This window comes from Stenotrophomonas africana, assembly GCF_013004645.1.
Lineage (GTDB): Bacteria > Pseudomonadota > Gammaproteobacteria > Xanthomonadales > Xanthomonadaceae > Stenotrophomonas > Stenotrophomonas africana.
Window position 1 is genome coordinate 1 of the sequence record NZ_JABEME010000013.1, and the last position, 57,671, is coordinate 57,671.

General features: G+C 67.2%; 42 protein-coding genes (1 of these 42 running past the window's edge). 24 read left to right on the plus strand and 18 right to left on the minus strand.

Annotated features, from left to right (window positions below; translation table 11 throughout):
* Positions 1-354: 354 nt before the first annotated feature.
* Positions 355-2,148, minus strand: coding sequence for a gamma-glutamyltransferase (ggt, locus tag HLA98_RS18130; protein WP_212757644.1), 1,794 nt, complete (start codon positions 2,146-2,148; stop codon positions 355-357).
* Positions 2,149-2,731: 583 nt separating this feature from the next.
* Here ggt and ilvC point away from each other — a divergent pair.
* The 9 genes from ilvC (at position 2,732) to leuB (ending at position 12,385) form a co-directional block, all read left to right on the plus strand.
* Positions 2,732-3,706 carry a ketol-acid reductoisomerase gene (gene ilvC, locus HLA98_RS18135; RefSeq protein WP_057500354.1) on the plus strand — a complete coding sequence of 325 codons (975 nt, stop codon included), beginning with the start codon at positions 2,732-2,734 and terminating at the stop codon, positions 3,704-3,706.
* Between the two features lie 38 nt (positions 3,707-3,744).
* On the plus strand, positions 3,745-5,481 hold the full coding sequence (ilvG, locus tag HLA98_RS18140; RefSeq protein WP_057500353.1) for an acetolactate synthase 2 catalytic subunit: 1,737 nt from the start codon (positions 3,745-3,747) through the stop codon (positions 5,479-5,481).
* Positions 5,465-5,716: an ACT domain-containing protein gene (locus HLA98_RS18145; protein WP_049445555.1), complete on the plus strand. Its 252-nt coding sequence runs from the start codon at positions 5,465-5,467 to the stop codon at positions 5,714-5,716. The genes ilvG and HLA98_RS18145 overlap by 17 nt, the downstream gene beginning before the upstream one ends.
* A 96-nt stretch (positions 5,717-5,812) precedes the next feature.
* Positions 5,813-6,904 (plus strand): threonine dehydratase, encoded by a 1,092-nt coding sequence (locus HLA98_RS18150; protein ID WP_057500352.1) that lies wholly within the window; start codon positions 5,813-5,815, stop codon positions 6,902-6,904.
* Entirely contained in the window at positions 6,901-8,487 is a 1,587-nt protein-coding gene (locus HLA98_RS18155) for a 2-isopropylmalate synthase (RefSeq protein WP_049445552.1), read from the plus strand. The genes HLA98_RS18150 and HLA98_RS18155 overlap by 4 nt, the downstream gene beginning before the upstream one ends.
* Positions 8,488-8,497: 10 nt before the next feature.
* The gene (locus tag HLA98_RS18160) at positions 8,498-9,277 is read left to right on the plus strand and encodes a class I SAM-dependent methyltransferase (protein ID WP_057500351.1); all 780 of its coding nucleotides are present in this window, start codon (positions 8,498-8,500) and stop codon (positions 9,275-9,277) included.
* Between the two features lie 60 nt (positions 9,278-9,337).
* Complete coding sequence (gene leuC, locus HLA98_RS18165; RefSeq protein WP_057500350.1) at positions 9,338-10,756, plus strand: 3-isopropylmalate dehydratase large subunit; 1,419 nt, start codon at positions 9,338-9,340, stop codon at positions 10,754-10,756.
* Entirely contained in the window at positions 10,756-11,334 is a 579-nt protein-coding gene (gene leuD, locus HLA98_RS18170; protein WP_006390726.1) for a 3-isopropylmalate dehydratase small subunit, read from the plus strand. Before leuC ends, leuD begins: the two co-directional genes overlap by 1 nt.
* Positions 11,324-12,385: a 3-isopropylmalate dehydrogenase gene (gene leuB, locus HLA98_RS18175; RefSeq protein WP_057500349.1), complete on the plus strand. Its 1,062-nt coding sequence runs from the start codon at positions 11,324-11,326 to the stop codon at positions 12,383-12,385. The genes leuD and leuB overlap by 11 nt, the downstream gene beginning before the upstream one ends.
* Before the next feature lie 58 nt (positions 12,386-12,443).
* On the opposite strand, the gene HLA98_RS18180 is transcribed toward leuB, so the two are convergent.
* Together HLA98_RS18180 and HLA98_RS18185 are read right to left on the minus strand one after the other, a co-directional pair.
* Positions 12,444-13,451, minus strand: coding sequence for a hypothetical protein (locus HLA98_RS18180; RefSeq protein WP_057500348.1), 1,008 nt, complete (start codon positions 13,449-13,451; stop codon positions 12,444-12,446).
* A 73-nt stretch (positions 13,452-13,524) separates the two neighbouring features.
* Positions 13,525-14,298 carry an SDR family oxidoreductase gene (locus tag HLA98_RS18185; RefSeq protein WP_057500347.1) on the minus strand — a complete coding sequence of 258 codons (774 nt, stop codon included), beginning with the start codon at positions 14,296-14,298 and terminating at the stop codon, positions 13,525-13,527.
* A gap of 123 nt (positions 14,299-14,421) precedes the next feature.
* Between HLA98_RS18185 and HLA98_RS18190 the strand changes: the two genes are divergently transcribed.
* Positions 14,422-15,327 (plus strand): LysR family transcriptional regulator, encoded by a 906-nt coding sequence (locus tag HLA98_RS18190; RefSeq protein ID WP_057500346.1) that lies wholly within the window; start codon positions 14,422-14,424, stop codon positions 15,325-15,327.
* A gap of 595 nt (positions 15,328-15,922) precedes the next feature.
* On the opposite strand, the gene HLA98_RS18195 is transcribed toward HLA98_RS18190, so the two are convergent.
* Complete coding sequence (locus HLA98_RS18195) at positions 15,923-19,084, minus strand: efflux RND transporter permease subunit (protein ID WP_057500345.1); 3,162 nt, start codon at positions 19,082-19,084, stop codon at positions 15,923-15,925.
* 4 nt (positions 19,085-19,088) lie between these two features.
* Positions 19,089-20,219, minus strand: coding sequence for an efflux RND transporter periplasmic adaptor subunit (locus tag HLA98_RS18200; RefSeq protein ID WP_057500344.1), 1,131 nt, complete (start codon positions 20,217-20,219; stop codon positions 19,089-19,091).
* Positions 20,220-20,338: 119 nt separating this feature from the next.
* On the opposite strand from HLA98_RS18200, the gene HLA98_RS18205 reads away from it, so the two are divergent.
* The 3 genes from HLA98_RS18205 to HLA98_RS18215 all read left to right on the plus strand — a co-directional run bounded on the left by HLA98_RS18205 (position 20,339) and on the right by HLA98_RS18215 (position 23,178).
* Positions 20,339-21,019: a TetR/AcrR family transcriptional regulator gene (locus HLA98_RS18205; protein WP_043400176.1), complete on the plus strand. Its 681-nt coding sequence runs from the start codon at positions 20,339-20,341 to the stop codon at positions 21,017-21,019.
* 136 nt (positions 21,020-21,155) lie between these two features.
* On the plus strand, positions 21,156-21,803 hold the full coding sequence (locus HLA98_RS18210) for a protein-L-isoaspartate O-methyltransferase family protein (RefSeq protein ID WP_057500343.1): 648 nt from the start codon (positions 21,156-21,158) through the stop codon (positions 21,801-21,803).
* Positions 21,804-21,819: 16 nt separating this feature from the next.
* Positions 21,820-23,178: a TolC family outer membrane protein gene (locus HLA98_RS18215; protein ID WP_057500342.1), complete on the plus strand. Its 1,359-nt coding sequence runs from the start codon at positions 21,820-21,822 to the stop codon at positions 23,176-23,178.
* 68 nt (positions 23,179-23,246) lie between these two features.
* Here HLA98_RS18215 and HLA98_RS18220 read toward each other — a convergent pair whose 3' ends face one another.
* A complete protein-coding gene (locus tag HLA98_RS18220; RefSeq protein ID WP_057500341.1) occupies positions 23,247-24,464 on the minus strand; it encodes a hypothetical protein in 1,218 nt (405 codons plus the stop codon).
* Positions 24,465-24,679: 215 nt separating this feature from the next.
* On the minus strand, positions 24,680-25,978 hold the full coding sequence (waaA, locus tag HLA98_RS18225) for a lipid IV(A) 3-deoxy-D-manno-octulosonic acid transferase (protein WP_057500340.1): 1,299 nt from the start codon (positions 25,976-25,978) through the stop codon (positions 24,680-24,682).
* A 60-nt stretch (positions 25,979-26,038) separates the two neighbouring features.
* Here waaA and HLA98_RS18230 point away from each other — a divergent pair, with 60 nt between their 5' ends.
* Complete coding sequence (locus HLA98_RS18230; RefSeq protein ID WP_049444013.1) at positions 26,039-26,956, plus strand: LpxL/LpxP family Kdo(2)-lipid IV(A) lauroyl/palmitoleoyl acyltransferase; 918 nt, start codon at positions 26,039-26,041, stop codon at positions 26,954-26,956.
* 100 nt (positions 26,957-27,056) lie between these two features.
* Here HLA98_RS18230 and HLA98_RS18235 read toward each other — a convergent pair whose 3' ends face one another.
* The 3 genes from HLA98_RS18235 to HLA98_RS18245 are packed head-to-tail and all read right to left on the minus strand — an operon-like array spanning position 27,057 to position 29,697.
* On the minus strand, positions 27,057-28,388 hold the full coding sequence (locus HLA98_RS18235) for an O-antigen ligase family protein (RefSeq protein ID WP_057500339.1): 1,332 nt from the start codon (positions 28,386-28,388) through the stop codon (positions 27,057-27,059).
* Complete coding sequence (locus tag HLA98_RS18240; RefSeq protein WP_057500338.1) at positions 28,369-29,484, minus strand: glycosyltransferase; 1,116 nt, start codon at positions 29,482-29,484, stop codon at positions 28,369-28,371. Before HLA98_RS18240 ends, HLA98_RS18235 begins: the two co-directional genes overlap by 20 nt.
* 15 nt (positions 29,485-29,499) lie before the next feature.
* Positions 29,500-29,697, minus strand: coding sequence for a zinc-finger domain-containing protein (locus HLA98_RS18245; protein ID WP_005410967.1), 198 nt, complete (start codon positions 29,695-29,697; stop codon positions 29,500-29,502).
* A 421-nt stretch (positions 29,698-30,118) separates the two neighbouring features.
* Between HLA98_RS18245 and HLA98_RS18250 the strand changes: the two genes are divergently transcribed.
* Complete coding sequence (locus HLA98_RS18250) at positions 30,119-33,463, plus strand: GH92 family glycosyl hydrolase (protein WP_057500337.1); 3,345 nt, start codon at positions 30,119-30,121, stop codon at positions 33,461-33,463.
* Positions 33,460-34,203 carry a basic secretory protein-like protein gene (locus tag HLA98_RS18255; RefSeq protein WP_057500336.1) on the plus strand — a complete coding sequence of 248 codons (744 nt, stop codon included), beginning with the start codon at positions 33,460-33,462 and terminating at the stop codon, positions 34,201-34,203. Before HLA98_RS18250 ends, HLA98_RS18255 begins: the two co-directional genes overlap by 4 nt.
* Positions 34,204-34,727: 524 nt before the next feature.
* Here HLA98_RS18255 and HLA98_RS18260 read toward each other — a convergent pair.
* Together HLA98_RS18260 and HLA98_RS18265 are read right to left on the minus strand one after the other, a co-directional pair.
* A complete protein-coding gene (locus tag HLA98_RS18260) occupies positions 34,728-37,019 on the minus strand; it encodes an NADP-dependent malic enzyme (protein WP_032129106.1) in 2,292 nt (763 codons plus the stop codon).
* A 229-nt stretch (positions 37,020-37,248) separates the two neighbouring features.
* Positions 37,249-38,592, minus strand: a complete 1,344-nt coding sequence (locus HLA98_RS18265) for a dicarboxylate/amino acid:cation symporter (protein WP_005410972.1) — start codon at positions 38,590-38,592, stop codon at positions 37,249-37,251.
* Between the two features lie 332 nt (positions 38,593-38,924).
* Between HLA98_RS18265 and HLA98_RS18270 the strand changes: the two genes are divergently transcribed.
* Positions 38,925-40,094 carry an OprO/OprP family phosphate-selective porin gene (locus tag HLA98_RS18270; RefSeq protein WP_005414426.1) on the plus strand — a complete coding sequence of 390 codons (1,170 nt, stop codon included), beginning with the start codon at positions 38,925-38,927 and terminating at the stop codon, positions 40,092-40,094.
* A 66-nt stretch (positions 40,095-40,160) separates the two neighbouring features.
* The gene (locus HLA98_RS18275; protein ID WP_057500335.1) at positions 40,161-42,803 is read left to right on the plus strand and encodes a hybrid sensor histidine kinase/response regulator; all 2,643 of its coding nucleotides are present in this window, start codon (positions 40,161-40,163) and stop codon (positions 42,801-42,803) included.
* A 638-nt stretch (positions 42,804-43,441) separates the two neighbouring features.
* Here HLA98_RS18275 and HLA98_RS18280 read toward each other — a convergent pair.
* Genes HLA98_RS18280 through HLA98_RS18295 form a run of 4 tightly spaced genes read right to left on the minus strand, consistent with a single transcriptional unit; the run spans position 43,442 to position 47,246 of the window.
* Complete coding sequence (locus HLA98_RS18280) at positions 43,442-44,092, minus strand: response regulator (protein ID WP_049448343.1); 651 nt, start codon at positions 44,090-44,092, stop codon at positions 43,442-43,444.
* A 28-nt stretch (positions 44,093-44,120) separates the two neighbouring features.
* Positions 44,121-45,176: an ABC transporter substrate-binding protein gene (locus tag HLA98_RS18285; RefSeq protein WP_057500559.1), complete on the minus strand. Its 1,056-nt coding sequence runs from the start codon at positions 45,174-45,176 to the stop codon at positions 44,121-44,123.
* Positions 45,173-46,564, minus strand: a complete 1,392-nt coding sequence (locus tag HLA98_RS18290; RefSeq protein ID WP_057500564.1) for a sensor histidine kinase — start codon at positions 46,562-46,564, stop codon at positions 45,173-45,175. Before HLA98_RS18290 ends, HLA98_RS18285 begins: the two co-directional genes overlap by 4 nt.
* Positions 46,557-47,246 (minus strand): response regulator transcription factor, encoded by a 690-nt coding sequence (locus tag HLA98_RS18295; protein ID WP_057500558.1) that lies wholly within the window; start codon positions 47,244-47,246, stop codon positions 46,557-46,559. Before HLA98_RS18295 ends, HLA98_RS18290 begins: the two co-directional genes overlap by 8 nt.
* Positions 47,247-47,488: 242 nt before the next feature.
* On the opposite strand from HLA98_RS18295, the gene HLA98_RS18300 reads away from it, so the two are divergent.
* The 5 genes from HLA98_RS18300 to HLA98_RS18320 all read left to right on the plus strand — a co-directional run bounded on the left by HLA98_RS18300 (position 47,489) and on the right by HLA98_RS18320 (position 53,993).
* Positions 47,489-48,628: an OprO/OprP family phosphate-selective porin gene (locus HLA98_RS18300; protein ID WP_057500563.1), complete on the plus strand. Its 1,140-nt coding sequence runs from the start codon at positions 47,489-47,491 to the stop codon at positions 48,626-48,628.
* A 75-nt stretch (positions 48,629-48,703) separates the two neighbouring features.
* Positions 48,704-50,032 carry a CitMHS family transporter gene (locus HLA98_RS18305; RefSeq protein WP_057500562.1) on the plus strand — a complete coding sequence of 443 codons (1,329 nt, stop codon included), beginning with the start codon at positions 48,704-48,706 and terminating at the stop codon, positions 50,030-50,032.
* A gap of 24 nt (positions 50,033-50,056) precedes the next feature.
* On the plus strand, positions 50,057-50,797 hold the full coding sequence (gene phbB / locus HLA98_RS18310) for an acetoacetyl-CoA reductase (protein WP_057500557.1): 741 nt from the start codon (positions 50,057-50,059) through the stop codon (positions 50,795-50,797).
* Positions 50,798-51,004: 207 nt separating this feature from the next.
* Positions 51,005-51,529: a hypothetical protein gene (locus HLA98_RS18315; RefSeq protein WP_057500556.1), complete on the plus strand. Its 525-nt coding sequence runs from the start codon at positions 51,005-51,007 to the stop codon at positions 51,527-51,529.
* A 160-nt stretch (positions 51,530-51,689) separates the two neighbouring features.
* A complete protein-coding gene (locus HLA98_RS18320; protein ID WP_057500555.1) occupies positions 51,690-53,993 on the plus strand; it encodes a TonB-dependent receptor in 2,304 nt (767 codons plus the stop codon).
* A gap of 438 nt (positions 53,994-54,431) precedes the next feature.
* Here the strand turns inward: HLA98_RS18320 and HLA98_RS18325 are convergent, their stop codons facing one another.
* Positions 54,432-55,685 carry a flavohemoglobin expression-modulating QEGLA motif protein gene (locus tag HLA98_RS18325; protein WP_057500554.1) on the minus strand — a complete coding sequence of 418 codons (1,254 nt, stop codon included), beginning with the start codon at positions 55,683-55,685 and terminating at the stop codon, positions 54,432-54,434.
* Positions 55,686-55,808: 123 nt separating this feature from the next.
* Positions 55,809-56,918: a ribosome small subunit-dependent GTPase A gene (gene rsgA, locus HLA98_RS18330; RefSeq protein ID WP_049448338.1), complete on the minus strand. Its 1,110-nt coding sequence runs from the start codon at positions 56,916-56,918 to the stop codon at positions 55,809-55,811.
* A 114-nt stretch (positions 56,919-57,032) separates the two neighbouring features.
* Between rsgA and HLA98_RS18335 the strand changes: the two genes are divergently transcribed.
* On the plus strand, positions 57,033-57,671 hold the 5' portion of the coding sequence (locus tag HLA98_RS18335; protein WP_057500553.1) for a pyridoxal phosphate-dependent aminotransferase. Its footprint extends 636 nt past the window's final position; only the first 639 of its 1,275 coding nucleotides appear in the window; its start codon is at positions 57,033-57,035; its stop codon lies beyond the right edge, outside the window.

Genomic DNA, 57,671 nt, shown 5'->3' on the forward strand with positions numbered 1-57,671 from the left:
GTTTTCCTGCGGAAAACGGATCCGACCCCAACCATCAGCACGCGGCTGTTGCTGTTGCTTTTGATCTTCTTTTTTCTTCCTGCGGTGGCGGCCTCAGAAAACTGTCAGAGGCCGGGTGGGTGGGCTGGGCGGGGGTGTCAGCCGCATGGGCCCGAGGCATGCCTCGGGCGGGTTGGGCAGGACGCCCAACCCCGGTCTTGCCGTGTGCGCAGGACAGCGCACACGAGCAAGCGGCTGCCAAGCCTACAAGGACGTACTTGCGGCGTCCCCCGAACAGCCTACCCACCCGGCCCAACAAGCTATTCCGCTTCTGAACCCACCGCAGAGGGGGCTCAGCCCGGTGGCCGGGAAACCTCAGTACCCCGCCGCCTGACCATCCTTGCGGCTCTCCGAAGCGCCGTAGTAAACCCCGGTCTCGGGATCGCGCATGATCGCCTGGTACCCGCCATACGGACCGTCGGCGAACACGATGCGATGCCCCTTGCGCATCAGCGCACGCACCGTTTCATACGGGAAGCCGGTTTCCAGATTCACTTCACCACCGTCGGTCATCGCCGTGGCCTGCCCGGTCGGTTCGGTCGAGCCTTCATGCTGGATGCGCGGTGCATCACCGGCTTCCTGCAGGTTCATGCCGAAGTCCACCAGGTTCATCACGATCTGCGCGTGGCCCTGCGGCTGCATCGCGCCGCCCATCACGCCGAAGCTGGCATACGGCTTGCCGCCCTTGGTGATGAAGGCCGGAATGATGGTCTGGAAGGGGCGCTTGCCCGGCGCGTAGCCGTTGGGATGGTTCTTCTGCAGCACGAACATCTCGCCGCGGTCCTGCAGGATGAAACCCAGACCGGGCGGTGCCATGCCGCTGCCCATGCCACGGTAGTTGGACTGGATCAGCGAGACCATCATGCCGTCGGCGTCGGCCACGGTCATGTAGATCGTGTCGCCCTCCTCCAGCTGCTTCGGCGTGCCCGGCTGCACTTCCTTCAACGCCTTTTCCATCGAGATCAGCGCGCGGCGCTGCGCGGCGTATTCCTTGGAGATCAGCTTCTGCACCGGTGCCGGCTGGAACGCCATGTCGGCGTAGAAGCGTGCACGGTCGGCGAAGGCCAGCTTCTTCGCTTCAACGAACAGGTGCACATGCTCCGGTGAACCAAACGGGATCTTCGAGAAGTCGTAGCCTTCCAGCACGTTGAGGATCTGCAGCGCGGCAATGCCCTGGCTGTTCGGCGGCAGTTCCCACACGTCGTAGCCACGGTAGTTGCTGCTGACCGGTTCGACCCATTCGCCATGGTGATCGGCCATGTCCTGATAGCTCAGGTAGCCACCGTTGGCCTTGAAGTAGTCGCCGATGGTGCGGGCGATGTCACCCTTGTAGAAGGCGTCGCGTCCGCCATCGGCGATCTTCTGCAGCGTGCTGGCCAGATTCGGGTTCTTCCACATCTCGCCCTTGCGCGGGGCGTGGCCGTTGATCGTGAACTGCTCCTTGAAGCCCGGGTACTGCGACAGCTTGGGTACCGAGCGGTCCCAGTAGTAGGCGATCACTTCAGCCACCGGGTGGCCCTCGCGGGCGTAGCGGATGGCCGGCGCCAGGTTGTCGGCCATCGGCTTGCGACCGAAGCGATCGTGCAGTGCGAACCAGCCGTCGACCGCGCCAGGTACCGACACCGGCAGCGGGCCGGTGGCCGGGATGTCCTTCAGGCCACGGCGCTGGAACTCGGCCAGGGTGAGCGACTTCGGCGAGCGCCCCGAGCCGTTGTAGCCATAGAGCTTCTGCGTCTTCGGGTCCCAGACGATGGCGAACAGGTCGCCGCCGATGCCGTTGCCGGTGGGCTCCATCAGGCCCAGCGCTGCGTTGGCCGCGATGGCGGCATCCACCGCCGAGCCACCGCCCTTCATCACGTCCAGCGCGATCTGGGTGGCCAGCGGCTGCGAGGTGGCGGCCATCGCATGGGGGGCGATCACCTCCGAACGGGTGGCGAAGGTGTGGCCGGTAATGCGGTCGGCGGCAAAGGACAGCGCGGGCACGGCAGCCAGCACGGCGGCGGCGAGCAGGGAACGGGCAAGGCGTCGGGACACGGTCGGGTTCCGATGGAAGGGTGGTTCCCCGATCTTCGCCGCTACGGCCTTCACGCGGTATCGGGCAGAGGTCATGGACGTTGATCCTGAGGGCAAAAATCCGCCGGATTCCGCGCAAAAACGGCTCTGAAAGGAGTGAATTCGGGTTCACCGAAACACTTTCAGCGGCAACCATCCTTGTGCCGCAAGCGATTGCGCTGGACGCACTGGAAACCGATAAAAAATCCGTCGCGAGGGTTGACATCGCCGAAACGGCTGTGTTTCTCTCGATCACATGTTGCATCACAACACGCCACCGCGAACCCACATCGAAGCCGCCGACACCGGCGCCGCCTCGCTGCGTTCGATTCTTGTGCTCGTACTTATTACCCAACCAACAGGTGCGGGACGAGCCAGCGTGTAAGCAACAAACACACCGGAACTCATCAAAACCCGCACCCGCCCAGGTGCGGGTTTTTTCATTTCAGGACCTGGTTTCAGACGCAACCACCATGAACACCGCCAACTTCAAAACCTGGACCAGCACCACCACGACACCTCGTAGTGGCTGTGCCTGTGCGACGCATGGCGCCTCCCCCACCGCTTTCCCCTGACCGGCCGGCACGTCACCTCGACGACCGGCCGTTCTTTTTTCTTCCCACCGCAAGGAACCTCCCCCATGAGCACCAACGACCTGCCCCAGACCAAGATCGCCGTCATCGGCTACGGCAGCCAGGGCCGCGCCCACGCACTGAACCTGCGCGAATCCGGCTTCGACGTGGTGGTAGGCCTGCGTCCGGGTGGCCCGACCGAGGTCAAGGCACAGGCTGATGGCTTCACCGTGAAAGCACCTGCCGATGCGGTGAAGGATGCGGACCTGGTTGCCGTGCTGACGCCGGACATGGTGCAGAAGAAGCTCTACGACGACGTGCTGGCTGCGAACATGAAACAGGGTGCGGTGCTGTTGTTCGCGCACGGCCTGAACGTGCACTTCGACATGATCAAGCCGCGCGAGGACCTCGATGTCGTGCTGGTCGCACCCAAGGGCCCCGGCGCGCTGGTGCGTCGCGAGTATGAAATCGGCCGTGGCGTGCCGTGCATCTGGGCGGTATACCAGGACAAGAGCGGCAAGGCGGCCGAGTACGCCCTGGCCTATGCGGCCGGCCTCGGCGGCGCCCGCGCCAACCTGATCCAGACCACCTTCAAGGAAGAGACCGAGACCGATCTGTTCGGCGAGCAGGCGGTGCTGTGCGGCGGTGCCTCGGCGCTGGTGCAGGCCGGATTCGAGACCCTGGTCGAAGCCGGCTACCAGCCGGAGATCGCCTATTACGAAGTACTGCACGAACTGAAGCTGATCGTGGACCTGTTCTATGAAGGCGGTATTTCGCGCATGTTGGAGTTCATCTCCGAGACCGCGCAGTACGGCGACTACGTCAGCGGCCCGCGCGTGATCGACGCCGGCACCAAGGAACGCATGAAGGAGGTGCTGAAGGACATCCAGGACGGCACCTTCACCAAGAACTGGGTGGCCGAGTACGAAGCGGGCCTGCCGAACTACAACAGGTTCAAGCAGGCCGACCTGGAGCACCCGATCGAAAAGGTGGGCAAGGAACTGCGCGCCAAGATGGTCTGGTTGCAAGGACAGGCCGCGTAACCACGCGGCCTCCCCCACCCGCTTTGCAAGGTTCCCCCATGAACTCTTCGACACATCGCAGCGCGCCGCCCAACGGCGCGCGCTGGCTGACCCAGGCGCTGGAAGCCGAAGGCGTCCGTACGCTGTTCGGCTATCCCGGTGGCACCATCATGCCGTTCTACGACGCGCTGGTGGATTCGTCGCTGAAGCACATCCTGGTACGCCATGAGCAGGGCGCGGCGCTGGCCGCCAATGGTTTCGCCCGCGCCAGCAACCAGGTGGGCGTCTGCGTGGCCACGTCCGGCCCGGGCGCCTCGAACCTGGTCACCGGCATTGCCGATGCGATGCTGGATTCGGTACCGATGGTCTGCATCACCGGCCAGGTCGGCACGCCGCTGCTGGGCACCGACGCCTTCCAGGAGCTGGATGTATTCGGCCTGACGATGCCGATCGTCAAGCACAGCTGGCTGGTGCGCAGCGTCGATGACCTGCCGCGCGTGGTGGCCGATGCGTTCCGCATCGCCCGCGAGGGCCGTCCCGGCCCGGTGCTGATCGACCTGCCCAAGGACGTGCAGCTGGCCGATGCCAGCCATCTGCCGGTGCATGTGCCCAGCAGTGTCGAACCGCCGCCGGCGCCAGCCGAGGCCGCCATCGCCGAGGCCATCGCCGCACTGGCGGCGGCCGAGAAGCCGGTGGTCTACGCCGGTGGTGGCATCGCGCTGGGTGATGCCGTGCAGGACCTGCGCGACTTCGTCGAGGCCAGCGCCATCCCCACCGTGATGACACTGCGCGGGCTGGGTGCACTGCCGGCCAGTCATCCGCAGTCGCTGGGCATGCTGGGCATGCACGGCACCCGCGCAGCCAACATGGCGGTGCAGGAAAGCGACCTGCTGCTGGTGCTGGGTGCGCGTTTCGATGACCGCGCCACCGGCAAGCTGGCCGAGTTCGCGCCATTCGCCCGCGTCGTCCACATCGATGCGGACGCCTACGAGATCTCCAAGCTGCGCAGTGCCGACGTCGCCGTGCCTGGCAATGTCGGTCACGCCATCCGCGCCCTGCGTGCGGCCTTCCCCTCCCCCGGGGCCCACCAGGACGCATGGCGCAAGCGCTGTGCACAGCATCGCGATCGCTTCGCCGCACGCTACGACGCACCGGGCCAGCACATCTACGCCCCGGCGCTGCTGAAGCGCCTGAGCGAGCTGGCCCCGGCCGATGCGGTGATCGCCTGCGATGTCGGCCAGCACCAGATGTGGGTGGCCCAGCACTGCCGCTTCAACCACCCCCGCAACCACCTGACCAGTGGCGCGCTGGGCACCATGGGCTTCGGTCTGCCCGCCGCGATGGGTGCACAGTTTGCCTGCCCCGATCGCACCGTGGTGCTGGTGTCCGGCGACGGCAGCTTCATGATGAACGTGCAGGAGCTGGCGACCATCGCCCGCTGCCGCCTGCCGGTGAAGATCGTGCTGCTGGACAACAGTTCGCTGGGCATGGTGCGGCAGTGGCAGGAACTGTTCTTCGCCGAGCGTTACAGCGAGATCGACCTGTCCGACAACCCGGACTTCGTGGCACTGGCGCAGGTGTTCGGCATCGCCGCCACCCGCATCGACAACCGCGACGACGTGGAAGGCGGCCTGGCCGCGCTGCTGGCCGAACCGGGCCCGGCACTGCTGCACGTGGCCATCGATGCACGCGCCAACGTGTGGCCGCTGGTGCCGCCGAACACCGCCAACAGCACGATGCTGGAAAGCAACCCCGCCCATGCCCGCCAGGAGACCCCCAATGCAATACCGGCTTGACCTGGTGCTGCACCCGGCCGAAGGCGCGCTGCTGCGCGTGATCGGCATGGCCGAACGCCGTGGCTTTGCGCCGCGTGCGATCAGCGGCGCACCGGTGGCCGCCGACGATGGCCGCTGGCACCTGCAGCTGGTGGTGGACGGCCAGCGCCCGGCGGAAACGCTGTGCCGGCAGATCGAGAAGATCTACGACTGCGTGTCCGTGCAGGTCACGGCCGTGGAAGGAGTAGCCCCATGAACACCCGTACCGTAGCGACCACGGTGCCGGTACGGAGGCGTCTTCTTCGTCGCCCGTGCCCGCATGCGGCGGTCTTCCGCACCGCGCTGGTGGCCCATGCCGGCCGCTGACGCCAGCCAGGAAAGCGATGTCGGCGACGTAAGCGTCGCCGACGTTCTGGCAGCGCAGGCCCGCCTGCGCCGCTTCCTGCCGCCCACCCCACTGCACCATGCCGAACGCTTCGGTACCTGGCTGAAGCTGGAAAACCTGCAGCGCACCGGTTCCTACAAGGTACGCGGCGCATTGAATGCGCTGCTGGCCGGTCGCGAGCGCGGTGACACCCGGCCGGTGATCTGCGCCTCGGCCGGCAACCATGCTCAGGGCGTGGCGTGGGCAGCCTATCGCCTGGATGTGCCGGCCATCACCGTGATGCCGCACGGCGCACCGGCCACCAAGATCGCCGGCGTCGCTCACTGGGGCGCCACCGTGCGCCAGCATGGCAACAGTTACGATGAGGCCTACGCCTTCGCGGTCGAACTGGCGCAGCGCCACGGCTACCGTTTCCTGTCCGCGTTCGACGATGCCGATGTGATTGCCGGCCAGGGCACGGTCGGCATCGAGCTGGCCGCGCACGCGCCGGACGTGGTGATCGTGCCGATCGGCGGCGGTGGCCTGGCCTCCGGCGTTGCACTGGCACTGAAATCACAGGGCGTGCGCGTGGTCGGCGCGCAGGTGGAAGGCGTTGATTCGATGGCACGTGCGATCCGCGGTGACGTACGCGAGATCGCTCCCGTTGCCTCGCTGGCCGACGGCGTGCGGGTGAAGATTCCCGGCTTCCTGACCCGCCGCCTGTGCACCTCGCTGCTGGACGACGTGGTGATCGTGCGCGAAGCCGAGCTGCGCGAAACCCTGGTGCGGCTGGCTCTGGAAGAACACATCATCGCCGAGGGCGCCGGTGCGTTGGCGCTGGCGGCAGGCCGCCGCGTTGCCGGCCGCCGCAAGTGCGCGGTGGTGTCCGGCGGGAATATCGATGCCGGTGTCCTGGCCGGCCTGCTCACCGACATCCGTCCGCGCCCGCCGCGCAAACCGCGGCGACGGCGCAGCGAAACACCGCGCTCGCCCGCCAAGGCCAGCGCCACCGCTTCCCCAACATCTTCCCCTTCCCCCCTGCAAGCCGTCGCACCCGCTGTCGAGGAGATTTCCCTGTGACCACCATCGAACGAATTACCACCCCGCGCATCCGCATCTTCGACACCACCCTGCGTGACGGCGAGCAGTCCCCCGGCTGCAGCATGAGCCCGCCGCAGAAGCTGGTGATGGCGCGTGCGCTGGACGAACTGGGCGTGGACATCATCGAGACCGGCTTCCCGGCCAGCTCGCAGTCCGACCGCGAGGCGATGGCACTGATCGGCCGCGAATTGCGCCGCCCGAGCCTGAGCCTGGCGGTGCTGTCGCGCTGCCTGCAGGCCGATATCGAAACCTCGGCACGTGCGTTGGAAGCGGCCGCCAACCCGCGCCTGCACGTGTTCCTGTCCACCAGCCCGCTGCACCGTGAGCACAAGCTGCGGATGACCCGCGAGCAGGTGCTGGAATCGGTACGCAAGCATGTATCGCTGGCGCGCTCGTACATCGACGATGTCGAATTCTCGGCCGAGGATGCCACCCGCACCGAGCTGGACTACCTGATCGAAGTCTCGCGCGTGGCCATTGCCGCCGGCGCCACCACCATCAACCTGCCCGACACCGTCGGCTTCACCACGCCGGAAGAAATCCGCGCGATGTTCCAGCAGGTCATCGCCGGCGTCGCCGACGTTCCGAACGCCGCCAATGTGATCTTCAGCGCGCACTGCCACAACGACCTGGGCCTGGCCGTGGCCAATTCGCTGGCCGCCATCGAAGGCGGCGCGCGCCAGGTCGAGTGCACCGTCAACGGCATCGGCGAGCGCGCCGGCAACTGTTCGCTGGAAGAGATCGCGATGGTGCTGAAGGTGCGCCAGGCCTTCTACGAGCAGGACAGTTCGATCAACACCCCGCGCATCGTCGGTACCTCGCAGCTGCTGCAGCGCCTGGTCGGCATGCCGGTACAGCGCAACAAGGCCATCGTCGGCGCCAATGCGTTCGCCCACGAATCGGGCATCCACCAGCACGGCATGCTGCGCCACCGTGGCACCTACGAGATCATGCGTCCGGAAGACGTGGGCTGGGAAGACTCGCAGATGGTGCTGGGCCGCCACAGTGGCCGCGCTGCCGTCGAAGCACGCCTGCGTGCACTGGGCTTCTGGCTGGACGAAGACGAACTGAAGCTGGTGTTCGAGCAGTTCAAGGGCCTGTGCGAACAGCAGCGCGTGGTCACCGATGCCGACCTGCAGACGCTGATGCAGGGCGGCTCCAATGCACAGGGTTATCGACTGGCCTCGATGACCATCAGCGATGTGGGCAGTCGCGCCAATGCGCTGGTCGAACTGTCCGACCCGGACGGCAATCGCGTGGCCGAGACCGCGCAGGGTGATGGCCCGGTCGATGCGCTGTTCGGCGCGCTGTCGGCCGCCACCGGCGTGCAGCTGATGCTGGACAGCTATCACGTGCACAGCGTCGGCATCGGTGCCGATGCGCGCGGCGAAGCCAACCTGAGCGTGCGCCATGAAGGCGTGGAGTACGACGGCACCGGCACCAGCAAGGACATCATCGAAGCCTCCGCACTGGCCTGGCTGGATGTTGCCAACCGCCTGCTGCGCCAGCGCCAGGCTACCGCCCACAGCAGCACCGACGTTCCCACCCCTGCCACCGCCTGAGGAACCTGCCATGAGCGCCTTCGACACACCCAGCCCGGCCAGCGCCGCTGGCCAGCAGTGGAACGCCCAGGACTATGCGATCGATGCCGGCTTCGTGCCCTTGCTCGGCGGCGCGGTAGCGCGCCTGCTCGACCCGCGCGTCGGTGAACGCATCCTCGATCTGGGCTGTGGCGATGGCGTACTCAGCACCGAACTGGCCCTGAGCGGTGCGCGCATCCACGGCGTGGATGCCTCGCCGGAGCTGGTGATCGCCGCCCGCGCGCGCGGTGTCGATGCCCAGGTGATGGACGGCCACGCACTGGCCTTCGACAGCGAGTTCGATGCGGTGTTCAGCAACGCGGCACTGCATTGGATGGGCACCCCGGACCGCGTGCTGGAAGGCGTGCGCCGCGCGCTGCGCCCCGGTGGCCGCTTCGTCGCCGAGTTCGGCGGCCACGGCAACGTGGCCACGATCATCGCGGCGGTACAGGCTGCACGCGTGGCCCATGGCCACGGCGCCAGCGCCTTCCAGTGGTACTTCCCGACGGCCGATGCCTATGCTGACCGCCTGCGCCAGCATGGCTTCCACGTGCAGCTGATCGAGTGCACGCCGCGCCCAACCGCGCTGCCGACCGGCGTGGCCGGCTGGCTGCGGGTATTCGCCGCACCGCTGCTGGACGACCTGCCGGCCGAGGCACGCGCCACCGTGCGCGAAGCCGCCAGCGCGCTGCTGGCCGAGCTGCCGCGCAATGCCGCCGGCCAGCCACTGGCCGACTACGTGCGACTGCGCGTGCTCGCCCGCCGTCGCTGACTTGACCGTTCCGCTTTCTTTATTGATGTTCGCTATTTCGTACTTCTGCCAGGCATACGCATGACTTCCGCACCCCGCACCCTGTACGACAAACTGTGGGACGCCCACGTGGTGGTTCCCGAATCCGACAGCGCCCCCGCCGTGCTGTACATCGACCTGCACCTGATCCACGAGGTGACCTCGCCGCAGGCGTTCACCGAACTGCGCGAGCGCGGCCTGTCGCCGCGCCGCCCGGACCGCACCAAGGCGACAATGGACCACTCCACGCCGACCCTGCCGGCCGCCGCCGACGGCACGCTGCCTTACGCCAGCGCCGCCTCCGAAGCGCAGGTCGCCACGCTGGCACGCAACTGCGCCGAGCACGGCATCGAACTGTTCGACATGGCCTCGGACAACCGCGGCATCGTCCACGTGATCGCGCCGGAACAAGGCTTCACCCAGCCCGGCATGACCATCGTCTGCGGCGACAGCCACACCTCCACCCATGGTGCCTTCGGTTCACTGGCCTTCGGCATCGGCACCAGTGAAGTCGGCCACGTGCTGGCCACGCAGTGCCTGCTGCAGCGCAAGGCGAAGACGTTCGCGATCACCGTTGACGGCGCGCTGGCACCGGGCGTCGGCGCCAAGGATGTGGTCCTGCACATCATCGGCGTGATCGGCGTCAACGGCGGCACCGGCCACGTGATCGAATTCCGTGGCAGCACCATCGAAGCGATGGACATGGAACAGCGCATGACCCTGTGCAACATGTCGATCGAAGCGGGTGCGCGTGCCGGCATGGTGGCGCCGGACCAGGTCACCTTCGACTTCGTCGCCGCTACGCCGCGCGGGCCGAAGGGCGCCGATTTCGACGCCGCCGTGGCGCGCTGGCAGCAGCTGCGCAGCGATGAGGGCGCGCGTTTCGACAGCGAAGTGCACATCGACGCCGCCGACATCCACCCGACCCTGACCTGGGGTACCCATCCGGGCACGGCTATCGCGGTGGATGCGCCGATTCCGGCGGCCAACGATGCCGCCGCACAGAAGGGCCTGGACTACATGCATTTCCAGGCCGGCAAGGCGCTGGCCGGAACGCCGGTGGATGTGGTGTTCGTCGGTTCGTGCACCAACGGTCGGCTGAGCGACATGCGCGAAGTGGCGCAGGTACTGCGCGGTCGTCGCGTCGCTGACCGGGTTCGCATGCTGGTGGTGCCGGGCTCGGAGATCGTCAAGCGCGAGGCCGAGGCCGAGGGCATCCATGAGATCGTGCGTGCGGCCGGAGCGGAATGGCGCGAGCCGGGCTGCTCGATGTGCATTGCCATGAACGGCGATCTGGTTGCACCTGGCCAGCTGGCCGTGAGCACCAGCAACCGCAACTTCGAAGGCCGCCAAGGTCCCGGCTCGCGCACGCTGCTGGCCTCGCCGATGAGCGCCGCGTGGGCTGCAGTGAACGGGCATGTCGCCGATACCCGCGAGCTGTTCGCACAGGAGGTGGCGTGATGGCCGGTTTCCGTACCCTGACCTCGTCCAGCGTGGTGCTGGCGCAGACCAACATCGACACCGACCAGATCATTCCGGCGCGGTTCCTGTCCACCACCGAACGCGCTGGCCTGGGCCGCAACGCCTTCAATGACTGGCGCTGGCAGGCCGACGGTTCGCCGGTGGCCGACTTCGCCTTCAACCAGCCGCACAACGCCGGCCGCAGCATCCTGCTGGCGGGCCGCAACTTCGGCTGCGGCTCATCGCGCGAGCATGCACCGTGGGCCCTGACCGACCTTGGCCTGCGTGCCATCGTCAGCAGCGAGATCGCCGATATCTTCCGCGGCAACTCGCTGAAGAACGGCCTGCTGCCGATCGTTCTGGACGAAGCCGACGTGCAGGCGCTGATGCAGCGCCCGGACGACGAGCTGACCATCGACGTGGCCGCGCGCGAGCTGCGCACGCCTGACGGCCGCGTCTATTCCTTCCCGCTGGATGGCTTCTCGCAGACCTGCCTGCTGGAAGGCGTCGACCAGTTGGGGTATCTGTTGGGCCGTGTCCCTGAAATCGAACGTTACGAGAGTGAGCATGCACGCTGAAATCGTTGTCCTGCCCGGTGATGGCATCGGCCCGGAAGTCGCCGCCGCCGCAGTCGCCGTCCTGAAGGTCGTCGCCGAACGCTTCAACCACACCTTTACCTTCAGCGAGCACGACATCGGCGGCATCGCCATCGACCGCCATGGCGAGCCGCTGCCCGCCTCCACCCTGGCTGCCTGCCAGGCTGCCAACGCCGTACTGCTGGGCGCGGTTGGCGGCCCGAAGTGGTCCGACCCGAACGCCAAGGTGCGCCCGGAACAGGGCCTGCTGGCGATCCGCAAGGCGCTGGGCCTGTATGCGAACCTGCGTCCGGTGCGTACCCATGAGGCCGCGCTGCACGCGTCGCCGATCAAGGCCGAGCTGCTGCAGGGCGTGGACTTCGTGGTCGTACGCGAACTGACCGGTGGCATCTACTTCGGCGACAAGACCCGCGACGCCGACAGCGCCAGTGACCTGTGCCGCTACACCGTGGCCGAGATCGAACGCGTGCTGCGCAGCGCCTTCCGCCTGGCGCAACAGCGCCGCGGCAAGGTCACCTCGGTGGACAAGGCCAACGTGCTGGAAACCTCGCGCCTGTGGCGTGACGTAGCTGCACGCATCGGTCGCGAAGAGTTCCCGGACTTGGCGCTGGAGCACCAGCTGGTCGACTCGATGGCGATGCACCTGCTGGCCAAGCCGCGCGAGTACGACGTGATCGTGACCGAGAACATGTTCGGCGACATCCTCACCGATGAGGCCTCGATGCTGGCCGGCTCACTAGGCCTGCTGCCCTCGGCCTCGCTGGGCGAACCCGGTGCGGTCGGCATCTACGAACCGATCCACGGTTCGGCGCCGGACATCGCCGGCAAGGGCATCGCCAACCCCTACGCGACGATCTTCAGCGCGGCGATGCTGCTGCGCCATTCGCTGGGGCTGGAGGACGAAGCCGCAGCGGTGGAAGCGGCGGTGCACGCGGTGCTGGACGACGGCGTGTTCACCGCAGACCTGGCCGCCCGGGGTTCCGCCGTGAGCACGGCGGCCGCCACCGACGCGGTACTGGCCAAGCTGGGGTGATGCATGCGGGTGTCGGGACACGCTCGGCACCCGGCCCTGTGCCGGTGATGCGATCCGCTCAGCGCGGACGGCTGCGCACGTAGTCGCTGGCGCAACCGGCGATGACGTGATTTTCGTCGGTACGCATGACAATGTGCTGCGGGATCCAGTCGCCCCCCTTGAACGCCATCGGCGGCAATGCGCGCTGCCAGGTAGCTTTGCCTACCTGGTGCGAGGTGCCCATGCCGGCCAGGGCAAGCACGGGCGCCACCGCAACGTCACCGAGGTCGGCACCAAAGAAGCCACCGAAGGCCAACGTGATCGTACGCGTCGCCACGCCATGCATCTGGATGGGCGACTGCAACCCAATCACCAGCAGAGGCAGCTCGGCATCACCCACGGTGTAGCTCACTTCGCTGACTGATCGTACCTCCTGTGGCCATTCCAGCTGCGAGCGCTCGCAAATGCCCTGCCAGAACGCCTGCAGCCGGCGAATCGTGGCCTCGTCGGCGCGGCACTCGCTGGCCTCCTGCAGGTCCTGGACAGCCATTGCCGGACGTGCCGCGGCGTCCTTGCCCGTTGCCTGGGGTGAACACCCCAGTCGATAGCCGTCCCCCGCACTGCGCACGATGACCGAGGTTGTGGGCGCAGACCAGAGCGCGAACGGCTCGCGCAGCGTACTCGACTGCAGCCGCAGGCCATGGGCAGCGATGACGCGCTCGCGCTGCACGGTGTCGAGCGCAATCGAGAAACCGAAGGGGTCGGCAACGACCTGCCGCGCATCAATACCGTGGACCGTCATCGGCTGTGGCAGTGTGATGACAGTCATCCGGTGATCGTCATCCGCCCCTTTCTCCTCGAAATGCCAGCCCCGCAGGTCCGCAGGGCGTTCGGCAATGGCTGTGTAGCGTGCCGCGCGCAGGCGACTGACGACGCGCTGCTGCAGGTCCGGGCCTGCGCTGCATCCAAGCACCTCGCGCAGATCATTCTGGAACAGCACTGCATCTGTCTCTGCGGTCTGCGCACGGGCGCTCCCGCTGCAGGCAGTCAGCAGCAGCGCCAGAGCGCAGGTCGTGCGGAAGAACATGGCAGGCGCTCCGGCCCTGGAACAGCGCACGATTGTGCCTGCATGCCTTCCGCAGCGTCGAGCCCGCGCGACGTTACTTGGTGGTGTAACCGCCATTGACCAGGATGGTCTGCCCGGTCATCCACCAGCCATCGGTGACCAGGAAGCGGATCCACGGCACGATGTCGGCGATGTCGGTCAGGCCAGTGCGGGTGAACGCCGACAGCGCGGCCGCGGTCTTGTGATACGCCTGCGCATCGGCACTCTCGGCCGGATAGAAGAACGGCGTGTCCATCGGGCCGGGCCCGATCGCCGTCACCGAGATGCCGCGCTCACCGAACTCCTTCGACGCCGCACGGGTGAAATGCTCGACCGGCGCCTTGGTGCCGGCGTAGCTGGAGTAGAACGGCGTGAACGCACCCAGCAGCGAGGTGACCAGGGTGCAGATCCGGCCGCCGTCGTTGACGTGACGTCCCGCCTCCTTGAGGAAGAAGAACGCGGCCTTGGCGTTGACTGCGCTCATCTCGTCGTACTCCGCTTCGCTGATGTCCAGCAGCGGCTTCTTCAATACCTTGCCGACCGTATTGATGGCGATGTCGGGACGGCCGACTGCGGCCACGGCATCGGCGAACAAGCGCTCCATCGCTGCGGCCGACGTCAGGTCGCCCTGCAAGGCCACCGCCTTGCTGCCGGCGGCCTGCACGTCGGCGACGGTCGCCTCTGCATCAGCTTGGGTGGCGGCGCTGTTGTAGTGGATGACGATGGCTTTGGCGCCTTGGCTGGCGAAGTCGCGGGCGATCAGTCCGCCCAGGTTCTTGGCGCCACCGGCGATCAGTACGGTCTTGCCCTTGAGGGAATGGTCGGTCATGGCCTCGATCTCGGTCTCGGAAGGGGGCTGCCCGGGGTGGCAACCCTGCCCTGACGACGATATCGTGCAGAAAATGCGGATAAAGCCCGCCACATTGACTTAACTTTCCAGAGCCAGCGAACAATGGACCGGATCGATCGCTTCCGCATCTTCACCCGGGTCGTGGAGTGCGCCAGCTTCACCCGCGCCGCCGACCAGCTCGGCCTGCCCCGCTCCACCGTCTCGGCAGCCATTGCGGAGCTGGAGCAGCGGCTCGGCACCCGCCTGCTGCAGCGCTCGACCCGACGAGTGTCCACTACCCACGACGGCGACGTGTTCCATGCCCGCTGCCTGCGCCTGATCGCCGAGGTTGAGGACGCCGAAACGCTGTTCCGCCAGGACGACGCGCAGCCGATGGGCCTGCTGAAGATCGACGTGCCCAGCCGCATCGGCCGTCGCATCATCGCTCCGGCGCTGCCCGGGTTCTTCGCGCACTATCCGCAGGTGGAAGTGGACCTGGGCATGACCGACCGCGCAGTGAACCTGATCGAAGACGGCTGCGATGCCGTGCTGCGGGTCGGCCAGCTGGGTGACTCGAGCCTGGTGGCGCGCACACTGGGCAAGCTCGACTTCGTCAACGTTGCCGCGCCGGCCTACCTGCGCGGGCACGGCGTGCCACAGCATCCCGCCGACCTGCAGCAGCACCGCGCAGTGAACTATGCGTCGCCGACCACGGCGCGGGTGGAACCGTGGGAGTGGCAGGACGGCGGCCAGCTGCGCACGCTGCCGATGCCCGGCTGGGTGCGGGTGAACAGCGCCGAGGCGTCGATCGCGTGCTGCGTGGCGGGGTTGGGGCTGCTGCAGATTCCGCGCTACGACGTGCAGGCCGAACTGCAATCAGGCGCATTGGTGGAGGTGATGCCGCAGTACGTGGCGCAGCCCTTGCCGGTGACTCTGTTGCAACCGCATCGCCAACACCGTGCGCTGCGCGTGCAGGTGTTCATTGAATGGCTGCTGCCGGTGCTGCGGATCGGCCTGCAGCTGCAGTAGATCCACGCCATGCGTGGATGCCTCTGTAGAGTCGAGCCATGCTCGACTCACTCCATCATCGCGCGAGGATCAGCCGAGCATGGCTCGGCTCTACAGAAAGCAGATCCCGCGAGCAGATCAGTCCGCGCCCTGCGTGGATGCGTTCCACAGTGCCAACCAAGGTTGGCACCTACCAGGGCAACGACCGGCTGCAGTAGATCCACGCCATGCGTGGATGCCTCTGTAGAGTCGAGCCATGCTCGACTCACTCCATCATCGTGCGAAGAGCAGCCGAGCATGGCTCGGCTGTACAGAAAGCAGATCCCGCGAGCAGATCAGTCCGCGCCCTGCGTGGATGCGTTCCGCAGTGCCAACCAAGGTTGGCACCTACCAGGGCAACGACCGGCTGCAGTAGATCCACGCCATGCGTGGATGCTTCTGTAGAGTCGAGCCATGCTCGACTCATCCCATCATCGCGCGAAGAGCAGCCGAGCATGGCTCGGCTCTACAGAAAGCAGATCCCGCGAGCAGATCAGTCCGCGCCCTGCGTGGATGCGTTCCGCAGTGCCAACCAAGGTTGGCACCACCAGGGGCCGAAGCCGCAGAACCCGGGGCATCACGCCCCGGATTCATCCGGCTTGACCCGGAACCACGCCGCGTACAGCGCCGGCAGGAACACCAGGGTCAGCACGGTGCCCACGATCAGGCCGCCCATGATCGAGATCGCCATCGAGCCATAGAACGCGCTGCGCGACAGCGGAATCATCGCCAGCACCGCGGCCAGCGCGGTCAGCACGATCGGGCGGAAACGGCGCACCGTGGCATCGATGATCGAATGCCAGCGGTCATGCCCGGCATCGATGTCCTGCTGGATCTGGTCGATCAAGATCACCGAGTTGCGCATGATCATGCCAGCCAGCGCGATCGTGCCCAGCAGTGCGACGAAGCCGAACGGCGCGCGGAACAGCAGCAGGAACAACGTCGCACCGATGATGCCCAGCGGCGCGGTCACCAGCACCATCGCCGCACGCGAGAAGCTGCGCAGCTGCAGCATCAGCAGCGTGGCCACCACCACCAGGAACAGCGGCATGCCGGCCTTGATCGAGTTCTGGCCACGGGCCGAATCCTCCACGGTACCGCCGGTTTCCAGCAGATAACCGTTCGGCAGCTCGGCACGGATGCCATCCAGCGTCGGCAGGATCTGATGCACCACGTCCAGCGGCTGCATGCCATCACTGATGTCGGCACGCACGGTCACCGTCGGCAACCGGTTGCGGTGCCAGATGATGCCGTCCTCGAAGCCATACTCCATCGTCGCCACCTGCGACAGCGTGATGCTGCCGCCGTTGGCGGTCGGCATCGACAGGCTGGACAGCAGCTCCAGCTGGTTGCGCTCATCGGCCGGTCCGCGCAGCAGCATCTCGATCTGGCGGTTGCCTTCGCGGTACACGCTCACCGACTGCCCGGCCAGCGAACTGGACAGGAACTGGCTGACCTGGGCACTGCTCACGCCCAGCGCGCGGGCGCGCTCCTGGTCGATCACCAGCCGCACTACCTTGCTCGGCTCGCTCCAGTCCAGGTTGACGTTCATCACGTGCGGGTTCTCGCGCACCTTGGCTTCGACCTGGCGCGCGATCGCCTGCACCTTCTCGATGTGCTCGCCGGAAATACGCATCTGCACCGGATAGCCGACCGGCGGACCGTTCTCCAGGCGGGTCACGCGCATCTGCACGTCCGGGAACTTCGGGATCACCTCGTGCAGCAGCCAGTCACGGGTGCTTTCGCGCGATTTGATGTCCTTGGCCAGCACCACGAACTGGGCGAAGTTGGTGGCCGGCAGCTGCTGGTCCAGCGGCAGGTAGAAGCGCGGCGAGCCGGTGCCCACATAGGACACGTAGTTGGCGATGCCTTCGCGGCTGGACAACAGCTTTTCCAGCTTTTCGGCCTGGGCCTGGGTCGAGCGCAGCGACGCGCCCTCGGCCAGCTCGATGTCCACCATCAGTTCCGGCCGGGTCGAATCCGGGAAGAACTGCTGCGGCACGAAGCGGAACATCACCAGCGAGAACACGAACAGGGCGATGGTCGCCGCGATCACCCACCAGCGGTGGCGCAGGCAGCCATCGAGGAAGCGACGGAAGCTGCGATAGAACGGGCGCTGGTACGGGTCATGGTCGTGCCCGTGCTGCGGCGGCGCGATCAGGTTGGCCAGCGCCGGATAGCGGTCGGCCCACTGCTGGCGCTTGGCGTGCCAGCGCGCGGACAGGCTGCCCGGCTTCGGCGGCTGCGGATTGAACAGGTCCGGCAGCATCTTGTCGCCCAGGTACGGGATGAACAGCACCGCCGCGATCCATGACACCACGAGCGCGATGGTCACCACCTGGAACAGCGAGCGGGTGTACTCACCGGTGCTCGATGCCGCTGTAGCGATCGGCAGGAAGCCGGCCGCCGTGATCAGCGTACCGGTCAGCATCGGGAACGCGGTCGACTCCCAGGCGAAACTGGCCGCGCGCAGGCGGTCGTACCCCTGCTCCATCTTGGTGGCCATCATCTCCACCGCGATGATCGCATCGTCCACCAGCAGGCCCAGTGCCAGCACAAGCGCACCCAGCGAGATCTTGTGCAGGCCGATGTCGAAGTAGTGCATGACGAAGAAGGTCATCGCCAGCACCAGCGGAATGGTCACGCCCACCACCAGGCCGGTGCGCAGGCCCAGCGAGAAGAAGCTGACCAGCAGCACGATCACCACCGCTTCGGTCAGCACCTGCACGAACTCGCCGACCGACTCCTCCACCGACTGCGGCTGGTCGGACACTTTGCGCAGCTGCATGCCGGCCGGCAGGGTCTTCTGCAGGCGTTCGAACTCGGCATCGAGGTTGGCGCCGAGCTTGAGGATGTCACCGCCATCCTTCATCGCCACCGCCAGGCCGATCGCCTCTTCGCCCATGAAGCGCATCTTCGGCGACGCCGGATCGGCGAAGCCGCGCTTGACCTCGGCAATGTCGCCCAGGTGCACGGTGCGGTCACCGGCGCGGATCGGGAACTGGCGGATCGCTTCAATATCGTTGAACTGGCCGGTCACGCGCAGCTGCACGCGGTCGGTGGCGGTTTCAAAGAAGCTGGTGCCGGTGATCGCATTCTGATCGGCCAGCGCCTGCTGTACCTGCTGCATCGACACGCCCAGCGTCGCCAGACGGGTGTTGGACAGCTCGATCCACACCTTCTCGTCCTGCAGGCCGACCAAGTCGATCTTGCCGACGTCGGGCACGCGCTGCAGTTCCAGCTGGATGCGGTCGGCGTAGTCACGCATCACCGCGTAGTCGAAGCCCTTGCCGGTCAACGCATAGATGTTGCCGTAGGTATCGCCGAACTCGTCATTGAAGAACGGGCCGACGATTTCTCGCGGCAGCGTCGGCCGGATGTCACCCACACGCTTGCGTACCTGGTACCAGAGGTCGGGGATCTGCTTGGAACGCAGGCTGTCGCGCGCCATGAAGATGATCTGCGACTCGCCCGGCCGCGAGTACGAGCGGATGAACTCGTACTCGCCGGTGTTCATCAACGCCTTCTCGAGCGGCTCGGTCACCTGCCGCGAGACCTGCTCAGCGGTTGCGCCCGGCCACAGCGTGCGCACCACCATCGCCTTGAAGGTGAACGGCGGGTCCTCGGATTGGCCCAGATGCTTGTACGACCACGCGCCGATCAGCGCGAAGGCCAGCATCGCGAACAGCACCAGCGGGCGGTTGGACAGCGCCCACTCGGAAAGATTGAAGCGGCGCACCGGCTTACTCCTTGGCCTTGGCGGCAGCCGCCGGCGTGGCCGGCTTCAGCACCGGGCGGTTCTGACGATCCACCGCGATCACCGGCTGGCCGGCGCGCAGCAGGTGTCCGCCGGCAGCAACCACCCAGTCACCCGCGTTCACGCCTGACAGTACCGGTACCGTCTCGCTGCCAAACGCCCCAGTGGTGACCGCTGCAGCCTTCAGCGTACTGTTGACCGGATCGACCACCCACACGCTGGCGGCACCGCTGGCACCGCGCTGCAGCGCGCCGAGCGGCAGCTGCAGGGTGCCGTGGCGGCCGGCGCTGCTGTAGACGCGCGCGCTCTGGCCCAGTTCGACATCGGCAAGCGCATCGGCGGCCAGGCTGACGCGGGTGGCATAGGTGCGTGCCTGCGGATCGGCGGCGGCTGCGATCTCGCGGATCGTGCCCGGCAGGCGCTGGCCCGGACGGTTCCACAACTCCACCTCGACCGGCTGGCCGACCGCATAGTCGCGGATGGTGGCCTCGGGCAGGTCGATCAGCACTTCGCGGCCACCGTCGGCGGCCAGGTTGAAGATGGTCTGGCCGGCCGACACCACCTGCCCGGCCTCGGCCTCGCGGCTGGCGATCACGCCGTCAGCCGGTGCGCGCAGCTGCGCGTAATCGGCCTGGTTGCGCAGCACATCGAGGTTGGCGCGCGCGGCGTTGGCCTGGCCCTGCGCCGCCTTGAAAGCGGCGGACTGCTGGTCCAGCTGCGAACGGCTGACCAGTTGCTGGTCGGCCAGCACCTGGTAGCGCTTGAGATCGTCGCGGGCGCGCACCAGATCGGCTTCAGCTGCGGCCAGTTGCGCCTGCGAAGCGCGCGCCTGCAATGCGAAGTCGGCTGCATCGAGCTCAGCCAGCACGTCGCCCTTCTTCACCCGCTGCCCGGCATCGACATGGCGCTTGACCAGGTTGCCACCGACACGGAACGACAACGGGCTTTCCTGCCGGGCACGTACCGTGCCCGGGAACGCAGCCGGGGCCTGCCCGGCCTGTTCGCCTGGGTGAACCACCAGTACCGGCACGGCCGCCTGTGGCGCCTGTTCCTGTCCCGAACAGGCTGCCAGCGCAGCCACCCACACCATACCGCCCATCCAGCGCACGATCTTCATCGGTCAACGTCCTGAAAACGCAGGGTTGCAACTAAGGGGAGAGCCGCGACTGCCGGCCCAATTTAATAAACCGGCCGGTATAGTATAAATATCGAACCGCTTGGTCTAGTATTGTCGCGATGAGTTCTCCCACTTCCCGCAAGCCGTCGGCCAAGCCCGCTGCCAAGGCCGCCGGACCCGGGCGTCCCAAGGACCTCGGCAAGCGCGCGGCGATCCTTGAAGCAGCCAAGGCACTGTTCATCGAACAGGGCTATACCGGCGTGAGCATGGACACCATCGCTGCTCAGGCGGGCGTCTCGAAGCTGACTGTGTACAGCCACTTCGGCGACAAGGAGACCCTGTTCTCCGAGGCCGTGCAGTCAAAGTGCATTGAAATGCTGCCCGATGCCCTGTTCGTGGCCGACGCGGACGGCCCGCTGCGCGACCAGCTGATCGGCATCGGACTGGCCTTCTTCGAACTGATCACCTCCGACGCGGCGATCTCGATCCAGCGCATGATGATGGCGCCGGAGACCGACGAACGCCTGCGCGAGCTGTTCTGGAAGGCAGGCCCGGAGCGCACCTGCGAGGCCCTGGCTGACTTCCTGCGCGCACGCGCCGAGCGCGGCGAACTGGACATCACCGACTATTCGCTGGCTGGCGAGCAGTTCCTGACCCTGGTCAAGGGCGAAGTGCACATGCATATGATGTGCGGCATGCCACTGTCACCGGTGGAGTGCGACCCTCTTGCCCATGTGACCGCCAGCATCGACTTTTTCCTGCGCGCTTATGCGCCGCGAGGGGCCGGGACGGCTGAATAACCAAAACTGAACGAACCGGAGGTCGCGATGACTTCCGGCACTGCGACCCCGGCCACCCGGCAGCTGATGCTCTGGGCGCGCCGCCGGCCTCCGGCACCGGTAAAATGGCCGGCCCACTGCGCTGGATTTGAACCTCATGACGATTGATTACGCCCACGCCCGCGAACTGATGGTGGAACAGCAGATCCGTCCCTGGGACGTGCTGGACATCAAGGTGCTCGACGTCCTGGCCCGCCTGCCGCGCGAGGCCTTTGTCGCCGATGCACACCGGGCACTGGCCTACGCCGATGTCGAACTGCCGATCGGCCATGGCCAGAAGATGATGAAGCCGGTCATCGAGGGCCGTACCCTGCAGGCACTGGATCTGCAGCCGGGTGATGAAGTGCTGGAAGTCGGCACCGGCAGCGGCTTCCTGGCAGCCTGCATCGGCGCGCTGGCGCGCGACGTACTGAGCCTGGAGATCGACCCGGAGCTGGCCGCCGCCGCGCGTGCCCGCCTGGACGCTTCCGGCCTGGGCACCAACGTCCGCGTGGAAGTGGCTGACGCCCTGTCCTGGCAGACCGAACGCCGCTTTGACGTGATCTGTGTCACTGGCGCGGTCGACGTGGTGCCGTCACAGTTTGCCTCGTGGCTGCGTCCGGGTGGACGCCTGTTCGTGATCCACGGCCGCTCGCCGGCGATGGAGGCCCTGCTGATCAAGGCCGACGGCAGCACCGAGTCCCTGTTCGAGACCGATATTGATTACCTGCGCGGTGCCGCCCCGGCACCCCAGTTCCACCTCTGAGTCCAAGGAAGCCGCAATGATCCGCCGATCCCTCGCTGTTGCGCTGGCCACTGCCCTGCTGCCGTTGTCCGCCCATGCCGCCGACCTGCTGCAGGTCTACGAAATGGCCCGCAACGGCGATCCGCAGCTGTCCGCCGCCGAATCGACCCGGCTGGTCGACAAGGAAGGTGCCGTGCAGGCGCGCGCCGCCCTGCTGCCGCAGATCAACGGCCAGGCCCAGCTGAACCGCACGCGCAGCGAGCCGAACGCCGACGACAACTCCGGCTCGTTCACCAACAAGCGCCGCACGTACACGATCGACGGCAGCCAGACGCTGTTCAACTGGACCCAGATCAACAACCTGCGTTCGCAGCGCGAGCTGAGCAAGGCGGCGGATTTCACCCTCGATTCGGCCAACGACAGCCTGATCGTCCGCACGTCGGCGGCCTACTTCAACGTGCTGGTGGCGATCGAATCGCTGAACGCCGCACAGACCAACGAAGCGGCCGCGAAAAAGCAGTTCGATTTCGCCGACAAGCGCCTGGAAGTGGGCCTGGCGCCGATCACCGACGTGCACGAAGCCCGCGCCCAGTACGACCAGGCGCGCGCCAACACCATCGTTGCGCAGAACACCCTGGCCGATAACTACCAGGCACTGACCGAGCTGACCGGCCAGCCGGTGGTCAACCTGCGCGGCCTGCCGGCCGACTTCCGCCCGGAAGTGCCGGCCAACCGCGGCAACATCGATGAGCTGGTGCACCAGGCCACCACCCAGAATCCGGCACTGAAAGCGCAGGAGCTGAAGGTCAGCGCCGCCGAGGCAGGGGTGCAGGCTGCCCGTGGCGGTCATTACCCGACCCTGTCGCTGGGCGGCAGCTGGGGCAAGAGCGCGACCTGGGGTGACAGCACCGGCGCGGGTTCGCTGTCGCCGGATGCGCGCACCAACAGCATCGGCCTGACCCTGAGCGTGCCGATCTTCGCCGGCGGTGCCACCCAGTCCGGCGTGCGTCAGGCGTTGGCCCAGCGTGACATCGCCCAGGACGGCTACGAGCAGCAGAAGCGCGCCCTGGACCGCAACACCCGCAATGCCTACCAGACCCTGGTGCAGGGCATCAGCGAAGTGGAAGCGCGCCGCCTGGCGGTGGTCTCGGCACAGAGCGCCTACGATGCTTCGCAGGTCGGGCTGGAAGTCGGTACCCGTACCGTGCTGGACGTGATCCAGAACCAGCGCATCCTGTTCTCGGCGCAGCTGGACTACGCCCAGGCCCGTTACACCTTCCTGCAGAACCGCCTGCTGCTGAGCCAGTCGCTGGGTGCGCTGGATGTGGCCGAGCTGCAGGACGTGAACCGCCTGCTGACCCAGGACGCGGGCAACCCGGCAACGACCACGCACTGAGTGGTCGCCCCGCCGGCAACGAAGAAGCCACCCACGAGGGTGGCTTTTTTGTGGCCGTTGCACGGCGATCAGCCCGGCCAGACGCGCATGCGCCCCACTGCGGCCAACACCCACAGTGCCGCAGCCACGGGCGCAAGCACCGGCAAGACGCGTGAGGGTGGCGCCTGCACGCGAAGCACGGTCAGGCACAAGGCCGCCATCACCAGCAGGGTTGCCGGGCCAGGCAGCACCGGCAGCGTACCAACGGGCAGCAGCAGCGCCAGCACCGCCGCCGACACCACCACCACGCACCACGCCAGTCGCGCCCGCAATCCTGCCACTGCATGGCTGGCCGCAGGCCACAGCTGCGCCGCCAGGCGCGCGGCAACCCTCATCACTACCAGCAGCAGCGCCGCCAACCCTGCTGCACCGGCCAGTGGCAGCAACGGCATCATCCAGTGCAGCTGCGGGTGCTGCTGCAGCGCCACCGACAACGGTCGCGTACTGGCCAATGCAGGGAACTCCACCAGTCCTGCCTGCAACGCGGCCAGCACGATAAGCAGCAGCATGGCCAGCAGCAGCATCCCTGCCAGCAGCGGCATGGTCCGTGCCCTCTCCTGCCGGCCCATGCCGGGAAATCCCAGCGCAAGGCCAACGCTGGCGAACACGCCGAGCAGCGGTACGCTCGCCGCCAGCACTCCACCCAGTCCGAAACGATAAGGCGCCGTTGCTTCCGGCAACCATGGAATCCAATGTGCGTAGTGCACGTAACGCGCCGCCAGGGCCAGCAGGAGCAGGCCGATGCCGATCTTCATCGTGAGCAACGCACAGGCAGCCAGTACCACACGACGTGGCGGCAGCAACCCGACCACGCCAAGCAGAAGCAGGCCGAAGACCGCCGCCAGCTGATCCGGCATGGCGTTGCCGGCATCGATGCCGCAGCGGAGCAGGAACACGCGCAGATGACTGGCCAGGGATTGCGCCGCGCCGGCACTGGTCGCCACCAGCTCCAGCAGCAACATGCCACCCAGCAGGCCGGCAGATGCCCTGCCCGATCCCGCGCGCAGCAGACCCAGCAGGCCATCAACGGGCAGTAGCGGGTTCAGGACGTGCAGACAGCACAGCAGGGGCAAGGTGCCCAGCGCGGCCAACAACAGGCTCAGCACGATGGCCGGTCCCGCCTGCGCGGCGGTGTGCTGGCCGACCAGAGCGATCACGCTGCCCCCCAGCAGCAGCGTCAGTGCCACCGTCGCGACGCGATCCCTGCCGAGGCGGGCATCCCGGTCGAGGCTGTTGTCGCTGTCCATCGCAAGTCCCCTTGATATCCGCCCAGGTGCGGTCGGCAGCAGGCTGGCAGCCTGCGCCAAGGGGCGGTATCAGAATCTGTACCGGGGGCTCCGCGATGTGATCACAGACACGATGGAAGGCCCATAACCGGTCCTGCTGCGACAGGATTCCGGTCGCTAAGCAGAATTGATGTAGTCGATCACGTCAGCCGACCGGCCTGCTGCCGGTAGGCGTCTCAGCTCCGCGGTGGCGGCAGATGCGGCGCGACCAGCGCCAGCGTGCGCTGCAGGGCGCCCCGGCCATTGCTGACCAGCGTGCAGCCAGCGCGCGCCATGTCCTGGCGCGCCTGTACATCGTCGAGCAGGTGCTGCAACAGGTCGCCGACCGCCTGCACGTCCTCGCCGATCAGCAGTGCGCCGGCCTCACGCATGCGGCGCGAGATCTCAGCGAAGTTGTGCAGGTGCGGGCCGGTCACGGCAGCGGTGCCCATCGCCGCCGGCTCCAGCAGATTGTGGCCACCGATCGGCTGCAGGCTGCCGCCGACAAACGCCACCTGCGCGCAGGCATAGAAGGGCATCAGCTCGCCCAGAGTGTCGATGACGAACACGTCGGTGTCGGCCTCGGGCCACTGCTTCGCGCGCCGGGTGGCCACGTTCCAGCCCTGTTCGCGCGTCAGCGCCTCTACCTTCGGGAAGCGCTCGGGATGACGCGGCGCCCACAGCAGCAGCAGGTCGGGATGCTGCTGGCGCAGGCGACGGTGCAGGTCGACCACCGCCTGTTCTTCGCCATCGTGGGTACTGGCGGCGATCCACACCGGACGCCCGGCCGGCACGCGGGCGTGGAACTGCTCGACGAAGCTCTGCACGTCCGGCGTGGCGATGTCGAACTTGAGGTTGCCCAGCGCCTGGACCTGCTCCGGGGCAGCACCCAGCTGCACGAAGCGGTCCGCGTCGTCCTGCGACTGCGCGGCCACGCAGGTGACCGTACGCAGGGCGCGCCGGATCAGCGCCGCCAGCAGCCGGTAGCCGCGCAACGAGCGTGCAGACAGGCGCGCATTGAGGATGTAGACCGGAATGCCCCGGTCACGGCAGCCGAACAGCATGTTCGGCCATAGCTCGGTTTCCAGGATCAGCGCCAGGCTGGGCTGGAAGTGACCGAGGAAGCGGTTGACGCTGCCGGGCACGTCGTACGGCAGGTAGACGTGGTCCAGCGCATCGCCCCACAGCGCTCGCACGCGCTCCGAACCGGTCGGGGTGATGGTGGTGATGACCCAGCGGATGTCCGGGCGCTGCTCGCGCAGGGCGTTCACCAGCGGCGCGGCGGCATTGACCTCGCCCACCGACACCGCGTGCAGCCAGACCCGTGGCTGGCCGGTCGGCTGTGGATAGGAGGCGTAGCGCTCGTCCCAGCGCCGGAAGTACTCACGGACCCGGAAACCGCGCCAGACCAGGTGATACACGGTGATCGGCAGCAGGATGTAGAGCACGACCGAATACAGGCCGCGCAGGATCCATTCGACAGGGTCTTTACGCATGCGGCAAGGATACGGGAGCCCCCCGGGAAAGACACGCGGCCGCCTTGGTAGAATGGGGCAATGTCCGATGCCACCACCGCCGTCCGCCCGTCGCTGCGCGATCCGCGCAACTGGCCGATGTTCGCCGCCATGTTCGGCGCCTTCGCCATCGCCCGCCTGCCGTGGATGCTGCAGCGTGCGCTGGGCCGGGGCGTCGGCTGGATCACCTGGCGCCTGCTCGGCAGCCGCCGTCGCGCCGCCGAGGTCAATCTGCAGCTGTGCTTCCCCGAAAAGGATGAAGCCTGGCGGCAACGCCTGGTACGCGACAGCTTCGATGCGCTGGGCGTGGGCGTGTTCGAGTGCATCCGTGCCTGGTGGGGCAGCATCGACCGCATCCGCCCGCAGGTGCAGATCGAAGGCCTGGAGCACCTGCGGCAGATGCAGGCCGAAGGCCGTGGCGTGCTGCTGGTCTCCGGCCACTTCATGACCCTGGAGATGTGCGGCCGCCTGCTGTGCGACTACGTCGACCTGTCCGGCATGTACCGCAAGCACAAGAACCCGGTGTACGAATGGGCGGTGAAGTTCGGCCGCCTGCGCTATGCCAAGGCGATGTTCGCCAACGAGGACATCCGCGCCACCGTGCGGCACCTGAAGAAGGGTGGCTTCCTCTGGTATGCACCGGACCAGGACATGCGTGGCAAGGACACCGTGTTCGTGCCGTTCTTCGGCCACACCGCGTCCACCATCACCGCCACCCACCAGCTGGCGCGGATGACCGGTTGTGCGGTGATCCCGTATTTCCACCGTCGCGAAGGCGGCAGGTACTTCCTGAAGATCGGTGCGCCGCTGGAGAATTTCCCCAGCGAGGACGTGGAAGCCGATACCACGCGGGTCAACCAGGCCATCGAAGAGATGGTGCGCGAAGCGCCCGACCAGTACTTGTGGATCCACCGTCGTTTCAAGCGCCAGCCGGGTGGCCGGAGCGACTTCTACAAATAACCGGATGCGGTGGAAGGGCCGGCGTGCTCATGGTAGTCGCCAACCTTGGTTGGCGCCGATGAACCGGGGCTGGTCCCAAGGAGCCAACCAAGGTTGGCAACTACTGCATCGGCGAAGACTCGTCCGATTCGCGTGCCAGCAGGCTGCCGGCGAACAGCGCTGCCAACAGCACGGTAAGCCCCCCCCAGAACGCCGAATAGAACGCCAGGTGGGTGTTGAGCGGGAACACCGTGACCGCCAGCGCCAGCATTGCCGGCCGCGCACGCTCACGGGCAACGGCTGGCGCATAGCGCCATGCCCGCCAGGCCTGGGCCACCGCCGCCAGCCACAGCAGCAGGCCCAGCACACCGGTTTCTGCCAGGATTTCCAGCACGATCTGATGGGCGTGCAACGCAGGGGCATTGCCCCACACCGCCGGTCCCTCATCGGCCACGCAGGCCGGATAGGCATCGCGGAAACCGCGCGCGCCGACCCCGTTGACCGGGTGCGCCTCAATCATGCAGACGGCCGCTTCCCAGATCCGCGCGCGACCGGACAGCGCTTCGTCGACACCCCGTTCGCCTCCATCCCAGGCCATCGCCGTACGTGCAAAGCGTTCGCGCAGCTGCGGAACGCTGGCGGTCAGCACCCCTGCCCCGAGAACAGCGACCATCGCCAGCACCGCCAGCCGTTTCCAGCCGAACTGGCGTACGCCGCTGTAGCCCAGCACCAGTGCGAAGGTGATCCACGAGGCACGCGAGCCGGCCAGCAGCAGCACGCTGCCCAGCGCTGCCGCAGCCAGCAGCCAGCCCGTATTGCCAAAGCGCCGCGCGGCGGGCAGCAGCAGGAACGGCGACAGGCTGGCCAGCACCTGGCCGAACTTCAGGTTGCACGGCCCCAGTGCGCCACTGAGGCGGTCGGCCACTGCAGCCTCGTCGGCCGGGCACAATGCATGGCCGCTCACCGCCAGCTTCAGCTGCTCCAGTGACCAGAACCACGGGCTGGTACCCGCTAGCGCCTGCACCAGCGCATCCAGCGTCCACGCAGCGGTGATCAACGCGAGGCCACCGAAGGTCAGCCGCCTCCGCTCCGGCGTGGCCACCGCGATCGCCACCAGCCACATGAAGGGCAGGTAGCGCAGGCCGGCGGCCGCCTTCGTCCACGACGCTGCCGGATCGATCGCATCAAACGCCGAGAATGCCTGCGGCAGCCAATAGCCGAGGAACAGGATCGAGGTCAGCGCCCAGGCTGCCGTGCTCAACAGGTGCGGGCGGCGCTGCAGGCGGCGCATGACCATGCGCGCGGCGGCGTAGACCGCGCCAAGACCGAGCACGGTTTCAGCGATGCCCGGCAACGGCCACAGCGCCACGTACGCCAGCACCCACCAGGGTGCCCAGCGCCCGGCGCGGTCGTCGCGCACGGTGACGGCGGGGTCAGCCGGCGAGGTCGGCATAGAGGCGGAGGGTATCGCGCTGCATGGCCTGCAGGGTAAACGGGATGCGGGTCGGCAAGGACGGCGGCTGCGCCAGCAGGGCCAGCGCACGTTCACCCAGCGCGCGTGCATCGCCCAGCGGCACCGCGCCAGTGGGCTGCAGCTGCCGAAGCAGTTCGCCAACGCCACCATGATCCCAGCCCAGCACCGGACGGCCGACCGACAGCGCCTCGACCACGGTGCGGCCGAATGCTTCGGGCTTGTCCGACAGCTGCAGCACAAGATCGCTGGCTGCATAGGCCTGGGCGATACGCGCGGTCGGCGTGCTGATCTGCACGGCGTCGGTCACGCCGAGCACGGCCGCCTGCCGGCGCAGGTCGGCCACGTAGGCTTCGCGGCCGGGTTCATCGGTGCCCAGCATCCACAGCTGTGCCGGCACACCGGCCGCGCGTACATCCGCCAGCAACTGCAGCGCATGAACATGTCCCTTCAGCCGGGTGCCCCGCCCCGGCAGCAGCAGCAGCGGGCCCTCAACCTGCGCCAGCCACGGGTAATCGGCTGCCAGCGCCAGTCGTGGCCGGCGGTCGGCGCGGGCCACGCGCGGAAACTGTGCGACATCGACGCCGCGCGGAATCACCTGCAGCTTCGCTTCGGGAACCGTCGGATAGTGCCGCTGCACGTAGTCGCGCACGCTGTTGGACACGCAGATCACGCGTTCACCGCTGGTCATCACCGCGCTGTAGCGACTGGGCGAATTCAGCCCGTGCACGGTGGTCACCCAGTGCGGCCGCTGTGCGGCGGGCATGGCACGGATCGCGTACAGGCCCAGCCAGGCCGGCAGTCGCGAACGGGCATGCACGATATCCGCGCCCACTTCGGCGAACAGGCGGCGCAACGTCGGCAGGTGGCGCAGGGTCAGCAGCGACTTGCGGCCGATGTCGAGGTTGAGGTGCTCGGCACCGCTATCGAGCAGCGGCTGCACCAGGCGGCCACCGGCGGAGACCACCAGCGCACGATGGCCGGCAGCGACCAGGGCCGCAGCGATTTCCAGGGTCGAGCGCTCGACGCCGCCGGAGTGCAGCGCCGGCAGCAACTGCACCACGGTCAATCGGCGCATCGAAGGGGCGGCCGCTTAGTCGGCCAGCACGAACACGGAACCGCAGTACGGGCACTGCGCTTCGCCATTGGGCTCGTCTTCGATCGGCAGGTACACGCGCGGATGCGAGTTCCACAGCGCCATTTCCGGGGTCGGGCAGCTCAGCGGCAGATCGCTGCGGTGCACGGTGTAGCGCTTCTCGGCGTTGGCGGGCGCGGTGGCGGTATGGCTCATGGCGGATGTCGATGAACGGGTTGCGAGGCCTGTGATTCTAGCATCCGGGCCGCCCCGACATTGCGCAACAAGAGGTCTTTGCGTGTACCGGGCCGATTCCCTGCGACCCTGCACGCCACCTCGGGATAAGGTGCCGACGGGAATTCCCGACCGATCCTGCAGGTTAACGGCGTGAAACCACCGACAACGATATTTCCCGCATTTGGATCGAACTAAATGGCACTTGTCAGGTTGCCACGGCTGTTGCAGGATCGGGCCAGGTCGTGAACCGGCCTGCCCCAATCCGACCCGATCGCATGGCCCGCCCCCACCGGACCGGCATCGCCTCTTCCACTGCCATCCCGGCGGGCGGAGCGATGCTGTCCGTGGTGTCCGCCGATGCGGGTTCTGCCCGCCGCCTGCCCTTCCGGGAGACCCTTGCATGACCCTGTCCGATCCACGCCGCGCCCTGCTTCCGCTCGCTCTGGCCCTGGCCTGTGCGACTACCGCGATGCCGGTGCTGGCACAGGGACTGCAGACCTCCTTCGAGCCCGGCGAACCTGCCCCGTCGCAGGCCGCGGGTGCACTGCAGGTGACGATCGGCAACGGCCCTGCGGCGCCTTACGCCGCCAAGCGCAATGCGGGCTACAGCGGCCTGCATGCACTGCGCTACCGCAGCGAAGGCGGCAGCGCGCGGCGCGAGCTGTTCAAGACCGACCTGCCGATCGAGGCCGATACCACCCTGTCGTGGCTGGTGCTGCCGGAGATCGTCGGCAAGGACACCGTGGCCTCGACCTATGTGTCACTGGACCTGCTGCTGGACGATGGCAGCCGCGTTTCGGCCGGTGCGGCGCGTGACCAGCATGGGGTGGCGATCGGCGCACGCGCGCAGGGCGAGTCGAAGACGCTGTACCCGCAGCAGTGGGCGCGCAAGGCAGTGCGGCTGGGCGACGTACCCACGCTGAAGGGCCGCCGCGTGGTGGCGATCGAGCTGGAGGTGGCCAGTGCCGAGGGCGCGCCGGTGTCCGGCTGGATCGATGACGTGCGCCTGGACGCAATGCCGCGACAGCAGCCACAGCGCGTCTCCGACTGGGTGCTGACCACCCGTGGCACCCAGGCCAACGGCACCTTCTCGCGCGGCAACAATTTCCCGGCCACGGCAGTGCCGCACGGGTTCAATTTCTGGACCCCGGTGACCGATGCCAGCGCACTGAACTGGCTGTACCGCTGGAACGAACATAACGACGCACAGAACCGTCCGCAGCTGCAGGCGCTTGCGCTGAGCCACCAGCCCAGCCCGTGGATGGGCGACCGCCAGACCTTCCAGGTGATGCCCTCGGCCAGCCGTGGTGTGCCGGACGCCGACCGCCGCAAGCGCGCGCTGTCGTTCGATCGCAGCCATGAAAGCGCGCGCCCGTATCGCTACGACGTGCGCTTCGACAACGGCATCGCTGCCGCCATCGCGCCGACCGATCATGCTGCGCTGTTCCGCTTCGACTTCCCCGAGGGCGGCGACGCCAACCTGCTGTTCGACAACGTCGATGCACGCGGTGGCCTGACTTTGGACGCCGCCACGCAGACGCTGTCCGGCTACACCGACACACGCAGCGGCCTGTCCAACGGCGCCAGCCGCATGTACGTGGTGGCCCGCTTCGACAAGCCGTGGCGCGGCAGTGGGCGCCTCGACACCGGGCGCCCGACCGGTTACATCAAGTTCGATGCCGGCAGCGACCGGCGGGTGACCATGCGCATCGCCACCTCGCTGATCTCGATCGAGCAGGCGCGGCACAACCTCGCGCTGGAAATCGCCGTGGCCGATACGCTGGAAAGCGTGGCCGGCCGCGCGCAGGATGCGTGGGACGCGCGCCTGGCGCGCTTCGACATCGGCGATGCCAGCGACGACCAGAAGACCACGTTGTATTCCAGCCTGTACCGGCTGTTCCTGTACCCGAATTCCGGCCACGAGAACGTGGGCAGTGCCGCCGCACCGGAGTGGCGCTACGCCAACCAGGCCAGCGCCAGCGATGACAACACCGAAGGCAGCGCGACCCGCAGCTACGCCGCCGTGCGCGATGGCAAGGTGTTCGTCAACAACGGCTTCTGGGACACCTTCCGCACCACATGGCCGGCCTACGCACTGTTCACGCCCGAGGATGCCGGGCAGATGGTGCAGGGCTTCATCGAGCAGTACCGCGCCGGTGGCTGGATCGCGCGCTGGTCGTCGCCGGGCTACGCCGACCTGATGGTCGGTACCAGCTCGGACGTGGCCTTCGCCGATGCGTGGCTGAAGGGCATCGGCGACTTCGATCCGGCCGAGGCCTACACCGCCGCGCTGAAGAACGCGACCGTGGTCCCGCCCGACCGCCATGTGGGCCGCAAGGGCATGGACCGCTCGACCTTCCGTGGCTATGCCAGCGCCGACGTGCACGAAGGCATGTCGTGGACGATGGAAGGCGCGCTCAATGACTTCGGCATCGCCAACATGGCCGATGCCCTGGCCAAGCGCGCGGCCACGCCGGCCGCACGCGAGCGCTACAGCACCGAGGCCGACTACTTCCGCCATCGCGCCGCCAGTTACGCGACGATGTTCGATCCGGCGGCCGGCTTCTTCCAGGGCCGCAAGGCCGATGGCCGCTGGCGCGTGGACGCCAAGGACTACGACCCGCGCGTGTGGGGCCACGACTACACCGAATCCAATGGCTGGACCTTCGCTTTCACCGCCGCCCACGATGGCGAGGGCCTGGCGGCGCTGTACGGTGGCCGCGAGAAGCTGGCGGCGAAGCTGGATACCTTCTTCGCCACACCGGAGACCGCGGACCCGGCACTGGCCGGTTCCTATGGCGGCACCATCCATGAGATGACCGAAGCACGCGACGTGCGCATGGGCATGTATGCGCACAGCAACCAGCCGGCGCACCACATCCCGTGGATGTACCTGTATGCCGGGCAGCCGTGGAAGACCCAGCAGCACGTGCGCGAGATCCTGTCGCGGCTGTATGTCGGCAGCGAGATCGGCCAGGGCTACCCGGGCGATGAGGACAACGGCGAGACCTCGGCATGGTACGTGCTTGCTTCGCTGGGCCTGTACCCGCTGCGCATGGGCGCCCCGGAGTACGTGATCGGCTCGCCGGCATTCGAGCACGCACGGGTGGAGCTGCAGGGTGGTGCCGTGCTGACCGTGAACGCGGCCAACAACTCGCGTGAGAACGTCTACGTGCAGTCGCTGAAGATCAACGGCCAGCCGTGGACGAAGACCTGGGTGCCGCACGAGCTGATCGCCAAGGGCGCGACCCTCGACTTCGTGATGGGACCGCAGCCGTCGCGCTGGGGCAGCGGCGTGGATGACGTGCCGCGTTCGTTGACCGCGCGCGGGCAGCGCCCGCAGCAGCTGCACGACCTGCTGGGCAGTGGCGCGAAGGCGACGTCGGCCGATGGCCGTGCCCTGCCCGCGCTGGTCGATGACGATGCCGGCACGACGGTGGGCCTGGGCGGCGGTGCAACCATCGCGCTGACCGGCCTGGCCGAGGGCACCCCGACCATGTACACGCTGACCAGCGGTGACGGCCGCATCCTGGGCGGTGAGTGGACGCTGGAAGCACGCAACGGCAGCGGCAGCTGGGCAGTGCTCGACCAGCGCAGCGGCGAAGATTTCGAATCCGCCCGCCAGACCCGTCCGTTCCGCATCGCCAGACCCGGTCGCTACAGTGAGTACCGCCTGCGCCTGGCGGCACCGGCACGGCTGCCGCTGGCGGAGATCGAACTGTTGGCGGCCGGCACCGTACAATGAGCGGCATGCGCTTCCGTCTTCTGCCACTGGCCCTTGTTGCCCTGTCCTTCCCAAGTTTCGGCCAGACCCAGGCGTTCGATACGCAGCTGACCCGCGACGGTGTGACGCTGAACTACCAGGATGCCCGTGGCGCCCTGGCCGCGCCGCACCGCAAGCGGGTGATCGATACGTTCTTCTTCGCCTACCTGCGCGAACGTGCGGACTTCCACCCGGCAGCGCCGTCGATGGTGCGCATCGTGATCGATCCGGCCTACACCGGCATCGCCTTCGTCGGTGACAAGGACCAGGCAGCGACGATCACCATCAATCCAGGCTGGCTTGCGCAACACCCGAACGACATCGACCTGGTCACCCATGAGGCGATGCACATCGTGCAGGGGTATCCCGGCTACGGCGATACACGGGTACCGGGCTGGCTGGTGGAAGGCATCGCCGACTACGCGCGCGACCGCTACGGCATGGACAATGCCGCCGCAGGCTGGGCACTGCCGGGCAAGGTCGAGAAGGGACAGAACGTCGACAGCGGCTACCGGGTGACCGGCGCGTTCCTGAAATGGGCCGAGGCCGAGTATCCCGGCCTGGTGCTGGCGCTGGACAAGGCCCTGCGCGAAGGCCGCTATACGCCTGCGCTGTGGCAGAAGCACACCGGCAAGGCACTGCAGGCGCTGTGGACGCAGTACGCCAAGCCACGTTCGGATGCACCGCCGCCGGCGCCGGCGCGCCGCGGCAAGCGGCACTGACTGGGTGGTCAACTGGGTATTGGGGCGACTGGGTAGAGTCGACTGTTAGTCGACTGCCCTTGATTCAGCCACCGAAAACCCCGCGCTTCGCGCGATAGTCGACCAACGGTCGACTCTACCCCGCTGGCTTCTACGCCTCAGCGCGACTGCACGAAACCGGCATACAGCGCGAACAGCTGCTGGAAGTACCGCCGCGTCACTCGATTGCGCATGACACCCTCGCCCATGAAAAGTTGGTCGGGCCCAGGGTGGGAAGGCCGGTCCGGTCCCTTCCCACGGCCAGGCCGCGTGGGCGTATTGGGCCGCAGCGGCGTTGCAGGCACATGACCGGGTTGCGTAGCGCGTGTGGCAGCGGTGGGACCGGCATCGGGACCGGTAGAGTCGACTGTTAGTCGACTATCGCGCGATCGCGCGGGATTTTCGGTGGTTTTACGAAAGGCAGTCGACTCTACCCGTTTCCGCTTTGCGGAAACAGAAACGCGCCCCGTGGGGCGCGTTTCTGCAGATCGAATCGGAAAGAAGGCTTAGGCCTTCTTTTCCGCTTCCAGCTGCTTGCGAATCTGCGCATCCACCGCCGCAATGGCGGTCATGTTCAGGATCCGGCGCGAGGTCGCGCTGGTGGTCAGGATGTGCACCGGCTTGTTCACGCCCATCAGGATCGGGCCGATCGCCACGCCGTCGGTGAACACACGCACCAGGTTGTAGGCGATGTTGGCCGCTTCCAGGTTCGGCAGCACGAACAGGTTGGCGCGGCCCTGCAGGGTCGAGCCCGGCAGCAGCTTCTGGCGCAGCGCTTCATCCCATGCGGTGTCGCCCTGCATTTCGCCATCCACGTTCAGACGCGGGTTGCGCTTGAGCAGCAGCTCACGCACCTGGCGCATCTTCAGCGCATCCTTCGAATCGTGGCTGCCGAAGTTGGAATGCGACAGCAGCGCCACCTTCGGCTCGATGCCGAACAGCTTCATGCGGTAGGCCGCCTGCAGGGTCGCTTCGCACAGCTGCTCGGCAGTCGGGTCTTCCTGCACGTGGGTATCGACGAAGAAGAACACGCCCTGCTGGTTGATCACGCCGGTCATCGCCGAGGTCGAGGTGACCTTCGGCTCCAGCGGCAGCACGCTGCGCACGTAGCCCAGCTTCTTGTGGAAGCGGCCAACGATGCCGGTCAGCATCGCATCGGCTTCGCCACGGGCGACCATTACCGCCGCGATCAGGGTCGGGCGCGAACGCATCAGGTTCTTCGCCGCGGCCACGGTCACGCCACGACGGCCGGTCAGGCCATGGTAGTACTGCCAGTATTCGTTGAAGCGCGGGTCGTCGTTGATGTTGGTGACTTCAACGTTCTCGCCGATCTTCAGGCGCAGGCCCAGGCGCTCGATGCGCGACTCGATCACTTCCGGGCGACCGATCAGGATCGGGTGCGCCAGGCCGTCATCGACCACGTTCTGCACCGCCTGCAGCACCACTTCCTCTTCGCCTTCGGCGTACACCACGCGCTGCTTGTCGCTGCGCGCGCGGTCGTAGACCGGCTTCATCATCAGGCTGGTGCGGTAGACGAACTGGGCCAGCTTGTCGCGGTAGGCGCCCATGTCGTCGATCGGGCGCGAGGCCACGCCCGAGTCCATCGCGGCCTGGGCCACGGCGGCCGACAGCTCCACCAGCAGGCGGCGGTCGAACGGACGCGGAATCAGGTATTCACGGCCGAAGCTCGGGGTCTCGCCGCCGTAGGCCGAGCCCATGTCGGTGGCCGCACGACGGGCCAGCGCGGCGATGGCGCGCACGCAGGCGATCTTCATTTCCTCGTTGATCGCGGTCGCGCCCACGTCCAGCGCACCGCGGAACAGGTACGGGAAGCACAGCACGTTGTTGACCTGGTTCGGGTAGTCCGAACGGCCGGTGCCGATGATCGCGTCCGGACGCGCGGCGCGCGCCAGTTCCGGCATGATTTCCGGGGTCGGGTTGGCCAGCGCGAAGATCACCGGATCCGGCGCCATGGTCTTGACCATGTCGGCAGTCAGGATGCCCGGCGCCGACAGGCCCAGGAAGATGTCCGCGCCGTCGACGATCTCGGCCAGGGTGCGCTTGTCGGTGTCGCGCGCATAGCGCTGCTTTTCCGGATCCAGGTCGGTACGACCGGTGTGGATCACGCCCTCGCGGTCGAAGGCCAGGATGTTTTCCGGCTTCAGGCCCAGCTGCACCAGCATGTTCACGCAGGAAATGCCGGCTGCGCCCATGCCCGTGGTCGCCAGCTTCACTTCCTCGATCTTCTTGCCGGTGATCGCCATCGCGTTGAGCACCGCCGCACCGACGATGATCGCCGTGCCGTGCTGGTCGTCATGGAACACCGGGATCTTCATGCGCTCGCGCAGCTTGCGCTCGACCACGAAGCATTCCGGCGCCTTGATGTCTTCCAGGTTGATGCCGCCGAAGGTCGGCTCCAGCGAGGCGATGATGTCGACCAGCTTGTCCGGGTCGGTCTCGTCCACTTCGATGTCGAACACATCGATGCCGGCGAACTTCTGGAACAGCACGCCCTTGCCTTCCATCACCGGCTTGCCGGCCAGCGCGCCGATGTTGCCCAGGCCCAGCACCGCGGTGCCGTTGGAGATCACCGCCACCAGGTTGCCGCGGGCGGTCAGCTCGCTGGCCTGCTGCGGGTCGGCCTTGATCGCTTCACAGGCGTACGCCACGCCCGGCGAATACGCCAGCGACAGGTCGCGCTGGGTCAGCATGGGCTTGGTAGCGGAAACCTTGATCTTTCCCGGCGGGGACATCCGGTGGTAATCGAGGGCGGCCTGTTTGAAATCTTCGTTGGACATCGATGTGGGTTACATGAATGGGCAGAAGGGACAGGGGATCATACCCCCGTTGGAGCGTCTGGACCTGTCGCTATCCTGTCGCAACCATGCTGCGACCGCACAATTCCGTGCCGTATGCGACCCGAGCCCAGACCAGCATCGGCGCTACCCATGACAGTCATGGGACGCCATGAAGCGCCGCGGGGCCGTACCACTGTCGTGATCGGCCCCGCGGTACCACACACCTGGATCAGCCCTTGGCCGGCAGCGCCTCGGGCAGTGCGTCCACCGGCGGTGGCAGCTCGCTTTCGCGGCCATCCAGCGCCAGCTGCAGGCGGTTGCGGTCCAGCGCGCCTTCCCAGCGCGAGACCACCACGGTGGCCACCGCATTGCCGATGAAGTTGGTCAGCGAGCGGCATTCGCTCATGAAGCGGTCCACGCCCAGGATCAGCGCCATGCCGGCCACCGGCACTTCCGGCACCACCGCCAGCGTCGCGGCCAGGGTGATGAAGCCGGCACCGGTGACGCCAGCGGCGCCCTTGGAGCTGAGCATGGCGACCAGCAGCAGGGCGATCTGGTGGCCCAGGGTCAGTTCGGTGTTGGTGGCCTGGGCAATGAACAGTGCCGCCAGGGTCATGTAGATGTTGGTGCCGTCCAGGTTGAACGAGTAGCCGGTCGGGACCACCAGGCCCACCACCGACTTGCTGCAGCCGGCACGTTCCATCTTCTCCATCAGCGACGGCAGCGCCGACTCCGACGAGGAAGTACCCAGCACCAGCAGCAGTTCGGCCTTCAGGTAGCGCGCCAGCTTGAACACCGAGAAGCCGCACAGTCGGCAGACCACACCGAGGATCACCGCCACGAACAGGAACGCGGTGAGGTAGAAAGAGCCCACCAGCCACGCCAGGTTGACCAGCGAACCGACGCCGTACTTGCCGATGGTGAAGGCGATTGCGCCGAAGGCACCGATCGGGGCGGCCTTCATCAGGATGTGCACCAGCTTGAACACCGGGGCGACCAGCGCCTCCAGGAAGTTCAGGATCGGCTTGCCCTTCTCGCCCACCGATGCCAGCGCGATGCCGAACAGCACCGCGATGAACAGCACCTGCAGGATGTTGCCGTCGACGAAGGCGCTCACCAGCGTCTTCGGAATGATGTCCATCAGGAAGCCGACCAGGGTCAGGTCGTGCGACTTTTCGACGTAGCTGTGCACCGCGGTCTGGTCCAGCTCGGCCGGGTTGATGTTCATGCCGGCGCCGGGCTGCACCACGTGCGCCACGATCATGCCCACGATCAGTGCCAGCGTGGAGAAGAACAGGAAGTACGCCATCGCCTTGGCGAACACCCGGCCCACCGTACGCAGGTGGGTCATGCTGGCGATGCCGGTGACGATGGTGAGGAAGATCACCGGCGCGATGATCATCTTCACCAGGTTGATGAAGGCATCGCCGAGCGGCTTCATCTTCTCGCCGATCAGCGGTTCGTAGTGGCCGAGGATGGCGCCCAGGACGATCGCCACGATCACCTGGAAATACAGCTGGCGGTAGATCGGCAACGGCTTTGCAGGCGCCGGGGCTGCGGTCGGGATGTGCATGGCGGACTCCGGAAGGGGCGTTTTCAGGCACGTACGGCCCCGTGACAGCACGGGAACCGTTACCGTGGAAACTGATCGCAGGCCCTGTGCTGCACGCGCAGGAGGTGCGACCAATGGACGCCTTTGTACGCGCCGGGCACGCCGGCGCAGATAACCTATTGGTACTAGCCCCCCGGTTCAGGTGGCGGCGATGCCTACACTGGCGCCGCACCGCCCGATCCTGGGGAGGCCGGTGGCCCGTGCTGAACGGCCGGGCGCGTCCTTGCGAAAGTTTCGGCCCCTGCGGCCGTTGTTGTCCTGTCCACACGCAATCTGAGAGAGCCGCACCCAACATGCGCCCGATTCCCACCTTGCTGGCCCTGTCGCTGGCCGCGCTTCCCGCCTTCGCTTCGGCTGCCGATTTCGACAACTGGCCGACCAAGTACGCCTTCGGCGACGGCACCGAGTTGGCCGCTACCGCCAACATCGCCTACGACTACAACGATTTCTCCTCGGGCAGCGGCCTGGAGGACGACGACGCCGTGCGCCGCAAGGAGTTCGGTGCGACGCTGAAGAAGAAGGGCGTCTACGACGCAATGGTCTATTACGACTTCCAGTCCGATACCTGGCTGGACGTGTTCGTGCGCTTTGAAAGCAAGGCCTTCTTCGGCCGCGACATCGGCCGCTTCCGCTTCGGCTACATGAAGACCCCGGTTGGCCTGGATGCGAACACCTCTTCGCGCGCCGGCAGCTTCCTGGAAACCGCGCTGCCCGTGCAGGCCTTCTACGAAGGCCGCCGCACCGGCGTGGAATGGGTGCTGGAGCGCCCGCAGTACCTGCTGCAGGCCGGCGCCTATGGCGGCAAGGACCTGCAGGGTGACAACCCCGGCACCACCCAGGCCGTGCGTGCGGTGTGGACCCCGGTGAAGGCGCCGGGTGACGTGATCCACCTGGGCCTGGCCTATTCGCAGGAGAATCCGCGCGGCTACAGCGATGGCCGCGATGTACACCACGAAGCCAGCGCACGCCTGCGCGCACGCCCGGAAGCCGGCCTGACCGACATCCGCTATGTCGATTCCGGCGCGCTGGTCACCGCCGACCAGATCCGCCGCACCGGCCTGGAAGGCATCTGGATCCGCGGCCCGTTCTCGCTGCAGGCCGAAGCCCTGCGCGCCACGGTCACCCGCCATGACGGCAAGCCCGACTACACCGGCAGCGGCCAGTACGCGATGGCCAGCTGGGTGCTGACCGGCGAGTCGCGTCCGTACAACGCAGGTGCCGTGGCCAACATCAAGCCGGCGCACGACTACGGCGCGGTGGAACTGGTGGCCCGTTACAGCCGCATGGACCTCGACGATGGCAGCATCCTCGGCGGCCGCCAGCACGACCTGACCCTGGGCGCGAACTGGTACCTGACCAGCCACTTCAAGTTCCAGGCCAACTACGTGAAGGTCGACGCCAGCCGTCGCGGTGTGCACAGCACGCCGGAGATCTTCGAACTGCGCGCGCAGATGCACTTCTGACCCCTTCCACGTCAGATCCCGGCGGGCGTGCACGGCACGCCCGCCGGCCCTGCGTAGACTGCCGCCATGTACTGGCTCAGCCGCCACCGGATGCTGTTGCTGACCCTCGTGGTGATGGTCGGTGGCACCGTGCTGTGCGCGGTCGCCGCCGGCCACTACGCCTGGCGGCGCGCCCTTGGTGAAGAAAGCAGCCAGGTGCAACGCCAGCTGCAGCTGTATGGCCAGGGCCTGCAGCAGCGCATCGACCGCTTCGGCACGTTGCCGCAGGTACTGGCGCTGGATCCGGATCTTCTGCACGCCCTGCGTGTGCCGCCCTCGCCCACCGAACGGCAGCGGCTGAACCTCAAGCTGCAACGCGCCAATGAAGTCACCCGTGCCTCGACCCTGACCCTGGTCGGCTACGACGGCGTGGCAGTGGCGGCCAGCAACTGGGACCAGCCGACCACCAACGTCGGCGAGAACTACAGCTACCGCCCCTACTACCGGCAGGCACTGGCGCAGGGCCGCGGCCGCTTCTACGGCATCGGCATGACTACAGGCGTGCCCGGCTACTACCTGTCGCAGGCCATCGAGGAAGACGGCAAGCGGCTCGGCGTGGTGGTGATCAAGGTCGAGCTGTCGGCGCTGGAGCAGGAATGGTTGAGCAGCCCCGATGTGGTGCTGGCCAGCGACGACCACGACGTGGTGTTCCTGGCCAACCGTGACAACTGGCGCTACCGCCTGCTGCGTCCGCTGGGCGCCGATGAGCGCCGCGAGATGCTGGACGCCCGCCAGTACGCCGACCGCGCCCTGCAGCCGCTGCGCGCGCGAACCGAAGACGTACTGGCCGATGGTGGCCGCATGGTGCGCCTGCTGGATCCGGCACTGCCGCAACCGATGCTGTGGCAAAGCCTGCCGCTGCCCGCCGAAGGCTGGAACCTGCATCTGCTGCACGATGCGGGTGCGGCCACCGCCGCCGGCCGTGCAGCCGCGCTTACCGGCGGTGCCGCGTGGTTGGCGCTGGGCTTCCTGGTGCTGTTCGTGCAGCAGCGCCGACGCTTGGCCAAACATCGCCTGCGCAGCCGCCGCGAACTGGAAACCCTGCTCAAGCAGCACGCACAGGAACTGCGTACCGCTCAGGACGGCCTGCTGCAGGCGGCCACCGACGCCGACAGCGGACTCAGCCGCAGCCTTGAACACCTGCCGCAGGGCGTGGTGGTGATCGACCGGGAGCTTCGCCTGGTCGCGTGGAATTCGCGCTATCTGGAACTGTTCCGGTTCCCGGCAGATCTGGTGCGCGTCGGTCGTCCGATCGAGGAGCTGTTCCGTTTCAATGCCCGTCGTGGACTGCTCGGCCCCGGCCCGGTCGATGAGGCCATCGAGCGCCGCCTCAACCACCTGCGTAGCGGCCGCCCGCACATGCGCGAGAGCGAGAAGGACGACGGCACGGTGCTGGAGATCCGCGGCAACCCGCTGCCCGACGGCGGCTTCGTTACCAGCTATGCCGACATCACCAGCTACAAGAACGCCGCGCGCGAACTGCGCTCGCTGGCCGATGCGCTGGAACACCGCATCGCCGAACGCACCCATGACCTGGAAGAAGCACGCCGCGAAGCCGAGCAGGCCAACCGCTACAAGACCCGTTTCGTCGCCTCGGCCGTGCACGACCTGCTGCAGCCCCTCAACGCGGCGCGCATGTTCGTCTCGGTGCTGCGCGGCAAGCTGAGTGACCCTGCGCAGCAACAGACCAGTGACCATATCGATGCAGCACTCGCCGCGCAGGACGCGATCCTCAACAGCCTGCTGGATATCGCGCGCTTGGAATCGGGCAGCCTGCCCACGCGCGTGCAGGCGTTCCGGCTCGGCCCGCTGCTGCAGACGCTGGCGCGCGAGTTCGGCATCGCCGCACAGTCGCGAGGACTGGTGGTCGACTGGGTCGATACCGCTGCGGTAGTGGTCAGCGATGAAGCCCTGCTGCGCCGCATCCTGCAGAACTTCCTGTCCAATGCGCTGCGCTACAGCGAACGCGGCCGCGTACTGCTCGGCTGCCGTCGCCGCGAAGGCCTGCTGTGGATCGAAGTGCACGACCAGGGCCCCGGTATTCCCGACGCGTTGCAGGGCGAGATCTTCGAGGAGTTCCGCCGCCTGCACGACGGCCAGCAGCGCGGCGCCGGCCTTGGCCTGGCGATCGTCGACCGCATCGGTCGTCTGCTCGGGCATCCGATCCGGCTGCGCTCGCAGCTGGGCCAGGGCAGCGTGTTCGCGGTGGGCGTGCCGTTCGGCGAGGCCAGCGCGATTCCCGCCGCCGCGCCCGCACCGGTGCTGGCGCAGGAACCGGCTGCGGACAATCCGCTGCGCGGGCGCCGGGTGTGGGTGATCGACGACGATCCGCACGTCTGCGCCGCCAGCCGCGCGCTGCTGGAGCGCTGGGGCTGCGAGGTGGCACTGGCCGATGGCCCACAGGCGGCGCTGCAGCTGGCCAGTACCGTAACGGTACCGGAGCTGGTGCTGCTGGATGTGCGCATGGGCGATCACCACGGGCCGGTGCTGTACGAGACATTGGCCGAACTGTGGCAGGCTCGCCCGCCGGTGGTGCTGGTCACTGCCGAGCGCGACGCGGGATTGCGTGAGATGGCCGCCGAACGCGGCTGGGGAATGATGGCCAAGCCGGTGAAGCCGCCGGCGCTGCGGGCGCTGATGAGTCAGTTGTTGATCCGGCATCGCGGGTAGTTTCCAGCCAACGGCGCAGCCCCTCGTGGGTGGTGTCTGGTTGGTCGTGGAAAGCAAAGGCCGTGGGTGGGCCGGTCGGGTTGGATGCGCGGGGGACGCCGTGAATCCGTCCCTGGAGGCTTGGCAGCCGCTTGCTCGTGTGCGCTGTCCTGCGCACACGGCAAGACCCGGGTTGGGCGTCCTGCCCAGCCCGCCCGAGGCATGCCTCGGGCCCATGCGGCTGCCCCCCCCCGCGCACCCAACCCGACCGGCCTCCGACAGATTTCGGTGGCCTGCACCCACGGAGAAGAAAATAAGATCAAAAGCGGGTCGCGCGCTGCGCTTGCTCGTGTAGAGCCGAGCCCATGCTCGGCTTCACGGACCGGCCAGAAAGCAGCCGAGCGTGGGCTCGGCTCTACAAAAAGCGGCCTGTCAGGCTGCCTTTGCTTTTGATCTTCTTTTCTCTTCCGTGGGTGGACGTGCACGGAACCTGTCCGTGGCCGGGCAGGTGGGCTGCGCAGGGGCGTGAGCCGCATGGATGCGGCGACCGAGCTCACATGGACGTACTTGCAGCGGCCCCTGTGCAGTCCACCTGCCCGGCCTCACCCATGAACTGCTCTACGTGTCCACCCACGAGGGGCTACGCCGTTGGCTGGAAACTACAACCCGGTGCCGGCGTCGCCCTCGGGCTCCAGCGCCTTCACCAGCACCGCTGCCTGCGTTCGGCTATGGCACTCGAGCTTTTTCAGGATCGCGGTGACATGCACCTTCACCGTGTTCTCGGCCAACCCCAGCGTATAGGCGATCTGCTTGTTGAGCAGGCCATCGGCCAGGCACAGCAGCACGCGGAACTGCTGCGGGGTCAGCTGCGCCAGGCGGCTGGCCAGCAGTGCGTCGGCCTCGGAGCGTTCGGCGGCCATCGCCGGGAACCACAGGCCGCCATCGAGCACCGCCTGCACCGCCTCGCCGATGGTCTCGGCCGGGGCCGACTTCGGGATGAAACCGGCCGCGCCGAACTGCTGGGCGCGACGGATCACACGGGGGTGGTCGTTGGACGAGAGGATCACCACCGGGATGTCCGGATGCGAGCCGCGCACGTGCAGCAGCGCGGAGAAACCGTGTGCACCGGGCATGGTCAGGTCGAGCAGCACCAGGTCCACGTCCGGGTGCGCGTCGAGTGCTTCGGCCAATGCCTCGGCGCTGGCGACCTCGCGCACCTGCGCCAGCGGCAGACTCTGCCGCAGTGACTGCACCACCGCCGAACGCAGCAGCGGGTGGTCATCGGCGATCAGGATGGTGTATTCGCTCATGCGGCCATTGTACGGGCAGGCCGGAGCCTCAGCGCCCTGTCGGCTCCACGCTGCTGCGCCAGGCATCGAGGAACTGGCGGCGCTTGAGTGCGTCCAGATACACCAGCAGGCCCGGGCCGAGCTGGATCGGACGGCGGCTGCGGCCGGGCGCATCGTCGCCACGTGCGTTGCCGGTCACGATCGGCATCAGCCGCGCCTCGCGCGACAGCACCTGCTGGCCTCGCGGGGACAGCAGGTAATCGAGGAAGCGTCGCGCTTCTTCCGGGTGTGGGCCGGTGCGCGGGATCACCGCGGTGCGCAGCACCACCAGGGTGTAGTCTTCGGGCTCCACAATCGCCAGCGGGGCACCCGCGTCGATGCGCGCCTGCGCGTAGGAGCCGAGCACGTTGTAGACCAGCGACAGCTGTCCGCTGGCGACCTTGTCCAGCAGAACACCGGTGCGCTCCTCGCGCACCACGTCGTTGTCGCCGAGCGCGCCCAGCAACGCGCCGGCAATGCTGCCGCGCTGCGCATCCTGGGTCGCCAACAGGTAGCCGACGCTGCTGCGCTCAATGTCATAGGTGCCGACCTTGCCGCGCAGGGGCGCCCCCTCCGCGCGCAGCCGGTCCAACAACTGGCGGCGCGTGTGCGGCACCTTGGCCGAAGGCATCGCGCGGGTGTTGTAGACCATCACCACCGGCTCATAGCTGATGCCGAATGCCTCGTTGCGCCACTGCGCCCAGGCCGGCAGCGCGCCGGTCTGCGCCGAACGGTGTGGCAGCGCGTGACCGTCATTGACCAGTTTGGTCTGCAGGTCCATGCCGCTGGAGATCAGCAGGTCCGGCGATGCCGGTCCGCCGCGGTCGTGCAGGTAACGTGCGTACAGGTCCTGGGTGATGATGTCCTCGTACACCACTTCCGTGCCGGGGTGCAGCCGCTGGTAATCGGCAATCACCACCGCGAACACTTCGATGTCGGTGGTGCCGTGGATGCGCAGCTGCGCAGTGGCCTTTGCCTGGGCCGGGAAGCGGCGTACGTCGCCCGGTGCTGCAAGCACCGGCACGGCCAACAGCAAGGCAACGGCAGCAGCGAACAGGCGGATCATGGACTGCTCCGGGGCAGGCGGATGGTGGCGATCAACCCGCCCTGCGGGCGGTTGCTGAGGTCGATGCGGCCGCCATGGCTGTCGACCACGCGCTTGACGATGGCCAGGCCCAGCCCGGCGCCGCCGGACGGCGCGCCTTCGCCACGGGCGAAGCGCTCGAATACGCGTTCCGCATCGGCGGCGGCAATGCCGGCACCGTGGTCGGCGATGGTCAGCACGGCCTGCCCGCCTTCCACGGTCAACGCGATCTGCAACGGGCCGTCACCGCCGTATTTGAGTGCGTTGTCGACCAGGTTCTTGATCGCCTCGCGCAGCAGCAGTGCATCACCATGCACCTGCACCGGTTCGGCGGTCATCGCCAGTTGTACGCGCGGCGCCGGGCTGGCCTGCGGCAGCGCTTCATGCAGGGCCTGGTGCACCGTCTCGGCCAGGTCCACCGCCGCAAAGCGCTGCAGATGCGAACGGTGGATCACACTGGCATCGCTGAGCAGCTGGTTGAGCAGCCGGCTCATATGTGTGGCGTTGCGCTCGATCGCCTGCAGGCTGCGTCGCATGTCCTCCGGATCGTCATCATCCAGCGCCAACTGCGCCTGCGCACGCAATGCCGCCAGTGGCGTGCGCATCTGATGAGCGGCCTCGGCCATGAACGCGCGCAGTGTCTCGTTGCTGCTGGACAGGCGTTCCATGAAGCGATTCAACGCCGCCACCATCTGGTCCATCTCGCGCGGCACGCGCGCATCCAGCGGCTTCAGATCGGACGGCTCGCGGCGCGACAGCTCGCGTTCCACCCGCACCAATGGCCGGAACGCGCGATGCACGCCAAACGCCACCAGCGCCAGCAGCAGGCCAGACAGCACACCGATCGCCAGCAATGCGCGGTTGACCAGGTCCTGCGCGACCGCTTCACGCGCGCGCCGGGTCTGGCCGACCTGCACCTGTACTTCACCCAGTGCCGAGGCGGCAGCGAAGCTGCGGCCGACCACCACGAAGCGCACGGTCTCCCCGCTGTACGCCGCATCAAACAGCTGCGGTTGCGTGCCGGGCCGGCGCGGCGGCGCCGGCAGGTCGCCATAGCCGGTGATCAGGTTGCCGCGGCTGTCTGCGACCCGATAGAACACACGGTCTTCCGGGGCCATCGCCAGCAGGTCCAGCGCGGCATAGGGCAGATCGACCTGCCACTGGCCATCGACCAGGGCCACCGAATCGGCGATGGACAGCGCCGAGGACACCAGCAGGTGATCGTAGGAACGGTTGGCGGCACGCTGGCCGTAATCGCGTGCGGCGAACAGCAGGGCCACCGCGAACACCGCCAGCAGCACGCCGAGATAGAGCAGCAGCGTGCGCCGCAGCGAACCCGGCGCCGCAGTCGCAGCGTGCGCGTCAGCCATCGGCGTCGGCATGGGTATCGCTGGCCTCCAGCAGGTAGCCGACACCGCGCACCGTGGTGATGCGCAGCGGTGCGCCCGCCAGCTTCTTTCTCAGGCGGCCAACATACAACTCGATGGCATTCGGGCCCACTTCGTCATCGAAACCAAACAGGCCGTTGCCGATCTCATCCTTGCCGACCACCTGGCCGAGGCGCCCGACCAGGATCTCCAGCAGGCGGTACTCGCGGTTGGGCAGTTCGATCGGTTCGCCGTCGAGGCTGACCCGGTGCGCCGCGTTGTCGAACTGGAAGCCGCCAATCTGCACCACTTCGCTGGCCTGGCCACGTGCACGCCGCAGCAGCACGCGGCAGCGCGCTTCGAACTCACGGAAATCGAACGGTTTGCCCAGGTAGTCGTCGGCGCCCACATCCAGCGCCTGCACGCGGTCTTCAATGCCATCGCGCGCGGTCAGCATCAGTACCGGTGTGCTGTCGCCGCGCTCGCGCATGCCCGCCAGCACGCGCAGGCCATCGAGCTTGGGCAGGCCGATATCCAGCACCACCAGGTCGAAGCTCTGGTAACGCAGCACGCTGGCCGCCGCCAGGCCATCGGCCTGCCAGTCCACGGCGTGCCCACTGCGGCGCATGCGGCGGATGATCGCATCAGCCAGATCCGGGTTGTCTTCGACCAGCAGCAGGCGCATGGGCACGGGGGTGGGAGGGGAAACGAATGCTACCGCATGCCGCTGCCGCGCTCGCCGGGCCCCGTCCGGAGGCGCCAGCGGGTCGCTTTACGCTGCACCGCACAATCCGTTGACAGGACGATGACAGCTTGCCCGACCCAGACTGCGGCCGCGCACCGTCCGGTGCCCACGATTGCCGCGCGCCTGGCGCGCACCTGGGAGGGTTTGTGGAATTCATGTTTGCCTGGCGGCGTCCTGCCGCCATGATGGCGCTGGCTGCCCTGTCGGCGCCGGCCTTTGCCGCCGAAGACGACCGTCCGGTCACCGCCACCCTCGGTGGTCGCCTGCACCTGGACTTCGCCACCTTCGACAACGACAACCGCGGCACCCCGAACAAGGACGACACCGAAATCCGCCGTGCGTGGGTTGACGTGTCCGGCAAGTTCTTCGTGGTCGACTACAAGCTGGAAGCCGATTTCTCCGGCGACCGCGTCGAGGCCAAGGACGTGTACCTGGCACGCAGCTTCGGCAAGGCCGGCAAGCTGACCGTGGGCCAGTTCAAGCAGTACTTCTCGCTGGATGACCGCACCAGTTCCAACTACGGCAGCTTCCTGGAGCGCGGCAACGCCGGCACCACGCTGGCGCCGCTGTACCGCCTGGGTGCGTCATGGCAGGCCAACCCCGGTGACTTCACCTGGGCGGCCAGCCTCTACAGCCTGGAAAGCATCGACGCCTGGCAGGTGAAGGGGCGCGCTGCCGGTGGCCGCGTCACCTGGGCACCCTCGCCCAGCGACGGCGACGTGCTGCACCTGGGCCTGTCGCTGGCCCGCGAGGCCTACGACAACCCCGGCGCCAACGGCGTGCCCGGCCTGCGTATCCGCCCGCGCCCGGCCGGCCATCTGTCCGACGAGAGCCGCCTGACCCTGGTCGACTTCTCCGCCGGCCGCGATACCGACGTCAACAAGTGGTCGCTGGAGTACGCGCAGGTGCGCGGCCCGCTGTCGTGGCAGGGCGAGTTCAGTGGCGCCACCTTCGACGACGGCGCGCAGCGCGGCGATGTGATGGCGGCCTACGGAATGCTCAGCTGGTTCGTGACCGGCGAAAGCCGCGCCTACGACCGCAAGACCGGTCGCTTCGCGCGAGTGAAGGACATCCGCCACAAGGCCGGCGCCTTCGAACTGGCGCTGCGCTATGACCAGATGTGGGGCGCGCAGCATCTCGATGGCGCGCCGGACCTGCGCCGCGGCAGCACCGAGGCCTGGACGCTGGGTGGCAACTGGTACCTGCGCGACAACCTGCGCTTCATGCTCAACGTGATCGAAAGCCGCAACCGCGACCGCCTGGCCGGGGTGACGGTGGACCGCACGCACGCGGTTACCGGACGCCTGCAGTACGACTTCTAAGCCTGATTTCCCGGGCATGCCGCCCGGGCCCCTTCCACTTCCCCACGTCCTGTTTTCGCAAGGAGTCCGCAGATGATGCTGAGCATCCTCGGCTTTGGCATGGTCATTACGTTCATGTACTTGATCATGAGCAAGCGCCTGTCGCCGCTCGTCGCCCTGATCACCATCCCCATCCTGTTCGCGCTGATCGGTGGCTTCGGCGCCGGCATCGACGAGATGATGCTGGAGGGCATCAAGAAGATCGCGCCGACCGGCGTGATGCTGATGTTCGCCATCCTCTACTTCGGGGTGATGATCGATGCGGGCCTGTTCGATCCGCTGGTGCGGGTGATCCTGCGCTTCGTCAAGGGCGATCCGATGAAGATCGTGCTCGGCACCGCGGTCCTGGCGATGCTGATCTCGCTCGATGGTGATGGCTCGACCACCTACATGATCACCGTCTCGGCGATGCTGCCGCTGTACCAGCGGCTGGGCATGAACGCGCTGAACATGACCTGCGTGACCATCCTCGCCGGCGGCGTGATGAACCTGACCCCATGGGGTGGCCCGACCGCACGCGCGGCCACCGCGCTGCACGTGGACCCGGCCGACGTGTTCGTGCCGCTGATCCCGTCGATGGTGATCGCCTGTGCCGGTGTGCTGCTGCTGGCCTGGTACCTGGGCCTGAAGGAACGCCGCCGCCTGGGTGTGGTGACCTTGCCGCAGGGTGGCAGCTGGATGGACAACAGCGTGTCCGATGACAACAACGCGCTGCCGTCGGTGGAGGACGCCGAAGACATCAAGCGGCCGAAGCTGCTGTGGGTGAACCTTGCGCTGACCGTAGCGCTGATGACCGCGCTGATCATCGGCGTGCTGCCGATGCCGGTGCTGTTCATGGTCGGCTTCGCCATCGCCCTGGTGATCAACTATCCGAACCTGGCCGAGCAGCGCCGCCGCGTGGTCAACCACGCCGGCAACGTGCTGTCGGTGGTGTCACTGATCTTCGCCGCAGGCATTTTCACCGGCATCCTCAACAACACCGGCATGGTGGAGGCGATGTCGCACAGCTTCCTGGCCGTGATTCCGGAATCGTGGGGCCCGTACCTGGCGGTGATCACCGCTGTGGCATCGATGCCGTTCACCTTCTTCATGTCCAACGACGCGTTCTACTTCGGCGTGCTCCCGATCCTGTCCGAGGCGGCCAGCAACTACGGCATCACCCCGGTGGAGATGGCGCGCGCCTCGCTGGCCGGCCAGCCGGTGCACCTGCTCAGCCCGCTGGTGCCGTCCACCTACCTGCTGGTGGGCCTGGCCAAGGTCGAATTCGCCGATCACCAGAAGTTCACCCTGAAGTGGGCCATCGCCATCTCGATGCTGCTGATGATCGGCAGCCTGCTGTTCGGCCTGTATCCCCTCGCCGCCTGACCCTTTGCCAAGGAGCCTTCTGCAATGACGCTTCGAATCGCTTACGTCACCAGTGGAATGGGCAGTGTCGGCACTGCCATCTGCCAGAGCCTGGCCCGCAGCGGCCACACCGTGGTTGCCGGCTGCGCGCCTAACTCACCGCGCAAGGCCAACTGGCTGCGCGAGCAGCGCGAACAGGGCTTCGACTTCATCGCCTCCGAAGGCAACGCCACCGACTGGGCCTCGACCAGCGCCGCGTTCGCCAAGGTCCGCGCCGAAGTCGGTGAAGTGGACGTGCTGGTCAACAACTCCGGTGGCAGCCGCGACCTGCTGTTCCGGCAGATGACGGTGGAGGACTGGAACGCGGTAATCGCCTCCAACCTCAATGCACTGTTCAACCTGACCAAGCAGGTGGTCGATGGCATGGCCACGCGGGGCTGGGGGCGCATCATCAACATCGGCTCGGTCAGCGCCCACAAGGGTCAGATCGGGCAGGTGAACTACGCCACCGCCAAGGCCGCGATGCACGGCTTCAGCCGTGCGCTGGCGGCGGAAGTGGCCTCGCGCGGGGTCACCGTCAACACGCTGTCGCCGGGCTACATCGCCAGCCAGGCGATCAGCGGCTTCCCGCCGGATGTACTGGACCGGCTGGCCGCCTCGGTGCCGGTGCGCCGCCTGGGACGCCCCGAGGAAGTGGCAGGCCTGTGCGCCTGGCTGGCCTCGGATGAAGCCTCGTACGTGACCGGCGCCGACTATCCGGTCAACGGTGGCCTGTACATGGGTTGAGCCCGTGTCCACGCAAGGCGTGGACCGCCTCCCCCACGGAGTGCGCGGGGCCGGTGAACCTTCGCTTGCGAGGGGGATCCGGCCCCTTTTTGTTTCTGCATTTTCGGGACGTATTGCCCGACACATCGGCAGAACCGGTGCTATACCTGCCAACGCTCGCCGAGCCCGATGGATGAACGGCCGGAATCGCGGATCAAGGAGGTTGGCATGCGTGCATTGCTGATTGCGCTTCTTGTGGTCGCCACCCCGCCACTGGCGGCCACCCCACCTGCTGCCACTGCGGATGAGGCGGATGCAGCATGGCGGCTCGTGGAACGCTGGTCCTTGCAGCTGGCACGCTCTGACCTTGTCGCGCAGCTATCGCCACTGGCTCCGGCCGGCTCGCATTCGGAAGCAAGAAGGGGCCGGGGCGACGGCGCCACCATCGATCTGGCGCCCTTCGTGGTCGCCGGGAGGATCAAGGGGCCTTCTGGCCAGATCTACACCGATGCGTCGGGGCGAATCATCAAAGGCATTACGCTGCGGCTGGGCGGCGCCTGCATCTCGCGAAAGCAGATGGGTCGTCGCTACCCCGACTTCAACGTCCTTTCCGTCCCGTCAGGGCATAGTCTGGACGAGTCGACGGTGTTCGGCACGGTAGTGAACGGCATCCAGATCGGGTTCTCATTCTCCGAACATGATCGTGACTGCATGGACCAGCTCAAATTGAGCTGGCCTGGGGAGCGCTTCTGATCCCCACCGGCCTACCACCATGACGAACATGTTGCAGGACACGCACCACTGCCCTGCACCGTTCGTTGGTTTTCCGTAAAGAAGGTTTCATGTTCCGTTCGCATAGTGGCCATGCACCGCGCACGCGTGCCGGTGACCACCCCCAATGCAACGGACCACCATGCAGACCCGACACCTGACGATCGCCGTGGCGATCGCGCTCTCCGCCGCCGCCAGCGCCCATGCCGCCACCGCCGCCGATACCGGTGCCACCGGCAGTACCGATGCCGCGCTGAGCGCGCAGACGCTGGATACCGTCTCCGTGATCGGCCAGGGCGAGACCCGCCAGGTGCAGCGCATCACCGCCGTCGACAAGCAGGTACTGCCGCCGGGCACCAGCGGCCAGAAGATCCTCGACCGCCTGCCGGGCGTGTCGGTGCAGTCCAATGATGCCTTCGGTGCCAACGAGGAATCGCAGACCATCAGCCTGCGCGGCTTCGACAAGAGCCGCCTCGGTTACACGCTGGACGGCATTCCGCTGGGCGACAACAGCTACGGCAACTACAACGGCCTGAGCATCGCCCGCGCGATCATCGCCGAGAACCTGGCCGGTGCCGAGCTGTCGCAGGGTATCGGTTCGCTGGGCGTGGCCTCGACCAGCAACCTGGGCGGCACCATCCAGTACTTCTCGATGGACCCGTCCACCGAATTCGGTGGCCGCGCCAGCGTCACCGTTGGCGACGACAGCCAGCGCCGTGGCTACCTGCGCGTGGATACCGGCGACATCAACGGCTTCTCGGCCTACGTGTCCGGCGTGCACCAGGACCAGGACATGTGGGCCGCGCCGTACCAGAACCAGACCACCCGCCAGTTCAACGCCAAGGCGGTGTGGAACGTCGGCGATCACCGCTTCGGTGCGTTCGTGGCCACCTCGCGCGCCAGCCAGGCCAACTACGCCTATCTGTCCAAGGACATGCTGGCCCGTGGCCTCGGTTATGACTGGAACATCTATGCACCGGACTGGGATCGCGCCGTCGCCGCCGCGTACTGCGCGCCGGGCACCTACAACAAGGCACGCTGCGCCTTCAGCGGCGGCGTCAACAGCATCGACGACGCGTACTACCAGAGCCGTGCGCTGCGTGACGACAACCTGTACTCGGTGGATGCCGACCTGCGCCTGGGCGAGCAGGGCCGCCTGAAGCTGCTGGCCTATCACCACGACAACCGTGGCCAGGGCCACTGGTGGGCACCGGGCCAGCCGTCCTACCCGGGCACCGACAAGATGCTGCCGATCTCGATCCGCAGTACCAACTACACGATCAACCGCGATGGCCTGACCGCCGCATTGTCGTGGACGGTCGGTATCCACGAGCTGGAAGCCGGCCTGTGGTACGAGCAGAACGACCATAACGTGTCGCGCAACTTCTACTACATCAGCGGCCCGTTCCTGGACGACCTGTACCTGAAGAACCCGGACCGCCTGCTGTTCAACCAGGACTTCGACATCCGCACGCGCCAGTTCTACGTGCAGGACCGCATGCGCTTCCTGGACCAGCGCCTGACCGTGGATGTGGGCATCAAGAGCCCGAACACCCGCATGCGCGCCACCGCCCAGCCGGGCGTGGAAACCAGCATCGCCTCGGGCACGTTGACCGCCAAGGAATCGGTGCTGCCGCAGCTGGGCCTGGGCTTCAAGCTCAACGCCAACAACGAGCTGTTCGCTTCCTATGCCGAGAACATCGCCGCCTTCGTCGGCGGTGGCAGCGGCGGCCCGTTGCAGGTATCGCCGGAATCGTTCGCGGCCAGCGCCGGCCTGGAGCCGGAGAAGTCCAAGAGCCTGGAAGCTGGCTTCCGTACCTTCGGCGAGAAATACCAGGCGTCGATCGCGGCCTACAACGTCAAGTTCGACAACCGCCTGCTGTCGCTGAACCCGTGCTCGAGCATCGAAGTCGGCACGCGCCCGGAGTGCGTGACGCGCTTCATCAACGTCGGCTCGGTGAAGAGCCACGGTGCGGAGCTGACCTTCATCCTCAAGCCGATCGACGGTCTGCAGTGGTACAACGCGCTGTCCTGGAACAAGACCACCTACGAGGATGACTACACCTCGGGCGGCGCCATCGTACCGGTGGCCGGCAAGATCACGGTGGATACGCCGCAGCGCATGGCCTCCAGTGAAATCAGCTGGAACCGCGATGGCTTCTTCGCCAGCCTGCGTGCCAAGTACACCGGCAAGCGCTACTACACCTACACCAACGACCAGTCGGTGCCGGGCGTGACCACCTTCGACGCCGGCGCGGGCTACGACTTCGGCCCGGGCCTGGGCCTGCGCAACGTGCGGGTGTCGTTGAACGCGACCAACCTGACCAACAAGCGCTATGCCGGCCAGCTGAGCTCGTTCGCGCCGACCGATCCGAAGGGCACGCGCTATGCGATCCATGCGAGCGCGCCGCGGCAGTTGTTCATGACGGTGGCGGCGGAGTTCTAAGTCGAAAGCGTTGCCCCGCGGCGTCTTGATTATCGTCGCGGGGCAGGGCCGGATGGGCCGGCGCAGGACACGCCGTGAACCCATCCATGGGGGCTCGTTGGCGCCATCCATGGCGCCAACGGTCCTGCGCCGGCCCATCCGACCCTGCTCGACGGTTTCCCGCGCCACGGTGCGGAAAGCAAAGAAGAGCAAAAGCAAAGAGCCGGGCATTGCCCGGCTCTTTGCTTTTCAAGCGCAATCCCTTCGGCGCGGTGATGTGCTGCCGCCTGCGCGGGAAACTGTCTGGCGGCGGTGGGGCACCCTGGCCAGGACCGTGAGGCGCATGGATGCGCCGATCGAGCCCCCATGGATGGGTTTACGGCGTGTCCTGGCCAGGGTGCCCCACCGCCGCCCAGCGATATCAATCGAGGCGCCAGTGCATCATCCCGCCAACGCATTTCATTCCGGCGCCAGCTGGTCCATCCGTATCCGATTGGCAAACAGCGAGAACGCCAGCATGCCGGCCAGGCCGTTCGCCCGGCTCATCCAGTGCGGCAGCCAGCGCGGCGGCTTCAGCACCCCCGACTCGAACAGCGGCGCGAACGCGATCGCATCGGTCAGGCTCATCTTGCCGGCAAACAACCAGCGGCAGACCTCCAGGCGGTCCTCGGCCAGCATGTGGCGGAAGAAGGTGTGCACCGATACCAGTCCGCGCAGGTACACCGTGTCCTTGGTGAAGGCCAGTCCACCACTCGGCGGTACACCACGGAACACACGCTGCGCCGAGGCGAAACTCTCTTCCGGGTTCTGTCCGGCATCGCAGAAGTAGCGGAACACCTCGATAAAATCGGCGCCTTCGCGCGCCATGGCGATCGCTTCGGTACGCAGGCTGATGCGCTTCAGGCGCTCGATGTCGATGCTGCCGGTGATCTGTTCGGCGAAGGTGGCCAGCCCTTCCTGGGTGGCTGTCACCCGCGGCGACGACAACGCCAGGCTGGGCAACACGGGTTGTTCGCGGCCATTCAATGCGGTCAGCGAATGCACCAGCGCTTCGTGGTGGAACAGCTGCGCGCGGTCGTAGGCGCTGAAGCGCGCACTGGTGCGCAGCCGGATGCGGGTCGGGCCGGCAGCGGCCTTGGACACCAGTTCCGGGTCGAGCTGCACCTGGATGATGCGCGATTCGAAGAACGCATCCAGATCATTCTGCAGCTGCAGCTGCAGGGCGATGGCCGAGACCGGCACCTGCTCTTCCGGCGCCAGCAGTTCGTGGTCCAGTTCGGCGGCAATCTGTATGAAGTGGCGCGCTGCTTCGCGCGTGCTCGGGCCATTGCCCGGCAGCGGCTGCTCGGGGGCGCCGAACAACTGCACCGAACAGGTATCAACGGCGGCGGTGCCCAGCCCTTCCAGCAGCTGCGCGGCCAGGTCCCAGCTCTGCGCCGACTGCCGCACGTAGTGGCCCAGCGGATGAGTGTCGTCGCAGTCGGCGGCGATCGCGGCCAGCGCGCGACGTTCTTCGCTGAAGTCCAGCCGTGGGTAATCCACCTTCGGCAGCACCGGCTGGCCACGCGCCACGCTGTCCAGGAACGGTGCCTGCACCGTTGCCGGCCAGCTGGTCAGGCCCAGCAGACGGATGCCTCCCACGGCCTCGACCAGGCGCGCATCGAGCGCTGCATGGTGGGCCACGTCACGGTCCAGCGTCGCAGTCGGTTCCATGCGCGGACTATAGCGCCCTGCCATGTCCGGCGCTGCGCGCCACCGCCCGAGCGTTGGCTCGGGCGCTACAGGGTGTCCCGGGATGCATCTCTTGTAGAGCCGAGCCCACGCTCGGCTGCACTGTCAGCGCCTACGCGGCTTGCCGGCCGGGCGGAACTGCTGGCCCTTGCCCTTCTTGCCGCCACGCTCCTGCGCGGTCTCGGCCTGGCGCACCGCCAGCTTGGCGGCGGCGGCGGCCACTTCTTCCTTCAGCTTGAAGTAGTTGAGCAGCCGGCTCTCTTCGATCTCGCCCGCGTCGATCGCTGCGCGTACGGCACAACCCGGTTCCTGCTGGTGCTTGCAGTCGTTGAAACGGCACTGCGCGGCCAGCGCTTCGATATCGGCGAAGCCACCTTCGGACAGCGTCTCTTCACCGGTCGGCTTCAGCTCGCGCATGCCGGGGGTGTCGATCAGGCAGGCGCCCATCGGCAGCGGCATCAGCGCGCGATGGGTGGTGGTGTGGCGGCCGCGCGAATCGTTCGCGCGCACCGCGTTGGTCTTCATCCGCTGCTCGCCGAGCAGCGTGTTGGTCAGCGTGGACTTGCCGGCACCTGAGGAGCCGACCAGCACCACCGTGCGGCCCGGGCCCAGCCAAGGCTGCAGCACCGCCACGCTGTCGGCATCCAGGCCGTTGATCGCATGCAGGGCGATACCCTGCATCTCCAGCTCTTCCAGCACTGCCAGTGCGTCCTCGCTGTATTCGGTCTGGTCGGCCTTGGTCAGCACCACCACCGGTTCGGCACCGCCACCGCCGACCAGCAGCAGGTAGCGCTCGATGCGGCGCGGATTGAAGTCGGCATCCAGGCCGCAGACGATGAACACCGTGTCGATGTTGGCCGCGATCACCTGCTGGTGGTAGTGCTCACCGGCGGCGCCTCGCTTGATCGCGGTGCGGCGTGGCAGCAGCGCGACGATGCGGATGCCGTCCAGCAGCACCCAGTCACCCACGGCCGGCCGTTCATGGCTGGGGAAGCGCGGGCGCTGCCATTCCGGCAGCGACTCGGCCTTGATCGACGCATCCGGGCCATCGGCCACCACGTAGTGGGTGCGGTGCTGTTCGATCACCCGCGCCGGGCGGGCCTGCGGATGTGCGGCCATCGCGGCCTGCCAGTCGGCCTGCTGCGCCGGGCCCGGCCAGGGCCAGCCAATGGTCTGCAGGGCGATGAAATCGGGGGTCTGGGTCATCGCCGCCATTCTACCTGTGCCGGCGCCCTGGCAGCCCAGCAATGACGGGCCCGGCGCCCTTGCCATGCATTGCAGCAATTCCGGTAGGATGGAAGCCCCATGCCTTTTGACGGCCCAGCTCCCATGTCCACCAACTCGCCCAAGCCCCTGGCCATCCGCGAGCGCCTTTCCGAAGTGCGCTACGAAATCCGCGGAGAACTGGCGCGGCGAGCCCGGGAGCTGGAGGCGCAGGGCCGCAAGCTGATCAAGCTCAACATCGGCAATCCGGGCGCTTTCGGTTTCCGCGCGCCGGAGCACCTGCAGCGTGCGATCGCCGACGACATGGGCCGCACCGACCCGTACACCCATCAGCAGGGCCTGCCGGTGGCGCGCGAGGCCATCGCCGGTTACTACGCCCGTCGTGGCGCACCGGATGCGCACCCGGACCGCGTGTTCGTCGGCAACGGCGTCAGCGAGCTGATCGACCTGTCGCTGCGTGCGCTGCTCAACCCGGGCGACGAAGTGCTGGTGCCGTCGCCGGACTACCCGCTGTGGTCGGCCTCGACCATCCTCAACGATGGCCGCCCGGTGTACTACCGCTGCGCTGCCGAGAACGGCTTCCAGCCGGACCCGAGCGAGATCGAGACGCTGGTGTCGTCGCGCACCCGCGCCATCGTGCTGATCAACCCGAACAACCCCAGCGGCGCCAGCTACCCGCGCGAACTGCTGGAGCGCGTGGTCGAGATCGCACGACGCCACAACCTGCTGTTGCTGGTCGATGAG

Coding starts and splice junctions, on each gene's coding strand:
- ggt (WP_212757644.1), bottom strand. CDS start 2,148: ATGACCTCTGCCCGATACCGCGTGAAGGCCGTAGCGGCGAAGATCGGG.
- ilvC (WP_057500354.1), top strand. CDS start 2,732: ATGAGCACCAACGACCTGCCCCAGACCAAGATCGCCGTCATCGGCTAC.
- ilvG (WP_057500353.1), top strand. CDS start 3,745: ATGAACTCTTCGACACATCGCAGCGCGCCGCCCAACGGCGCGCGCTGG.
- HLA98_RS18145 (WP_049445555.1), top strand. CDS start 5,465: ATGCAATACCGGCTTGACCTGGTGCTGCACCCGGCCGAAGGCGCGCTG.
- HLA98_RS18150 (WP_057500352.1), top strand. CDS start 5,813: ATGCCGGCCGCTGACGCCAGCCAGGAAAGCGATGTCGGCGACGTAAGC.
- HLA98_RS18160 (WP_057500351.1), top strand. CDS start 8,498: ATGAGCGCCTTCGACACACCCAGCCCGGCCAGCGCCGCTGGCCAGCAG.
- leuC (WP_057500350.1), top strand. CDS start 9,338: ATGACTTCCGCACCCCGCACCCTGTACGACAAACTGTGGGACGCCCAC.
- leuD (WP_006390726.1), top strand. CDS start 10,756: ATGGCCGGTTTCCGTACCCTGACCTCGTCCAGCGTGGTGCTGGCGCAG.
- leuB (WP_057500349.1), top strand. CDS start 11,324: ATGCACGCTGAAATCGTTGTCCTGCCCGGTGATGGCATCGGCCCGGAA.
- HLA98_RS18180 (WP_057500348.1), bottom strand. CDS start 13,451: ATGTTCTTCCGCACGACCTGCGCTCTGGCGCTGCTGCTGACTGCCTGC.
- HLA98_RS18185 (WP_057500347.1), bottom strand. CDS start 14,298: ATGACCGACCATTCCCTCAAGGGCAAGACCGTACTGATCGCCGGTGGC.
- HLA98_RS18190 (WP_057500346.1), top strand. CDS start 14,422: ATGGACCGGATCGATCGCTTCCGCATCTTCACCCGGGTCGTGGAGTGC.
- HLA98_RS18200 (WP_057500344.1), bottom strand. CDS start 20,219: ATGAAGATCGTGCGCTGGATGGGCGGTATGGTGTGGGTGGCTGCGCTG.
- HLA98_RS18205 (WP_043400176.1), top strand. CDS start 20,339: ATGAGTTCTCCCACTTCCCGCAAGCCGTCGGCCAAGCCCGCTGCCAAG.
- HLA98_RS18210 (WP_057500343.1), top strand. CDS start 21,156: ATGACGATTGATTACGCCCACGCCCGCGAACTGATGGTGGAACAGCAG.
- HLA98_RS18215 (WP_057500342.1), top strand. CDS start 21,820: ATGATCCGCCGATCCCTCGCTGTTGCGCTGGCCACTGCCCTGCTGCCG.
- HLA98_RS18220 (WP_057500341.1), bottom strand. CDS start 24,464: ATGGACAGCGACAACAGCCTCGACCGGGATGCCCGCCTCGGCAGGGAT.
- waaA (WP_057500340.1), bottom strand. CDS start 25,978: ATGCGTAAAGACCCTGTCGAATGGATCCTGCGCGGCCTGTATTCGGTC.
- HLA98_RS18230 (WP_049444013.1), top strand. CDS start 26,039: ATGTCCGATGCCACCACCGCCGTCCGCCCGTCGCTGCGCGATCCGCGC.
- HLA98_RS18235 (WP_057500339.1), bottom strand. CDS start 28,388: ATGCCGACCTCGCCGGCTGACCCCGCCGTCACCGTGCGCGACGACCGC.
- HLA98_RS18240 (WP_057500338.1), bottom strand. CDS start 29,484: ATGCGCCGATTGACCGTGGTGCAGTTGCTGCCGGCGCTGCACTCCGGC.
- HLA98_RS18245 (WP_005410967.1), bottom strand. CDS start 29,697: ATGAGCCATACCGCCACCGCGCCCGCCAACGCCGAGAAGCGCTACACC.
- HLA98_RS18250 (WP_057500337.1), top strand. CDS start 30,119: ATGACCCTGTCCGATCCACGCCGCGCCCTGCTTCCGCTCGCTCTGGCC.
- HLA98_RS18255 (WP_057500336.1), top strand. CDS start 33,460: ATGAGCGGCATGCGCTTCCGTCTTCTGCCACTGGCCCTTGTTGCCCTG.
- HLA98_RS18260 (WP_032129106.1), bottom strand. CDS start 37,019: ATGTCCAACGAAGATTTCAAACAGGCCGCCCTCGATTACCACCGGATG.
- HLA98_RS18265 (WP_005410972.1), bottom strand. CDS start 38,592: ATGCACATCCCGACCGCAGCCCCGGCGCCTGCAAAGCCGTTGCCGATC.
- HLA98_RS18270 (WP_005414426.1), top strand. CDS start 38,925: ATGCGCCCGATTCCCACCTTGCTGGCCCTGTCGCTGGCCGCGCTTCCC.
- HLA98_RS18275 (WP_057500335.1), top strand. CDS start 40,161: ATGTACTGGCTCAGCCGCCACCGGATGCTGTTGCTGACCCTCGTGGTG.
- HLA98_RS18280 (WP_049448343.1), bottom strand. CDS start 44,092: ATGAGCGAATACACCATCCTGATCGCCGATGACCACCCGCTGCTGCGT.
- HLA98_RS18285 (WP_057500559.1), bottom strand. CDS start 45,176: ATGATCCGCCTGTTCGCTGCTGCCGTTGCCTTGCTGTTGGCCGTGCCG.
- HLA98_RS18290 (WP_057500564.1), bottom strand. CDS start 46,564: ATGGCTGACGCGCACGCTGCGACTGCGGCGCCGGGTTCGCTGCGGCGC.
- HLA98_RS18295 (WP_057500558.1), bottom strand. CDS start 47,246: ATGCGCCTGCTGCTGGTCGAAGACAACCCGGATCTGGCTGATGCGATC.
- HLA98_RS18300 (WP_057500563.1), top strand. CDS start 47,489: ATGATGGCGCTGGCTGCCCTGTCGGCGCCGGCCTTTGCCGCCGAAGAC.
- HLA98_RS18305 (WP_057500562.1), top strand. CDS start 48,704: ATGCTGAGCATCCTCGGCTTTGGCATGGTCATTACGTTCATGTACTTG.
- phbB (WP_057500557.1), top strand. CDS start 50,057: ATGACGCTTCGAATCGCTTACGTCACCAGTGGAATGGGCAGTGTCGGC.
- HLA98_RS18315 (WP_057500556.1), top strand. CDS start 51,005: ATGCGTGCATTGCTGATTGCGCTTCTTGTGGTCGCCACCCCGCCACTG.
- HLA98_RS18320 (WP_057500555.1), top strand. CDS start 51,690: ATGCAGACCCGACACCTGACGATCGCCGTGGCGATCGCGCTCTCCGCC.
- HLA98_RS18325 (WP_057500554.1), bottom strand. CDS start 55,685: ATGGAACCGACTGCGACGCTGGACCGTGACGTGGCCCACCATGCAGCG.
- rsgA (WP_049448338.1), bottom strand. CDS start 56,918: ATGGCGGCGATGACCCAGACCCCCGATTTCATCGCCCTGCAGACCATT.